This window comes from Tepidiphilus sp. J10, from assembly GCF_006980785.1.
Lineage (GTDB): Bacteria > Pseudomonadota > Gammaproteobacteria > Burkholderiales > Rhodocyclaceae > Tepidiphilus > Tepidiphilus olei.
This window is the reverse complement of record NZ_SBHP01000001.1, coordinates 489,793-545,496: the sequence shown is the minus strand read 5'-3', so window position 1 is coordinate 545,496 and position 55,704 is coordinate 489,793. Positions and strand designations below refer to the sequence as shown.

Annotated in this window: 49 protein-coding genes and 2 pseudogenes (1 of these 51 only partly in view); 25 read left to right on the top strand and 26 right to left on the bottom strand. The window is 64.6% G+C overall.

Features of this window, described 5'->3' with window-relative positions:
* The 5 genes from polA to EPD81_RS02680 form a co-directional block, all read left to right on the top strand.
* Positions 1–1,912, top strand: the 3' portion of a protein-coding gene (gene polA, locus EPD81_RS02700) for a DNA polymerase I (RefSeq protein WP_142803871.1). Its footprint begins 809 nt before the window's first position; 1,912 of the gene's 2,721 nt are visible here — the last part of the coding sequence; its start codon lies off the left edge, out of view; its stop codon occupies positions 1,910–1,912.
* An 11-nt stretch (positions 1,913–1,923) separates the two neighbouring features.
* Positions 1,924–3,684 carry a lipid A export permease/ATP-binding protein MsbA gene (gene msbA, locus EPD81_RS02695; RefSeq protein ID WP_221929173.1) on the top strand — a complete coding sequence of 587 codons (1,761 nt, stop codon included), beginning with the start codon at positions 1,924–1,926 and terminating at the stop codon, positions 3,682–3,684.
* A gap of 62 nt (positions 3,685–3,746) precedes the next feature.
* Entirely contained in the window at positions 3,747–4,721 is a 975-nt protein-coding gene (locus tag EPD81_RS02690; protein ID WP_185955329.1) for a mitochondrial fission ELM1 family protein, read from the top strand.
* Positions 4,722–4,816: 95 nt separating this feature from the next.
* The gene (locus tag EPD81_RS02685) at positions 4,817–5,626 is read left to right on the top strand and encodes a glycosyltransferase family 2 protein (protein WP_142803868.1); all 810 of its coding nucleotides are present in this window, start codon (positions 4,817–4,819) and stop codon (positions 5,624–5,626) included.
* Positions 5,627–5,684: 58 nt separating this feature from the next.
* The gene (locus EPD81_RS02680; protein WP_185955328.1) at positions 5,685–6,734 is read left to right on the top strand and encodes a glycosyltransferase; all 1,050 of its coding nucleotides are present in this window, start codon (positions 5,685–5,687) and stop codon (positions 6,732–6,734) included.
* Here the strand turns inward: EPD81_RS02680 and EPD81_RS02675 are convergent.
* The 6 genes from EPD81_RS02675 to cobU all read right to left on the bottom strand — a co-directional run bounded on the left by EPD81_RS02675 (position 6,648) and on the right by cobU (position 12,054).
* Positions 6,648–7,916, bottom strand: a complete 1,269-nt coding sequence (locus EPD81_RS02675) for an O-antigen ligase (RefSeq protein WP_185955327.1) — start codon at positions 7,914–7,916, stop codon at positions 6,648–6,650. The genes EPD81_RS02680 and EPD81_RS02675 overlap by 87 nt on opposite strands.
* Positions 7,913–9,046: a glycosyltransferase family 4 protein gene (locus EPD81_RS02670; protein ID WP_142803865.1), complete on the bottom strand. Its 1,134-nt coding sequence runs from the start codon at positions 9,044–9,046 to the stop codon at positions 7,913–7,915. The genes EPD81_RS02675 and EPD81_RS02670 overlap by 4 nt, the downstream gene beginning before the upstream one ends.
* A complete protein-coding gene (locus EPD81_RS02665; RefSeq protein ID WP_142803864.1) occupies positions 9,043–9,600 on the bottom strand; it encodes a histidine phosphatase family protein in 558 nt (185 codons plus the stop codon). The genes EPD81_RS02670 and EPD81_RS02665 overlap by 4 nt, the downstream gene beginning before the upstream one ends.
* A complete protein-coding gene (locus EPD81_RS02660) occupies positions 9,585–10,364 on the bottom strand; it encodes an adenosylcobinamide-GDP ribazoletransferase (RefSeq protein WP_142803863.1) in 780 nt (259 codons plus the stop codon). Before EPD81_RS02660 ends, EPD81_RS02665 begins: the two co-directional genes overlap by 16 nt.
* Before the next feature lie 33 nt (positions 10,365–10,397).
* Entirely contained in the window at positions 10,398–11,438 is a 1,041-nt protein-coding gene (gene cobT / locus EPD81_RS02655) for a nicotinate-nucleotide--dimethylbenzimidazole phosphoribosyltransferase (RefSeq protein WP_142803862.1), read from the bottom strand.
* Between the two features lie 82 nt (positions 11,439–11,520).
* Positions 11,521–12,054: a bifunctional adenosylcobinamide kinase/adenosylcobinamide-phosphate guanylyltransferase gene (gene cobU / locus EPD81_RS02650; protein WP_142803861.1), complete on the bottom strand. Its 534-nt coding sequence runs from the start codon at positions 12,052–12,054 to the stop codon at positions 11,521–11,523.
* A gap of 66 nt (positions 12,055–12,120) precedes the next feature.
* On the opposite strand from cobU, the gene ampD reads away from it, so the two are divergent.
* Together ampD and EPD81_RS02640 are read left to right on the top strand one after the other, a co-directional pair.
* Positions 12,121–12,726, top strand: coding sequence for a 1,6-anhydro-N-acetylmuramyl-L-alanine amidase AmpD (gene ampD / locus EPD81_RS02645; protein WP_142803860.1), 606 nt, complete (start codon positions 12,121–12,123; stop codon positions 12,724–12,726).
* A 256-nt stretch (positions 12,727–12,982) separates the two neighbouring features.
* Positions 12,983–13,840, top strand: a complete 858-nt coding sequence (locus tag EPD81_RS02640) for a lytic transglycosylase domain-containing protein (protein ID WP_142803859.1) — start codon at positions 12,983–12,985, stop codon at positions 13,838–13,840.
* A 203-nt stretch (positions 13,841–14,043) separates the two neighbouring features.
* Here the strand turns inward: EPD81_RS02640 and EPD81_RS02635 are convergent, their stop codons facing one another.
* Both EPD81_RS02635 and EPD81_RS02630 read right to left on the bottom strand, forming a co-directional pair.
* Entirely contained in the window at positions 14,044–15,207 is a 1,164-nt protein-coding gene (locus EPD81_RS02635; protein ID WP_142803858.1) for a pyridoxal phosphate-dependent aminotransferase, read from the bottom strand.
* Positions 15,208–15,226: 19 nt separating this feature from the next.
* Positions 15,227–17,071 (bottom strand): phosphoenolpyruvate carboxykinase (GTP), encoded by a 1,845-nt coding sequence (locus tag EPD81_RS02630; protein WP_185955326.1) that lies wholly within the window; start codon positions 17,069–17,071, stop codon positions 15,227–15,229.
* On the opposite strand from EPD81_RS02630, the gene pbpG reads away from it, so the two are divergent.
* Complete coding sequence (gene pbpG / locus EPD81_RS02625; protein WP_221929172.1) at positions 17,070–18,116, top strand: D-alanyl-D-alanine endopeptidase; 1,047 nt, start codon at positions 17,070–17,072, stop codon at positions 18,114–18,116. The two genes, EPD81_RS02630 and pbpG, sit on opposite strands and share 2 nt — an antisense overlap.
* 161 nt (positions 18,117–18,277) lie before the next feature.
* Here pbpG and EPD81_RS02620 read toward each other — a convergent pair whose 3' ends face one another.
* Complete coding sequence (locus tag EPD81_RS02620; RefSeq protein ID WP_142803857.1) at positions 18,278–19,117, bottom strand: IclR family transcriptional regulator; 840 nt, start codon at positions 19,115–19,117, stop codon at positions 18,278–18,280.
* A gap of 70 nt (positions 19,118–19,187) precedes the next feature.
* Here EPD81_RS02620 and mbhE point away from each other — a divergent pair, with 70 nt between their 5' ends.
* From mbhE to EPD81_RS02590, 6 genes are read left to right on the top strand one after another with little or no spacing between them, the layout of a single operon-like run.
* Positions 19,188–22,022, top strand: a complete 2,835-nt coding sequence (mbhE, locus tag EPD81_RS02615) for a hydrogen gas-evolving membrane-bound hydrogenase subunit E (protein WP_142803856.1) — start codon at positions 19,188–19,190, stop codon at positions 22,020–22,022.
* Between the two features lies 1 nt (position 22,023).
* Positions 22,024–22,374 carry a Na+/H+ antiporter subunit C gene (locus EPD81_RS02610; protein ID WP_142803855.1) on the top strand — a complete coding sequence of 117 codons (351 nt, stop codon included), beginning with the start codon at positions 22,024–22,026 and terminating at the stop codon, positions 22,372–22,374.
* Complete coding sequence (locus EPD81_RS02605) at positions 22,371–23,867, top strand: monovalent cation/H+ antiporter subunit D (RefSeq protein WP_185955325.1); 1,497 nt, start codon at positions 22,371–22,373, stop codon at positions 23,865–23,867. Before EPD81_RS02610 ends, EPD81_RS02605 begins: the two co-directional genes overlap by 4 nt.
* Positions 23,864–24,382, top strand: coding sequence for a Na+/H+ antiporter subunit E (locus tag EPD81_RS02600; protein WP_206673344.1), 519 nt, complete (start codon positions 23,864–23,866; stop codon positions 24,380–24,382). Before EPD81_RS02605 ends, EPD81_RS02600 begins: the two co-directional genes overlap by 4 nt.
* On the top strand, positions 24,379–24,648 hold the full coding sequence (locus EPD81_RS02595; RefSeq protein WP_142803854.1) for a K+/H+ antiporter subunit F: 270 nt from the start codon (positions 24,379–24,381) through the stop codon (positions 24,646–24,648). The genes EPD81_RS02600 and EPD81_RS02595 overlap by 4 nt, the downstream gene beginning before the upstream one ends.
* An 11-nt stretch (positions 24,649–24,659) precedes the next feature.
* Positions 24,660–25,052 (top strand): Na+/H+ antiporter subunit G, encoded by a 393-nt coding sequence (locus EPD81_RS02590; protein WP_142803853.1) that lies wholly within the window; start codon positions 24,660–24,662, stop codon positions 25,050–25,052.
* 4 nt (positions 25,053–25,056) lie between these two features.
* Here the strand turns inward: EPD81_RS02590 and EPD81_RS02585 are convergent, their stop codons facing one another.
* Genes EPD81_RS02585 through EPD81_RS02565 form a run of 5 tightly spaced genes read right to left on the bottom strand, consistent with a single transcriptional unit; the run spans position 25,057 to position 30,187 of the window.
* Positions 25,057–26,322 (bottom strand): sulfate adenylyltransferase subunit 1, encoded by a 1,266-nt coding sequence (locus EPD81_RS02585; RefSeq protein WP_142803852.1) that lies wholly within the window; start codon positions 26,320–26,322, stop codon positions 25,057–25,059.
* Positions 26,322–27,224: a sulfate adenylyltransferase subunit CysD gene (cysD, locus tag EPD81_RS02580; protein WP_142803851.1), complete on the bottom strand. Its 903-nt coding sequence runs from the start codon at positions 27,222–27,224 to the stop codon at positions 26,322–26,324. The genes EPD81_RS02585 and cysD overlap by 1 nt, the downstream gene beginning before the upstream one ends.
* Positions 27,221–27,964, bottom strand: a complete 744-nt coding sequence (locus EPD81_RS02575) for a phosphoadenylyl-sulfate reductase (protein ID WP_142803850.1) — start codon at positions 27,962–27,964, stop codon at positions 27,221–27,223. The genes cysD and EPD81_RS02575 overlap by 4 nt, the downstream gene beginning before the upstream one ends.
* Positions 27,961–28,485 carry a DUF934 domain-containing protein gene (locus EPD81_RS02570; protein ID WP_185955324.1) on the bottom strand — a complete coding sequence of 175 codons (525 nt, stop codon included), beginning with the start codon at positions 28,483–28,485 and terminating at the stop codon, positions 27,961–27,963. Before EPD81_RS02570 ends, EPD81_RS02575 begins: the two co-directional genes overlap by 4 nt.
* On the bottom strand, positions 28,472–30,187 hold the full coding sequence (locus EPD81_RS02565) for a nitrite/sulfite reductase (RefSeq protein WP_142803848.1): 1,716 nt from the start codon (positions 30,185–30,187) through the stop codon (positions 28,472–28,474). The genes EPD81_RS02570 and EPD81_RS02565 overlap by 14 nt, the downstream gene beginning before the upstream one ends.
* Before the next feature lie 103 nt (positions 30,188–30,290).
* Between EPD81_RS02565 and EPD81_RS02560 the strand changes: the two genes are divergently transcribed.
* Positions 30,291–31,232 (top strand): CysB family HTH-type transcriptional regulator, encoded by a 942-nt coding sequence (locus EPD81_RS02560; protein ID WP_142803847.1) that lies wholly within the window; start codon positions 30,291–30,293, stop codon positions 31,230–31,232.
* Here EPD81_RS02560 and EPD81_RS02555 read toward each other — a convergent pair.
* The 6 genes from EPD81_RS02555 to EPD81_RS02530 are packed head-to-tail and all read right to left on the bottom strand — an operon-like array spanning position 31,220 to position 36,068.
* Complete coding sequence (locus tag EPD81_RS02555) at positions 31,220–31,858, bottom strand: trimeric intracellular cation channel family protein (RefSeq protein ID WP_142803846.1); 639 nt, start codon at positions 31,856–31,858, stop codon at positions 31,220–31,222. The two genes, EPD81_RS02560 and EPD81_RS02555, sit on opposite strands and share 13 nt — an antisense overlap.
* Before the next feature lie 11 nt (positions 31,859–31,869).
* Complete coding sequence (locus EPD81_RS02550; RefSeq protein WP_142803845.1) at positions 31,870–32,742, bottom strand: glycine betaine ABC transporter substrate-binding protein; 873 nt, start codon at positions 32,740–32,742, stop codon at positions 31,870–31,872.
* Positions 32,739–33,608 carry a proline/glycine betaine ABC transporter permease gene (locus tag EPD81_RS02545; protein ID WP_142803844.1) on the bottom strand — a complete coding sequence of 290 codons (870 nt, stop codon included), beginning with the start codon at positions 33,606–33,608 and terminating at the stop codon, positions 32,739–32,741. Before EPD81_RS02545 ends, EPD81_RS02550 begins: the two co-directional genes overlap by 4 nt.
* On the bottom strand, positions 33,605–34,948 hold the full coding sequence (locus tag EPD81_RS02540) for a glycine betaine/L-proline ABC transporter ATP-binding protein (protein ID WP_142803843.1): 1,344 nt from the start codon (positions 34,946–34,948) through the stop codon (positions 33,605–33,607). Before EPD81_RS02540 ends, EPD81_RS02545 begins: the two co-directional genes overlap by 4 nt.
* A 14-nt stretch (positions 34,949–34,962) precedes the next feature.
* A complete protein-coding gene (locus EPD81_RS02535) occupies positions 34,963–35,412 on the bottom strand; it encodes an OsmC family protein (protein ID WP_142803842.1) in 450 nt (149 codons plus the stop codon).
* Positions 35,413–35,462: 50 nt separating this feature from the next.
* Complete coding sequence (locus EPD81_RS02530) at positions 35,463–36,068, bottom strand: YqiA/YcfP family alpha/beta fold hydrolase (protein ID WP_142803841.1); 606 nt, start codon at positions 36,066–36,068, stop codon at positions 35,463–35,465.
* A 278-nt stretch (positions 36,069–36,346) separates the two neighbouring features.
* On the opposite strand from EPD81_RS02530, the pseudogene EPD81_RS10775 reads away from it, so the two are divergent.
* The 9 genes and pseudogenes from EPD81_RS10775 to EPD81_RS02480 form a co-directional block, all read left to right on the top strand.
* A pseudogene (locus EPD81_RS10775) lies at positions 36,347–36,568 on the top strand (IS1380 family transposase); the annotation flags it as partial.
* A gap of 205 nt (positions 36,569–36,773) precedes the next feature.
* A complete protein-coding gene (locus tag EPD81_RS02520; protein ID WP_142803839.1) occupies positions 36,774–37,349 on the top strand; it encodes a restriction endonuclease subunit S in 576 nt (191 codons plus the stop codon).
* A gap of 25 nt (positions 37,350–37,374) precedes the next feature.
* Positions 37,375–38,955: a type I restriction-modification system subunit M gene (locus EPD81_RS02515; protein ID WP_142803838.1), complete on the top strand. Its 1,581-nt coding sequence runs from the start codon at positions 37,375–37,377 to the stop codon at positions 38,953–38,955.
* The gene (locus EPD81_RS02510) at positions 38,952–40,067 is read left to right on the top strand and encodes a virulence RhuM family protein (protein WP_142803837.1); all 1,116 of its coding nucleotides are present in this window, start codon (positions 38,952–38,954) and stop codon (positions 40,065–40,067) included. Before EPD81_RS02515 ends, EPD81_RS02510 begins: the two co-directional genes overlap by 4 nt.
* Positions 40,064–41,236 (top strand): restriction endonuclease subunit S, encoded by a 1,173-nt coding sequence (locus EPD81_RS02505; protein ID WP_142803836.1) that lies wholly within the window; start codon positions 40,064–40,066, stop codon positions 41,234–41,236. Before EPD81_RS02510 ends, EPD81_RS02505 begins: the two co-directional genes overlap by 4 nt.
* Positions 41,233–42,069: an HAD family hydrolase gene (locus EPD81_RS02500; protein ID WP_028770780.1), complete on the top strand. Its 837-nt coding sequence runs from the start codon at positions 41,233–41,235 to the stop codon at positions 42,067–42,069. The genes EPD81_RS02505 and EPD81_RS02500 overlap by 4 nt, the downstream gene beginning before the upstream one ends.
* An 8-nt stretch (positions 42,070–42,077) precedes the next feature.
* On the top strand, positions 42,078–45,278 hold the full coding sequence (locus tag EPD81_RS02495) for a type I restriction endonuclease subunit R (protein WP_142803835.1): 3,201 nt from the start codon (positions 42,078–42,080) through the stop codon (positions 45,276–45,278).
* Positions 45,275–46,003, top strand: a complete 729-nt coding sequence (locus tag EPD81_RS02490) for a M48 family metallopeptidase (RefSeq protein ID WP_142803834.1) — start codon at positions 45,275–45,277, stop codon at positions 46,001–46,003. Before EPD81_RS02495 ends, EPD81_RS02490 begins: the two co-directional genes overlap by 4 nt.
* Positions 46,004–46,607: 604 nt before the next feature.
* Positions 46,608–47,729 (top strand): class I SAM-dependent methyltransferase, encoded by a 1,122-nt coding sequence (locus EPD81_RS02480; RefSeq protein ID WP_221929171.1) that lies wholly within the window; start codon positions 46,608–46,610, stop codon positions 47,727–47,729.
* 7 nt (positions 47,730–47,736) lie between these two features.
* On the opposite strand, the gene EPD81_RS02475 is transcribed toward EPD81_RS02480, so the two are convergent.
* The 4 genes from EPD81_RS02475 to EPD81_RS10890 all read right to left on the bottom strand — a co-directional run bounded on the left by EPD81_RS02475 (position 47,737) and on the right by EPD81_RS10890 (position 52,941).
* Positions 47,737–48,534, bottom strand: a complete 798-nt coding sequence (locus EPD81_RS02475; protein ID WP_142803833.1) for an alpha/beta hydrolase — start codon at positions 48,532–48,534, stop codon at positions 47,737–47,739.
* Between the two features lie 84 nt (positions 48,535–48,618).
* Positions 48,619–49,917 (bottom strand): multifunctional CCA addition/repair protein, encoded by a 1,299-nt coding sequence (locus tag EPD81_RS02470; RefSeq protein WP_142803832.1) that lies wholly within the window; start codon positions 49,915–49,917, stop codon positions 48,619–48,621.
* A complete protein-coding gene (locus EPD81_RS02465) occupies positions 49,914–50,885 on the bottom strand; it encodes a complex I NDUFA9 subunit family protein (protein ID WP_142803831.1) in 972 nt (323 codons plus the stop codon). Before EPD81_RS02465 ends, EPD81_RS02470 begins: the two co-directional genes overlap by 4 nt.
* A gap of 22 nt (positions 50,886–50,907) precedes the next feature.
* The gene (locus EPD81_RS10890; protein WP_142803830.1) at positions 50,908–52,941 is read right to left on the bottom strand and encodes a lytic transglycosylase domain-containing protein; all 2,034 of its coding nucleotides are present in this window, start codon (positions 52,939–52,941) and stop codon (positions 50,908–50,910) included.
* Between the two features lie 78 nt (positions 52,942–53,019).
* Between EPD81_RS10890 and EPD81_RS02455 the strand changes: the two genes are divergently transcribed.
* Positions 53,020–53,607, top strand: a complete 588-nt coding sequence (locus EPD81_RS02455; protein WP_142803829.1) for a 5-formyltetrahydrofolate cyclo-ligase — start codon at positions 53,020–53,022, stop codon at positions 53,605–53,607.
* On the opposite strand, the gene ilvA is transcribed toward EPD81_RS02455, so the two are convergent.
* Both ilvA and EPD81_RS10700 read right to left on the bottom strand, forming a co-directional pair.
* Positions 53,580–55,112: a threonine ammonia-lyase, biosynthetic gene (ilvA, locus tag EPD81_RS02450; protein ID WP_142803828.1), complete on the bottom strand. Its 1,533-nt coding sequence runs from the start codon at positions 55,110–55,112 to the stop codon at positions 53,580–53,582. The genes EPD81_RS02455 and ilvA overlap by 28 nt on opposite strands.
* Positions 55,099–55,704: pseudogene (locus EPD81_RS10700) on the bottom strand (HPr kinase/phosphorylase); the annotation flags it as partial. The gene ilvA and the pseudogene EPD81_RS10700, both read right to left, overlap by 14 nt.

Here is a 55,704-nt window from a genome sequence, read left to right as displayed (position 1 = left end):
ACTCGAATTCCGCACCTGGTTGAATGAACTGCGGGCACAGGGAGTCGAGGCGGCGGCCGAGTCGAGCGGCGATGACGGGTTCGAATCGCCGGCGCAAGCCGCGGCGCGGCGTTCGGCCTACGCCTGCCTCACCGACTGGGACGAATTCGAGCGCTGGCTCGGTGAAATCGAGCAGGGCGCCCGCGTGGCGTTCGATACCGAAACGACCAGCCTGGACGCGCGCAAGGCTTCCCTCGTCGGCATCTCCTTCGCCGTGGGGCCTGGCCGGGCGTGCTACATTCCGCTCGCGCATCGCGGGCTCGAAGTCGGGCCGCAGCTGCCGCGCGAAGAAGTGCTGCGCCGGCTCGCACCCTGGTTCGCCGCGGCCGAGGGCAAGGTGGCGCAGAACGCGAAGTACGACTGGCACGTGCTCGCGGCGCACGGGGCCGAGCCGGGCGGGATCATCGACGACACGATGTTGATGTCCTACGTGCTCGAGAGTGACGCCCAGCACGACCTCGACCGGCTCAGCCGCCGCTGGCTCTCGCTCGAACCGCTCACCTATGCCGAGGTATGCGGCAGCGGCAAGAAACAGATCGGCTTCGACGAGGTGCCGCCGGCGCGCGCGGCAGCCTATGCCGCCGAGGATGCGGACCTCACCTGGCGGCTTTTCGACGTGCTCTCGGCCAAGCTCGCTGCCGAACCCAAGCTCGAACGCGTCTATCGCGACATCGAGCGTCCGCTCGTGCCGGTGCTGGTGGCCATGGAGCGCGCCGGCGTGGCGATCGACCCCAAGGTACTCGCGGCGCAGTCCCGGGAATTCGAGACCCAGCTGCGCGCGCTCGAGCAGAAAGCCCATGAGCTTGCCGGGCGATCGTTCAATCTCGCCTCGCCCAAGCAGGTCGCCGAACTCCTTTTCGGCGAGCTGGGCCTGAAAGCGGCCAAGAAGACCGCGGGGGGACAGGCTTCGACCAGCGAGGAGGTGCTAGAGCGCCTGGCGCACGAGCATCCCATCGTCGAAGTGCTGCTGCAGCACCGGCAGCTTTCGAAACTGAAGAACACCTATCTCGACAAGCTGCCGAAGATGATCGATCCGCGCACGGGGCGGGTGCACACCACCTTTTCCCAGAGCGTGGTGGTCACGGGGCGCTTGTCCTCGAGCGAGCCGAACCTGCAGAACATTCCGATACGTACGGCGGAGGGGCGGCGCATCCGCTCGGCCTTCGTCGCTCCGCCCGGCTGTCTCCTGCTGTCGGCGGATTATTCCCAGATCGAGCTGCGCATCATGGCGCACCTCTCGGGCGACGCGACCCTGGTGGCGGCCTTCCTGCACGGCGAGGACATCCACAAGCACACCGCTGCCGAGATCTTCGCGGTGCCTCTCGATGCGGTCACGCCTGAACAGCGGCGCGTGGCCAAGACCATCAACTTCGGTCTCATCTACGGCATGAGCGCGCATGGCCTGGCGCGCAGCCTGGGGATCGACCGCGCTGCGGCGCAGGAGTACATCGACCGCTATTTCGCACGTTATCCGGGCGTGGCGGCCTACATGGAGCAGGCGCGAAAGACGGCCTATGAGCAGGGCTACGTCGAGACCCTCTACGGCCGCCGGGTGTGGCTGCGCCACATCCGCTCGCGCAACCCGGCCCAACGCCAGGCCGACGAGCGGGCGGCGATCAACGCGCCGATGCAGGGCACCGCGGCCGATCTCATCAAACTCGCGATGATCGGCGTGCATCGTGCCTTGCAGGAGCAAGGCCGCGCGGCGAGGCTCGTCCTGCAGGTGCACGACGAGCTGGTGCTGGAAGTCCCGGAAGCGGAGATCGAGGCCGTGCGTACCCTCGTCACCGACCAGATGCAGAACGTCGCCGAGCTGCGCGTGCCGCTCGTGGTCGACGTCGGCGTGGGGAAAAACTGGGACGAGGCACACTGATGGAACGGAGCATGGATTCTTCCTGGGTGCTCTATCGCCGGCTGTGGGGTTATGTGCGTCCCTATCGTGCGGCCTTTGCCACGGCCCTGCTCGGCTACATGATTTTCGCCAGCGGCCAGCCGATGATGATGGGTGCGCTGAAGTATTTCGTCGATGGCCTGACCGACCCGGCGCGGGCACAGCTGCTGGTGCCGGGCTGGGGGGTAGTCGACACGCTCTATCTCGTGCCGGCGGCCCTGATGTTGGTGGCCCTCTGGCAAGGGATCGGTTCGTTTCTCGGCGCCTATTCCATGTCCAAGGTGTCCGTCGGACTCATCCACGATTTGCGGGCGGCGCTCTTCGCGCACGGGTTGAGGCTCCCTACGGCCTATTACGACAGCCAGGATTCGGGCCGGATCGTCTCGCGGCTCACCTTCGACGTGACCATGACCACGGGCGCCGTGACCGAGGCGGTGCGCGTCGTCGTGCGCGAGGGGCTGACGGTGGTCGCCCTCTTTGGCTATCTGCTGTGGTCGAACTGGAAACTCACGCTGATGTTGGCGGTTCTGCTTCCGGTGCTCGGAGTGATGATGCGCAGTGCTGGACGCAAGCTTCGCTCAGCGTCTCGACGCCTCCAAGAATCGATGGGGCGCATCACTGCGCTCGCCACCGAGGTGGTGATGGCGCAGCGCGTCATCAAAGCCTTTGGCGGCGAACGGCGGGAACTGGAGCGCTTTACGCAGGCCAACGCAGAAGATTTCCAACGTCAGCTGCGCTTGGCGCGCATCGGAGCGAGAAATAGCTCGACGATACAGCTCGTCACCTTCGTGGCGATCGGCGCTCTGCTGTGGCTCGTGTTGTGGTTGCGCGGCGACGCCACGGCCGGCGACCTGGTGGCTTATGTCACGGCGGCCGGGCTTTTGCCCAAGCCGATCCGGCAGTTGACCGAAGTCAATAGCCGCATCGCCCGAGGCTTGGCCGGAGCGGAGAGTATCTTCTCACTGCTCGACGTGCCTCCGGAGCGCGACGGGGGAAGCTTTTCCCTCGAGCGCGCCCGCGGCGAGATCGCCTACGAGGGCGTGCGCTTCCGTTACCCGAATGCTCAAGACTGGGCGCTCGACGGGTTGGATCTACGCATCGAGCCGGGATCCGTCGTCGCCTTGGTGGGGCCTTCGGGCAGCGGCAAGTCGACCCTGGCCCAGCTGCTGTTGCGCTTCTACGATCCCACCGAAGGCTGCATCCGGCTCGACGGCGTTCCCTTGCCGCAATGGCGGCTCGCGGCGCTGCGCCGTCAGATCGCCTACGTCGGGCAACAAGTGGTGCTGTTCGACGCGACCGTGGCGGAGAACATCGCCTACGGCGCGGGCGAGCGGCAGGTGTCGCGCGAGGAGATCATTGCGGCGGCGCGCGCGGCGCACGCACTGGAGTTCATCGAGCGCCTGTCGCACGGCTTCGATACCCACATCGGCGAGAACGGGGCGCTGCTCTCCGGCGGCCAGCGCCAGCGCTTGGCGATCGCCCGCGCCCTCCTGAAAGATGCGCCGGTACTGGTGCTCGACGAGGCCACCTCGGCCCTGGACAACGAATCCGAGCGCGCGGTGCAAGCCGCGCTGGAGACCCTCATGCAGGGGCGCACGACGCTCGTGATCGCGCACCGCCTCACGACGGTGGAGCGGGCCGATCGCATCGTGGTGATGGAGCGCGGGCGCATCGTCGAAAGCGGCACGCACGCGCAACTGCTCACCGCGGGGGGGCGCTACGCCCAGCTGTACCGGGAGGATCTGGCGGCATGAATGCTGGAATGCTACATAGGGGAATCCCCTTCGTGTGGGTCCTTACCTCGGGAGAGGCTGGGATGCGTAGCCAAGCTTTGGGGTTGGCCGAGGCGCTAGGTTGGCCATATGAAGAGAAGCGCTACGATCTGCGCGGTCCATGGCGCCATCTGCCGGCACCGGTGGCGGTGCATTTGGCGCGCTGGCGTTGGGGCGGGGCAGGGGATCGCACTCTTGCAGCCATGGCTGCGAAAGGAAGCGATGTGCTTACCCCGCCGTGGCCCGATGTACTCATCGCCTGCGGCCGGCGCGTCCAGGTGGCGGGCCTGCTCATCAAGCAGATGAACGCAGGCCGAACCTTCCTTGTCTATATACAAGACCCGCGCATTTCGCCTCGGCATTTCGACTTAGTGATTGCACTGGAGCATGATTTAGTGCGAGGTAGCAACGTGGTGACTACACCGCTTGCGCTGCACCGTTTTACACCGCAGCGTCTGCAGGAGACGCGGGAGCAGTGGCTACCACTTTGGGATGGTCGGTTTCCTCGGCCGTGGTTGGGCGTACTGGTGGGTGGTCCTAGCCGCTCGGTCATTTGGGACGATGTACTGTTTCGGGAACAAATGGAACAGCTGCTCTCTAGCGTGAGGGAAGGAGGAGGTAGCGTTTTCGCCACGGTCTCGCGACGAACGCCGACTGCGACGTCACAATGGCTGTGCTCGCGCATTGGAACTTCCTTGCCTGGCTGGGTGTGGACGGGCCAGGGGGAGAACCCATACCATGGCATCCTATCCTGTGCCGATGGGCTCGCGGTGACGCTTGATTCCGTCTCGATGCTGTCGGAGGCAATCGCGGCCAGAGTGCCTGTGACCGGGATCGAGGTCGGCCGTTATCGTCCCCGTCTTTCGCGTTTCCATGAACTGGTAACAAAGAGGGGATGGCTATCCAGAGTGGGGGAGCAGCCGACGAGGGAACCTGAACTAGGCGCAGAAGAAGTGGTGCAGCGCATTGCGGAGGAGGTAAGGGCTTATATGAAAAGTCGACTGGAAATCCTTAAGTGAAAGTGGCCGAGATGATGTTTTCCAGTAGTTGGGGTGGAGTCGAGGGGTTGATCGATGTTTCCTTCTGAATGCAAGGCTTGAATCGTGAGTGAAAAATGGCCGAAAAAGTTTTGATCTCCGTATTCATCATTGCCAAGAATGAGGCTGATCGGATCTCGAGAGCGATCACAAGCGTGCGTGATTGGGTTGATGAAGTGATCGTGATCGATAGCGGCAGCGATGACGAGACGGAGGCCGTGGCTAAGCGACTGGGTGCTCGCGTCGTTTATCATGAATGGAAGGGTTATGGACCGCAAAAGGTTTTTGGTGAGTCGTTGTGCCGAAACCGCTGGATCCTCAATATTGACGCGGACGAAGAGATCAGCCCAGAATTGGCGCAGGAGATTCTATCGGTGTTTGACCATGGTGGACCGCCGCCGGAAGTGAGCGCCTATCGGTTACCCATTTTGCCACTATATCCCTTTCAGGAATCAGGGCACCCCTGGACGGCGTTTCACAAGCCTGTGCGTCTCTATGATCGAGATCGCGCTGGGTTCAAGGCGGAACTGGTACACGATTCCGTGGTCGTGCGCGAGGGAACAGTGCGTACCCTCAAAGGGATGGTGATTCATCGCTCGTTTCGTTCGCTCACGCACCACGTAGCCAAAGTCAATGATTATTCGAGTGCCCAGGCGTGCGATCTCGTTGCTAAAGGGCGCGTGCCGGGGCTATGGCAGCTGTTGCTTGTTCCCCCTATTGCGTTCCTGAAGCAGTACCTGCTGCGGCGGGAATTCGTCAATGGCGTCGATGGCATCGTGGTGAGTCACATGTATGCCTTCCAGCGCTTTATTCGGTTGGCAAAAGCGCGTGAACTGGCCAAGTTGCGAGCGCGGGCGCATCGGACGGTAGAGATCGATGAGGAGTGAATGTCGGGTAGTTCTATGGTGGGGACGCGGAGATCCTGCATACTCCCGAAACCGCATCATGCGTGCAGCGTTTCGACGGCTCGGCTGGATTGTCCAGGATTTTCGTCCCCGTTTTTCTCCTCTCGGTGATTTGGAAGCACGTTTGCGCGTGCTCGGCCCTGTCGATCTGGTATGGGTGCCGAGCTTTCGTCAGCGCGACGTCGCAGCGGCGCGACGCTGGGCCAATCGTGCTCGGGTACCGCTGATATTCGATCCTCTGATTTCTTCTTATGACAAAAAAGTAAATGAGCGTGGGAAATTTTCTCCGTCGAATCCTAAGGCCGCAGCGTTGCGTTCCTGGGAGGCTGAATTGTTTGTTACGGCGGATTTGGTAGTGGCTGATACGGTATTGCACGCCCGCTATTTTGCTGAAACTTTTGCGCTACCGGAGGAAAGACTGGCCGTGATTCCGGTGGGTGCCGAAGAAACGATCTTCCATCCCGCACCCTGGAATCCGGCAAAGGGGCGGCTGGAAGCGCTCTTCTGGGGTAGCTTCATCGGATTACAAGGTCCTCAGGTGATTGTCGAGGCTGCGCGCCTTACGCAAGAACTACCACTTGATTGGGTGTTGCTCGGTGCTGGTCCGCTGCGCGCCGAGTGCGAACGACGTGCTGCAGGTTTGGCAAACCTGCGTTTAGAGGATTGGTATCCCTACGAGACGTTGGGCGAGCGGATTCGTCAGGCTGATCTGGCGCTAGGAATCTTCGGCGGCAGTGACAAGGCCGGACGCGTGATTCCGAACAAAGTTTATCAGGCGCTCGCCTGCGGTCGACCACTCGTGACGCGGGAGACAGCGCTGATTGATGCGCATTGGCCAAGTGGCGTACATGTGGTGCCACCAGAAGATCCACGGGCACTTGCGGAAACCGTGGCACGGCTTGCTGTTGACCGGGATGCGCTCGTTGCCCAAGGGGAGGCGAACGCTGCGTTTTTTCGGGAGATAGCCGGGGAAACGGTGATCGCGCAACGTCTCAGCGAAGCTCTACGCCGGTTTTTCCCCGATGTCGAGTGCCCGCAAATAAGCGCAGACGAGCAGCAGTACGACCGGGAACCACCACACCGTCAGTAGCACCGGCTGGGATTGGAAAGGGAATGCGAGCGCACCGAGTGCCGCTGCATAGGGCTGGGCGGCGCGGCGTCCCGCCGACGAGGCCCGATGATACCAGCGAATCATCACTCCAATGCCGGTAAGAAATCCTGCTAGTCCGACGAGACCCATTTCAGCTGTAATTGCGACGTACATATTGTGGGCGTGATAGACAGGGGTTGATGGATCGCGAAAAGGATCTTCAGGGCGATGGCTGTAATGGGGATAGGCAGTGCCGAATGCCTTGGCGCCGACACCGAAGAACGGTCGATCGAGCACCATTCGACCAGCAGTTTCCCAGATTGTTAGGCGATACGTTAACATCGAATCGAGCGTTGTGAACCAGATCTCCGGGGATTCTGAGGATAGCTGGACGAGCGGAGTGATCGTTTGGGAAACTTTTTTCTGAACCAGAGTGTTGGTTGTATAGGCGGCAGCGAGTGAAGCCATCAGCGAGGCCAGAAAGAGGAATTTGTGCCGCCGATCAAGTCGCCAGAAAAGCGGTACGCCACCTAACGCAAGCAGTACGAGCGCACTGCGGGCTCCACTCAACATGACGATCCAGCCGGTTAGGGTAAATACGGCCAAACCCAACCAAGGATGCGCTCTACTCCAATGCCATAGGGAGATGGGCGCGAGAATGGCCAGAAACAGCGATAGATGGAGGTTGTCTTTAAATGGACCAAGCAGTCGGCCCTCTTCAAAACTGGGATCATAAGGGACTCCGAAAAGATCGACTCCCAGGCTGAACTGAACAATGGCGTCGCACAGTAAAAAGGCAAACAACCATTGGAGTCCGCGGTCTAGCCAATGTAGGGCACCGGGCGGTTTTAATCCGTAAAGAATACCATAGGCGACGAGGCAAAAACAAGCAATCCCGATTGAGTATATCCAAGAGCTTTTTTGATCGAATGAGCTAACTGCTGAGGCGGCAACTAAGAATGCTAGACCGAGGAGTAACCACGTGATGCGTCGGACGGGAGGGTGATCTAAATCTAGGTGTTTAGTCTTGACTGCCCAGATGCCGATTAATCCAAGGAGAAGGCTGGGAAGACGCGCTCCTCCAGGCAACATTTGAAAACCCAAAATGCCGAATGACAGAACGAAAGCCAAACGTTGCATCCACGAGAGTGGACAGGACGAAAGCGATTTGCTAAAAATCATTTCGCACATTCTCCAATCAAAGAGAAGTAGGTTGCCAGCGTCCGTTCTTGCATCGTTGATAAATGAAATGCGAACGGCAGCGGCGATGAGGGGTAGCGGGGTGCAGTCAGGAAGGATAAGGTGGTTTCGAGCAGTCGTGCCATATCGTTTGGTGGCACGGCGCCTTCGGGGAACATCGTCGCGAGCTGCTCGGCCACACCCCCATGGGCATAGCCGATCACGGGGCGCCCGAGCGCGAGGGCTTCGAGCGTGGTGCGACCAAAGGCTTCGGGATCGTGCGAAAGTGAATAGACAAGGGTCGAAGCGGCCAGGATCTCACGCAGGTCGGCGCGGTGGCCGGTGAGCGTGACGTGCTCAGCAAGCCCATGCGAGGTGATGCGATGCCTTAGCTCATCGACGTAGCCGGCGCGCCGTTCGTCCCAGCCACCAACCAGCAGACCATGGATGTCCTGAAATCGGTCGCGCAAGGTGGCGAGGAGTTCGAGGAAGGTTTCCTGTCCTTTCCAGCGCGTGAGCCGCGCCGGCAGCGTGAGCCAGCGCTTGCCTTGCGTCTGCGGGAATTGCTCGTACCAGTGTGCAAACCACTCCGCGGACGGCTGGTAGCCACGGGGGTAGTGCGCGGGGTCAATGCCACGGGGGATGACGTGGATGCGCTCGGGCGGTACGTCCGGGTAGTGCTGCAGCAGGTAGTCGCGGATGCTGTTCGAGACCGCGATCACCGCCTCGCCCCGGGTCATCACGGCGCTGTAGCGTCCGACGCGATAAAAACCATGGACAGTGGTCACCAATCGAGGGCGTTCCTCCGGGCGCATCCCTCGCCAGGCCAGATAGCCCACCCAGGCGGGCATGCGCGAGCGCAGGTGTAGGATATCGACGCGTTCGGCGCACAGCAGCGCTCTAAGCCGCCGCACGTAGCGCAGCAGCGTCCAAGGCGATTTTCGTCCCACGTCCCAGGTGAAGTGCTCGCTGCCGCCGCGTACGAGTGGCTCGACGAGCCTCCCGCCCCCGGAAATGACGATGGAGCGGTGCCCGGCTTCGACGAGCGCCTGAGCGATCTCGAGCGTGCCGCGTTCCACACCTCCAGCCTGTAGCGCTGGCAGCATCTGCACTACGGTTAGACGTCGACTCATGTTCGATTGAACCACCGCAGCATGCTCCCCCAGGGCTCGAGGTCGATGCGCGTGGCTTGGGCGCAACCGAAGTCGAGGGCGAGCCAACGCTCGCGCGGCAGCCCGAGCAGATGCCCGGCGAGCACGCGCAAGGGGCCACCGTGGGCGACAATCACGATCGCTTCCTCGTCCTGGTGGCGTTCGCGCGTTTCCTGCCACCATTCGAGCACGCGCATGGCCATTTCGGCGGCCGACTCACCCCCCGGCGGCTGAAAACCGAAGGGATTTTTCGCCCAGAGTTCCAGGGCTTCGCCCAGCGACTCGAACGGCTGCAGCTCCCATTGGCCGAAGTGCATTTCCTTGAGGCGCTCGTCGAGGATGGGCTGTCCCAGAGCCTGGGCGAGTGCAAGCGCCCGGCTCGAGGGGCTGGAGAAGAGGCGAAAGCGCTCGGGCAGCCACGGGAACAGGCGCTCGGCGGCCTCTTCGGCGGGTTCGGCGAGCGGCACGTCGCTGTGGCCGTAGCACAAGCCCGGGTCGACGGCCACGCGCGGATGTCGGATCAGATGAATTTCCATGCAGCCAAGATTCCTAGCAAAAAGGTGATTTCGCCCGTTTGTTGGACGGCACCGAGCACGTCGCCGGTGTAGCCGCCCAGCCGGCGGGCGCACAGCCGGGTCCATGCGGCGGCGGCGGCCGCGGCGGCGACGAGCCCCGCGAGCGCGACCGGCGGCGGGAGACAGGCGAGCGGCGCGAGTACCCCGGCCGTGGCGGCGAGCTTCGCCGCATGGTCCAGCCCTTCAACCAGCGGTTTGGCGCGGCTCGTGGCGTCTTCGGCGCGCGCATAGGGCAACACCAGCATGGGGAATAGTACGGCGCCGCGCGAGACCGCATGCGCCGCCATGAGCGCAGCGAACAGCGATCCCGCTCCGAGCTCGCTGGCGAGCGCGGCGGTGAGCGCCACCCGTGCCCCCAGTGCCAGGATGAGGGCGGTGGCCCCGTAATTGCCCAGCCGTGCGTCCTTCATGATGGCGAGGATGTGCATTCTATCCCAGCCGGCACCGAAGCCGTCGACGGCATCGCTCAGGCCATCCTCGTGCATGGCCCCGGTGAGCAGGACCACGAACGCCACGGCGAGCACCGCGGCGACGGTCGGCGGCCACAGCCAGAGCGCCAACGACAACACCGCGGCCTCGAGGAGACCGACGACGAGTCCCGCCCAGGGGAAAAAGCCGATGGCACCGCTCTGATGGAACGGTACTTGGGGCAAGTCGCGCGGCAGCGGCAGCCGGGTGAAGAACTGCAGCGCCGCGACGAACCGCCAGAAAAGGGTACGGATCATGGTGGAGCGCGCAGGCGTGGTCGTGCCACCGCTTCAGCTGCCCGAGGCCACGCCGGCCGCGGAGAAACTGGCCATCTCGCGCAGGAAGGCGGCGGCGGAGACGACGAGCGGATAGGCGAGCGCCGCGCCGGTACCCTCGCCCAGGCGCAGGTCGAGTTCGAGGAGCGCTTCGGCGCCGAGGTGTGCGAGCTGCAGGCGGTGCCCCGGCTCCTGCGAGCGGTGCGAGAAGATGCAGTAGTCGAGCACGGCCGGTTCCAGGGCATGGGCGACGAGGAGCGCGGCGGTGACGATGAAGCCGTCGACGAGGATGACGAGACGGCGTTCGGCCGCGGCGAGCATCGCCCCGGCGATCTGGCCGATCTCGAGTCCGCCGTATTCGGCGAGTATTTCGATCGGATCGGCGGGTACGCCGCCGCGCGCGAGCGCCGTCTCGAGCAGCTGGCGTTTCTTCGCCAGTCCCTCGTCGTCGAGCCCCGTGCCACGACCGGTGATCGCCGCGAGCGGGGCGCCGGTGAAGCAGTGGGTGAGCAGGGTGGCGGAGGCCGTGTTGCCGATGCCCATCTCGCCCAGCAACAAGCAGTCGGTCTCGGGTGCCAGGCGGCGCACCAGCTCGGCGCCGGTGGCGAGGCAACGCACGGCCAATTCCCGGCCGAGCGCCGGCGCCTGGAGATAGTCGTTGCTGCCGAAAGCGAGTTTGGCGTCGATCAGGCCGGGGTGCGGCGCGAACACGTGATCCACACCGGCGTCGACCACGGCGAGCGGGATGCCGTGCTGCCGGCAGAAGACGTTGATCGCCGCCCCGCCGGCGAGGAAGTTTTCCACCATCTGCCAGGTGACTTCGCGCGGGAAGGCCGAGATGCCGGGCCGGTGCGTGGCGCCGTGATCGGCGGCGAAGACGAGCGCCTGCGGGCGTTCCAGGCGGGGATCGAGGCGGCGTTGGATGAGACCCAAACGCAGCGCCGTGGTCTCGAGCCGCCCCAGCGCACCACGCGGCTTGGTCTTGTCGTCGATGGCGCGCTGCAGCCGGGCGGTGAGTTCCGGATCGTGCGTCGGTGTGAGGGAGAATTCGAGCATGGGGCGGAAAGATCGTGGGCGAAAGCCCGCATTGTACGCAAACGCGATCGCGGGGGAAACGCCGTGCGCCGTGCATGAACGCTCATTTGAGCTGCAGCGGCAGGCCGGCAACGACGAGGCTCACGGCAGCGGCACGCGCGGCGACGTCTTGATTGAGCCGCCCGGCCTCGTCGCGAAAACGCCGCCCGAGCGAAGTATCGGGCACCAGCCCCAGGCCGACTTCGTTGGCGACCAAGACGAGCGGACCGGGCGGATCGGCCACGAGTTCGAGCAGCGCCGCGCGCTCGGCGGCGAATTCGGTCGGCGTTCGGCGCGGCGGTTCGTCGAGGCAGGCGAGCAGCCAGTTCGACAGCCACAGCGTGAGGCAATCGACGAGGACGAAGCGATCGGGGGCGGCATGGGCGCGCAGGGCGGCGGCGAGCGCGAAGGGGGTCTCCACCGTCAGCCAATGGGCGGGGCGCTCCTGCCGATGGCGGGCGATGCGCTCGGCCATTTCGCCATCGCGGGCTTCGCCCGTGACGATCACCGTCACCGGCAGACCGCTGTCTTCGGCCAGCCGTTGCGCCAGGGCGCTCTTGCCGCTGCGGGCGCCGCCGAGCAGGAAGTGGGTGCTCATATAGGTACGGGTTCGGAACCTGAAACCGCCTATTATAGAGACCCTGGACGAACCGGTTTGGAGAACATGGTCGTGGAGGAACTCGAACGCTGGGTCGATCGGCGCGTGGCCTCACCCAACTGCGACGATCGTCCGCCGGGGACGGTGATTCGCCTGGTGGTACTGCACGCGATCAGCCTGCCGCCGGAAGTCTTCGGCGGCGATGCGGTCGAGCGGCTCTTCACCAACACCCTCGATCCGGCCACTCATCCCTCCTTTGCATCGCTCGAGGGGCTGCGCGTGTCGGCACACTACTTCATCCGGCGCGACGGCGAAACGATCGAATTCGTTCCTCCGCAGCGCCGTGCCTGGCATGCCGGCCTCTCCTGGTGGGAAGGGCGGGAGCGCTGCAACGATTTCTCCGTGGGCATCGAACTCGAAGGCTCCGATCGGCAGCCTTTCACGCCGGCGCAGTACGAACGAACGGGGGCGCTCGTTGCCGCATTGATAAGAAGATATCCCGGGATCGACGCGATTGCAGGCCATTGTCATATATCTCCGGGTCGTAAGACCGACCCCGGGCCTTTCTTCGATTGGTATCGTTTTGCGTCTTCCTTGCCCGCGCCGCTCGCTGCGCGCTCGAGGATCGCCGGTCTCTTTTCGGGGCGTTTTCTTCCTCGACCGCTGTCGTAAGAATGCAACAGGGTCGGGGGGAGTTTGCATCTCGATGGGCCAAGTCCTTGGCTTGTCGAGTTTTTTACGCTATTCTTCGAATTCCTCAATGATCGTTTCTCATCTTTTCTCTGCGGCGGCCTTGCTGCCGTCGCTCAATTCAGCCGCGTTCCGGCTGGTCTGTATGCTTTCGGGGTCGCTTTCGCCTTTGCCGCGTGTGCGGTGAAATTTCTCTCGTCCAGGCGAAGGCATCCGAATCAAGAAGGAGGTCGATGTCATGACCGACGAACGGCGTCATGATGATTCGCTAGAGCCGTCCCGCAAGACGGCGCCAGGGCGTACGGTGTCCACCGTGCTGTTGTTGCTCGCCATCGGTTTCGGTATCTTGGGTCTGGCTGTGGTCTCCGATGCAGGAGTGGCGGCCATGCCTTCCTCGGTCACGGCGTTCCTGTCTTTGTCGCAAGACGAGGACGGCGAGGAATCTTCGGGGGTGGACGTGCTTCGTGCCTCGAGCCCCATGGATGCCGTGGTCGAGCGTGCCGCAGAAGTACAGCCGCAAACCCCTGCCCCGGCGGTGAGCGGCAAGCAGAAAGTGGAGGCGCGCAAACCTTCTTCGGCGGGTTTGTCCTCGGCAGATTCGGTGCATGCCCATTTGGGGATTCAGGCGCTCAGCCCCGAGTTGCGTCGGCTGCGTGATCATGTGGCGCGTCGGTATCGGGTGGCTTCCGGGATGCTCACGCCGCTCTTTCTGGCCGTCGAGGAAGAATCGCGTCGGCGAGGGATCGATCCGACGCTGGTGGTGGCGATCATCGCCATCGAATCCGGATTCAACCCCTTCGCCGAAAGCGCTGCCGGTGCTCAGGGTTTGATGCAAGTGATCCCGAAATGGCACGGCGACAAGATCGCCGCCCGTCTCGATCGGGAAGTGCATGCGCGTGCGTTGTTCGATCCGGTGCTCAACGTAATGGTGGGCATCGACGTTTTGGTGGAGGCCATCGAACGGCATGGGGATCTGGAAACCGCCTTGCAGGCCTACAATGGGGCCATCGATGATCCCGATAGGCGCTATGCTCGGCGGGTTTTGTCGATGAAGCGCAGTCTAGAGCAGATCGCCAACCGTCAGCAGCGGGGCTGACTTCGCGGCCGGACGGCTGCAGTGTGCCGAGGTCAATCGTCGCGCCTGCTAGCGGGGCAGAGAGTGGTTGGGGTCGTCCTGAGCGAGATGTGCGACGCCTCACGATCCTTCACGATGATGAGCCCAGGGGGTGTTCGCGCCAGGGAACGCTTCGCCCGGCACTCGCGTGGCGGCTCATTCGAGGCGTGCATCCGTCGTTGCGATCAGGGTAGCACCTTTGCCAGCCGTTCGATGGCGGCGGCGATGCGCGCCTGGGTGGTGGTATAGGCAAAGCGCAAAAAGTGCTCGGCACGATGCTCGCCGAAGTCCCGCCCGGGCGTGACGGCCACATGCGCTTCCTCGATGAATCGCTGCGCGAGTCGATCGGCCGTCTCTCCCAAGGCCGAGACGTCGGCGTAGGCATAGAAGGCGCCGGTGGGTTCGGCCGGCACGTTCAGGCCCAGGGTATCGAGTCCGCGCAGCAGCAGCGTACGCCGTTGGGCGAACTCGTGGCGTCGCCGTTCCAATTCTTCCCGGGTCTGCGGCAGGAAAGCGGCGAGCGCCGCGTGCTGGGCCACCGTTGAGGGCGAGATGAAGAGGTGCTGGGCGAGCTTTTCCGCCTCGCGCACCCAATCGGCATCGGGTAGCACCAGCCAGCCGAGGCGCCAGCCGGTCATGCCGAAATACTTGGAGAAACTGTTGACGACGAGTACGTCGTGCCGGCGCGAGAGGATGGTACGCATCTCCTCGCCGTACGTGAGCCCCTGGTAAATCTCGTCGACGAGCGTGATCACGCCGCGTGCGGCGGCCGCCTCGGCGATCGCCTCGATCTCCTCGAGCGAGAGCAGGGTGCCGGTGGGATTGGCCGGCGAGGCGAGCATCACGCCGCGGGTGCGCGGCCCGCAGGCCGCGGCGATCATCGCCGCCGTGGGCTGGAAGGCCGTCTCAGGGCCCACCGGCAGCAGCCGCACCCGCCCCTCGAAGGTGCGCACGAGGTGGCGGTTGCACGGGTAGGAAGGGTCGGGCAGCAGCCACTCGTCGCCGGGATCGGTGGTGATGCCCAGCGCCAGCACCAGGGCGCCGGAGGCGCCCGCGGTGACGACGATGCGCTCGGGGGCGACGTCGGCTCCCAATCGCTCGGCATAGAAGGCGGCGATCGCCTCGCGCAGCGCCGGCAGACCCAGCGCCGGCGTATAGGCCACGCGCCCGGCCGCGAGGAAGCGCCGGGCCGCGTCCAGCACCGGTTCGGGCGTGGGAAAGTCGGGCTCTCCCACTTCCATGTGGATCACGTCGCAGCCGGAGCGTTCGAGCTCGGAGGCGCGGCGCAGCAGCTCCATCACGTGAAACGGAGTGATCGCGCCCATGCGGGCGGCGAACCTCGGGGCCATCGCCGCGCTCCTTCGTCGGTCAGTCTTCGTGCAGCATCAGTTCGAAGAGCTCGCGCTTGAGCACCAGCTCGCGCGGCAGGCGCTCGCCGAGCTTGTCGAACCATTCCTTGTGCTCGGAGAGTTCTTTGCGCCAGGCCTCGACGTCGACGCGGGTGAGCGCCTCGAATTCTTCGCGGGTGATGTCGAGCCCCGTCCAGTCGATGTCTTCGAACCGCGGCATCCAGCCGAGCGGCGTCTCCTTGGCGCCGACTCGCCCTTGGCAGCGGTCGACGATCCACTTGAGCACGCGCATGTTCTCGCCGAATCCGGGCCACATGAAGCGGCCGTTTTCGTCCAGGCGGAACCAGTTCACGCAGAAGATGCGCGGCGGATGTTCGACCACGCGGCCCATGCGCAGCCAATGGTTGAAGTAGTCGCCCATGTGGTAGCCGCAGAAAGGCAGCATGGCGAAGGGGTCGCGGCGCACCACGCCCTCTTTGCCGGTGGCCGCCGCCGTGGTCTCCGACCCCAGGGTCGCAGCCATGTACACCCCATAGCCCCAGTTGAAGGCTTCGTAGACGAGGGGCACGGTGGTGGCGCGCCGCCCGCCGAAGATGAAGGCGGAGATGGGCACGCCTTCGGGGTTCTCCCATTCGGGGTCGATCGAGGGGCACTGGCTCGCGGGGGCGGTGAAGCGGGCGTTGGGGTGCGCGGCCTTGCGCCCGGTCTCGCGGGCGATTTCGGGCGTCCAGTCGCGCCCTTGCCAGTCGAGGCAGTGCGCCGGAGGCTCGCACATGCCTTCCCACCACACGTCGCCGTCGTCGGTGAGCGCGACGTTGGTGAAGATCACATTGGAGTGCAGCGTGGCCATGGCGTTGGGGTTGGTCTTCACGCCGGTGCCGGGTGCGACGCCGAAGAAGCCCGCCTCGGGGTTGATGGCACGAAACTTGCCGTCGGGACCGGGCTTGATCCAGGCGATGTCGTCGCCCACCGTGGTGACCTTCCAGCCGTCGAAACGCTTGGGCGGGATGAGCATGGCGAAGTTGGTCTTGCCGCAGGCCGAGGGGAAGGCGGCGGCCACGTAGGTCTTCTCGCCCTGCGGGGATTCGACGCCGAGAATGAGCATGTGCTCGGCAAGCCAGCCCTCGTCGCGCGCCATGGTCGAGGCGATGCGCAGCGCGAAGCACTTCTTGCCAAGCAGTGCATTGCCGCCGTAGCCCGAACCGAAAGACCAGATCTCGCGGGTCTCGGGGAAGTGCACGATGTACTTGGTGTGGTTGCACGGCCAGCGCACGTCCTTTTGGCCCGGCGCGAGCGGCGCGCCCACCGAATGCACGGCCGGCACGAAGAAACCGTTCTCGCCCAGCACGTCGTAGACGGCTTTGCCCATGCGCGTCATGATGCGCATGTTGGCCACCACGTAGGGGCTGTCGGAGAGTTCCACGCCGATGTGCGCGATCGGGCTGCCCAGCGGCCCCATGGAGAAGGGGATGACGTAGAGCGTGCGCCCGTGCATGCAACCCCGGAAAAGCCCCGTGAGCGTGGCGCGCATCTTCGCCGGATCTTCCCAGTTGTTGGTGGGGCCGGCATCGTCCGGGTCCTGGGTGCAGATGAAGGTGCGGTCTTCCACGCGGGCGACGTCGGAGGGGTCGGACCAGGCGAGGTAGGAATTGGGGCGTTTCTCGGGGTTGAGCCGGATCAGCGTGCCGGATTCGACCATCTCTTGGCACAGGCGGTCGTATTCTTCCTGCGAGCCGTCGCACCAATGGACGCGGTCGGGTTCGGTGAGCTCGGCGATGTCGGCCACCCAGCGCTTGAGCCCTTCGTGGCGCACGTAGGCAGGCGCCGAGTCGAGCGCCATGCGGCGGAAACGATTGTCGGTCATGGACTTCCTCACGGGTGATGCAGTAAAAAAGCCGGTGGCGTCGCGGCCCGCGGGCGGCGGCGAGGCCGTAATTATCGCACGAGTCGATGACGGGGATACTGACCGGCAGCGTATTCATGCCGGCGAATGGCTCGTCTTCCGTCACAAACTGTTATATTTGGCGGATCGTCAGTCGCTCGATCTGCGTCGGGAGGGTGTCATGCTGCGCCGGTTCGTTCAGGGAGGGATCCTTGCGATCCTGTTGGTGGTGTCGTGGGCGCAGGCGGCCGAGCCGCCGCTCAAGTCCGAATCTTTCCTCGTGGCGGATGCGCGCTCGCTCGAGCGCATCGCCCTGCGCGGCGACCCGGCCGAACCCATGCCGATCGCCTCGATCACCAAGTTGATGACGGCCATGGTGGTGCTCGAGAGCCGTCTGCCGCTCGACGAGGAGATCAGCATCGGCAAGGAGGACGTCGATACCATCAAAGGGACCCGCTCGCGTTTGCGGATCGGAGCTCGCCTCACCCGCCGCGAGGCGTTGCTCTTGGCGCTCATGGCTTCCGAGAACCGCGCGGCCATGGCGCTGTCACGCCATTATCCCGGTGGGCGCCCGGCGTTTCTTCGAGCGATGAACGTCAAGGCGCGCATGTTGGGGATGCATCATTCCCGTTTCGTCGATCCGGCGGGGTTGAGTCCCGACAACGTGGCTTCCATGCAGGATCTGGTGAAAATGGTGCGCGCCGCGAACGAGTATCCTTTGATTCGCGATTTTTCCACCAGGGAACGGGCCGAGGTGCTCGTTGGCCGCCAGCGCGTGAGCTTTGGCACGACCAACCGTTTGGTGGGACGCGACGATTGGCGAATCTCTTTGCAGAAAACGGGCTACATCAGTGAAGCTGGCCGCTGCCTGGTGATGCTCAGCGAGCTCTCGGATCGGCCGGTGATCATCGTGTTGATGAACAGTCAGGGCAAGCTCACGCGCGTGGCCGATGCGCAGCGGCTGCGACGCTGGATGGAGGCGGGCGGCGCCGTCGCCGGGTCGAGGCTGGCAGCGCGCAGCGGTTGAGCACGAATGAGGCGTAGCACGGAAACCATCGTGCGGTTTGCCGGAGCGCGCGTCCGGCGCACGCGATGCCCGATCCATGAATCGATGGGCGAGCATCCGAGCACCGGGGGACGCTGCCTCGTGCAGCCGGTCATTCGAGGCGCCCGCAGGGCGCTCCGGAGTCAGGGTAACGCCTTTTCTCTGATCGCATCGAGGGGTTCGCGCGTGCGGGGGCCGTGCCCGAGCGCGCGCGAGATCGCCTCCGCAGTCTGCCGGATCGGCTCGGCCAGTGTCGGGTCGTAGCGCTCGGTCGGCGTGGAGAGTGAAAGCCCTGCCACGAGCGTGCCATCTTCATCCCGGATGCCGGCTGCAATGCAGCGCACCCCTACTTCTTGCTCGTCGAGGTCGTAGGCGAGCGCTTCACGGCGCACGCGTTCGAGCTCCTCGTACAGCCGCATCGGATCGGTGATCGAGCGCGGCGTCATGGGGGCGAGTCCCGTGCGGGCGACGTAGCGCTCGACCTCGGCTCGCGGCTCCTCGGCGAGGAAGAGCTTGCCGGTGGCGGTGGTGTGTAGCGGCGCCCGGGAGCCGACGATGTGGACCACCCGAACCGCAGAGCGCCCTCCGCTCGTGCGTTCGATATAGACGATGTGATCGCCGTCGCGGATGCCCAGATTGACGCTTTCGCCGGTGGCGCGATGGAGTTGCCGTAGCCACGGGTGGGCGACCTCGCGCAAGGAAAGGCGTTCCTTGACCAGTGCGCCCAGCTCGAGCAGCCTAATGCCCAGGCGATAGGCCCCGCCTTCGACCCGTTCGACGAAGCCGGCGGCCGTCATGGCCGAAAGGATGCGGTGCGCGGTGGAGGGGTGAAGCCCCGCTTGGTTCGCGAGCACCTTCAGCGGCAGCGAATCGGGATGCCGTGCCAATACGTCGAGCAAAGTGACGAGCCGATCGATCACTTGGATCGAACTTTTGTTCTCGGCGGGCGTTGGGGCGGGGGCTGCAGGAGGATGTTGTATCATCGGGTCGATCGTCGGAATCGAGCGCATAGTATAGCTCGATTTTTCGTATCGTGAAATGAGGAGGGAGGCAATGAGCGCAAGTGCAATCGTCGCTTTGCCGCTGCTGGGCGCGATCCTGCCGCCACTCTTTGCACGGGCAGGGCGCACGCCAGCGCTGCTCGCGGCTCTGGCGCCGAGTGTGGTGGCGCTCCTATTGTTGTGGGGGCAGGCGGCGTCGGTGTTTTCCGGCGTACCAGAGGAAGTGTATGTCCCTTGGGTGCCCGCGCTCGGCCTGGAATGGGCTTTGCGTATCGATGGTCTGGGTTTTTTCTTCGCTTCCCTGATCCTGGCGATCGGCATCCTGATTTTCATCTATAGTCGCGGCTATCTTGCCGGCAACGAACCCATCGGGACGTTTTATGCGTATCTCCTTCTTTTCCAAGGGGCGATGCTGGGGGTGGTGCTGGCCGACAATCTGCTCCTGTTGCCGGTGTTCTGGGAGCTCACCAGCCTTTCTTCGTTTCTCCTGATCGGATTTTGGTGTCATCTGCCCGACGGACGGCGCGGGGCACGGCTTGCACTGGCGATCACCGGGGCAGGGGGGCTCGCGCTGCTCGCCGGCCTGATCCTACTCGGAGAGGTCGCCGGTACGTATCGCCTCTCCGAACTCGCGGCGCGGCAAGAGCTCATTCTCGCCTCGCCCTTGGCGCCGGCGATACTTACGTTGATTCTGCTGGGCGCCTTTACCAAGAGCGCGCAGTTTCCCTTCCACTTCTGGCTGCCGCACGCGATGGCCGCGCCCACGCCGGTTTCGGCCTATCTGCATTCGGCCACCATGGTGAAGGCGGGGTTGTATCTGCTCGCGCGCGTGTGGCCGGTGTTCGGTCAAACCGACGCCTGGGTCGTCTGGGTGACTGGGGTCGGGGCGGCGACGATGCTTCTGGGTGCGACGATCGCGCTCTTCAAGGACGACCTGAAGGCACTGCTGGCATATTCGACGGTGAGCCATCTTGGTCTGGTGACGATGTTGCTGGGCTTGGGAACGCCCACGGCGGTGTTCGCGGCCATGCTGCACGTGCTGATGCACGCGACGTTCAAGGCGGCGCTCTTCATGAACACGGGCATCGTCGATCATGAAACGGGCCTGCGCGATTTGCGTCGCCTCTCGGGCCTGGCCAAGGTCATGCCCCTGACGGCGGGATTGGGGACGCTGGCGGCCTTGTCGATGGCCGGTGTGCCGCCGTTGAATGGTTTCGTTTCCAAGGAGGCGATGCTCGTCGAAGTGCTGGCGGCGCGCTGGGGAGGCGGTTGGCCGTTGTGGGGGCTCGTCGGCTTGGCGGCGATCCTCTCCGCGGCTTATGCATTCCGGTATTTTTCGGCGCTCTTCTTCGGGCCGTTGCGCCTGCCGGAGGGGAGGATCCCACACGATCCGCCGGCACTCCTGTGGGGACCTCCCTTGGTTTTGGTCGTGGCAGTGGTGGTGTTGGGGCTGTGGCCGAGCCTCGCCGAGCCCTTGCTCGCCGCGGCAAGCGCGGCGGCGGTGGGCGCGCACGCGCCGTGGCCGGAACTCGCGCTATGGCATGGGTTCGGCGCGCCGCTCGTGGTCTCCGCCGTGGCTTTCGTCATCGGCGCGGCCATGGTGTGGCACTATCGAGCGCTGTCGGGCCGGGTGCTTGCCTGGGCTTTGCCGTTCGATGGGCGTAGAGCGTTCTTCTCGGCGCAGGAATGGCTGGTGCGCGGGGCGCATCGCCTCATCGCCCGGGTGCACTCGGGTGTACTGGGGCGCTACGTGCTGCTGCTCGCCGTGGTGAGCCTTGCCGCGCTCGCGCTCGGTTGGGGCATGGGAGAGGGGTGGCGGCCGCAGCGTGCGCCGACGCCCATGAACGGCCTCGGTCTGATCTTCGCCGGGGTCGGTCTCGCCGCGATCGGTCTCGTGGTGCGCTGGCATCACAAGCGGCTGCGAGCAGTATTGCTCACGGGGGCGGTGGGGCTCGTCGTTTCGCTGGCTTTCCTGCATGCTTCGGCGCCGGACCTGGCGCTCACCCAGATTTCGGTCGAGGCGGTGACGACGGTTTTGCTGCTGCTCATGCTGTTCTTCCTTCCTCAGCACGATACCGAGCCCGTGGCCAAGCCGCGGGGTGCGGCGGCCGCCTCCATCCTCATCGGCGCGGTGGTGGGCTTGCTCGCCTGGGTGATGATGCGTAATGACGGGCCTAACCTGGCCGATTACTTCTGGAGCCGTTCGGTATCGGAAGGGGGGGGGAGCAACGTGGTCAACGTGATCCTCGTCGATTTCCGCGGTTACGATACGTTCGGCGAAATTACGGTTCTGGGCATCGCCGCCTTGGTGATCTACGCGCTTTTGCAGGGCATGCAGGAGGGGGTGGCACGGGAGCATCTCCACGCCTGGCGTTTCCCGTTCGCTTTGTCCCCGACGCGCCATCCGCTGCCGTTTGCCGTGACGGCGCGGGTGATGCTACCTTTCCTGCTCATGGCCGTTTTCTATATCTTTTTCCGCGGGCACAATGCCCCTGGCGGTGGCTTCATCGCCGCTTTGCTTTTGGCCCTTGCATTCTTGATCCAGTACATGGCCAGTGGCCTGTCATGGACGATGCATCGCATGCGCCTCGATGCGCACGTCTGGATCGGCACCGGGCTTCTCGTGGCCGGGGCGACCGGGATGGCGGCGATGGGTTTGGGCGCGCCATTTCTACGCAGTGCCCACGGCGAGGTGCATATCCCAGGCATCGGACCGGTGCCGTTGGCGAGCGCCATGGGGTTCGATCTGGGGGTGCTGCTGACGGTATTCGGGGCGGTGACGCTGGCTTTGGTGCAATTGGCTCATTTGGGGCAGCTCGCGGGTTTTCTGCCCAGCCGCACGCCCATGGACCCGGCTCGGCCGAAACCATCGGAAAAGGAGGGGTGAGATGGAAATTTTGTTCGCCGTGCTCATCGCAGCGCTGACGGCTGCCGGGATTTACCTGTGTTGCCTACGACAAGTCTTTCCCGTGGTGCTGGGCCTATCCCTGCTCTCCTACGCCACCAACCTCTTCCTCTTCGTTGCCGGGCGCTTGACCGTCGGCGCTCCCCCGGTCTGGGCTGAGGGGGTGACGCGCTTCGCCGATCCGCTGCCGCAGGCGTTGGTGCTCACGGCCATCGTCATTGCCTTCGGAATGACGGCGCTCCTGGTGGTGCTGGCCATCCGGGCGCGTTTCGAGTCCGGTGTGGAGCGCAGCGACGTGCCGGCGGTGACCGATCGAGTGGAGGTCGAGCGGTGAATGCGCATCTGCCGATTCTGCCCGTCCTGATTCCGGTACTGAGCGCGGCGGTGATGGTGGCGCTCTCGCGTCAGGATCTGGTGCTGGCGCGCGTGCTCTCTTTCATTGCTGCGGCAGCCCAACTCGTCGTGGCCTTGTTGCTGTTCGCGGCGACGGGAGAAGGAGAGATTCTCGTCTACCGACTCGGCGACTGGCCGGCGCCGTATGGCATCGCGCTGGTGGCCGATCGCCTCTCGGCGGCGATGGTGCTGCTCACCGCCATCCTCGGCGCGGTGTTGCTGTTGCACGCGGTCTGCGCCTGGGACCGACGCGGAAGGCACTTCCATCCGCTGTTCCAGTTTCAGCTGATGGGGATTTACGGCGCCTTTCTCACGGGGGATTTCTTCAACCTCTTCGTTTTCTTCGAGGTGATGCTGATCGCTTCCTACGGGTTGATGGTGCACGGCGGTGGTGCGGCGCGACTGACGAATGCGTTGCAGTACATGGTGGTCAACCTCATCGCTTCGTCCCTGTTCCTCTTTGCCGTCGCCCTCATCTACAACGCGGCCGGTACGCTCAATTTCGCCGATCTGGCACAACGAGTGCCGACGATTCCGTCCTCCGATCGGGGCATCCTCATGGCTGGAGGAACGTTGCTGTGCGTCGTTTTCTTGCTGAAAGCGGCGGTGGTGCCCTTGCAGTTCTGGCTGCCGGGAGCCTACGGGTATGCGCCGGGAGTGGCGGCGGCGCTCTTTGCCTTGCTCTCCAAAGTCGGGGCTTATGCGTTGCTGCGCTTTGCCCTCGTCGGCTTGGGGTGGTCGTCGCTCGCGGCGCTGGAGCCGCTCGCCTGGCTCACTCTGTTGGCTGGGGCGCTGGGCGTTCTGGCCGCACCCTCGCTGGGCGTGCTCGCCGGTTTTGCTTCCATCTCGTCGATCGGCGTGCTCTTCGTGGGGCTGGCCGGGGCGGATGCGGCGCGGCTGGGCGCCGGGCTCTACTACCTGGTCCATTCCACGCTGGCTGGGGCCGCACTCTTCGTGCTCGCCGACCTGGTGCGTTCGGTGCGGCGCGAGGAAGGCGATGCGCTGGTCGGTGGCCGGGAATTTAGCGGACGGGCGCTGCTCGGTGGGTTGTTCTTTCTCGTGGCGATCGTTACGGTGGGCTTGCCGCCGCTTTCCGGTTTCGTCGGCAAGCTTGCCGTGTTGCGCAGCATTCCAGTCACCGTGATCGAAGGGGCGGCGAGCTGGGTGTTCGTGCTCATGGCGTCTTTCCTGCTGCTGCTGGGGTTGTCGCGGGCAGGGTCACGGGTGTTCTGGAAGACGCAGAAGGATGGAGGGCAGGCATCGCACGGGCCGGCGGCGGGTGGAGTGGCTGCGCTCGCCTTGCTGCTGGCAGGGACCGTCGTCTGGGCACTCGTCGCGGGGCCGGCGCTCGCTTATTTCACGCAGGCGGCACAGGCGTTGCTCGAGCCGGGCGCTTACGTGCAGGCCGTGATGGGAGCGGGGGTGTACCGATGAGGATGCGATCGAAGTGGCGCCGCTGGGTGCCGCATCCAGCCGTGAGCTTGGCGCTGACCTTGGTATGGGTGGCCCTGCAAAACGATTTCTCTGCCGGGCAGTGGCTGATGGGCGTGATCCTGGGCGTGGTGGTTCCTTTGCTCCTGCGCCCGTTCTGGCCGGATCTGCCGCGGGTGTATTCATGGCGTACGGCCATCGTCTATGCGGTGATCGTGTTGTGGGACATCGTCAGAGCCAACATACAGGTGGCCGGCTGGATACTGCTGCGCCGGCCGGAGACGTTGCGCTCGACCTGGCTCGTCGTGCCGCTGCGCCTGCATCGACCCGAGGCGATCACCCTGCTCGCGGGCACGATCACGATGACGCCGGGCACGGTGAGTTGCGATTTGGCCGCCGACGGCTCGGCCCTGCTGGTGCATTGCCTGCATACGGACGATCCGGACGCGACGGTGGCGGGGATCAAGTCGCGCTACGAGGAACGCGTGATGAAGATTTTCGGGGAGGGCGACGCATGATCGAATGGGCGGCTTTGGTGGCCTTGGCGGCATTCGGGTTGGGAGTGCTGCTGTGCGCGTGGCGTCTGTGGCGCGGCCCGGACCTGGTCGACCGGGTGATGGCGTTGGACACCATGATGGTGAACGTGATCGCGCTCATCGTCACGTGGAGCATCTGGCAAGGGAGTGCGGTGTTCTTCGAGGCAGCGCTCTTTTTCGCCATGATCGGGTTCGTGTCGACGGTGGCGTTTTGCCGCTATGTGCTGCGTGGGCTCATCATCGAATAGGAGGGGGAGAGATGGCAGACATGCTGATCGCGGCCTTGTTGCTCGTGGGCGCGTTTTTTGGCCTCGTGGGGTCGTGGGGGTTGGTGCGGCTGCCTCAGGCGATGCAGCGGCTGCATGCGCCGACCAAGGCGACGACGCTGGGCGTGGGTGGGGTGTTGCTCGCTTCGATCGCTTATTTCGGCTGGGTGCGCGCAGAGTGGTCGGTCCATGAGCTGCTCATCACCCTCTTCCTCTTTTTGACGGCCCCTCTCTCGGCGCTGATGCTCGCGCGCGCCTGGCTGCATCGCGAACGGGAACGGGTACACGCTGCGCTGCCCCGTCCCGCTGCGTCCGGCGTCGATTGGGGAACGTTCCAGCCGCCGCCGGAGGAATCCGGCAGCGACGGTGCCGAACCTCGGCGCTAGCGCCTCACTGCGTCCCGCGGATCATCCCCGCGGCCACCGTGTCCCAAGTGGCCGGGTCGATGAGGAGGAAGCTGCCGGTGTCGCGCAGAACCTCGTAAGGGTCGGCGGCGATCGGCTGGGCGAGCTTGACGCGCACCCGGGCGATGTCGTTCATGGTGAGTTCGTGCGCCGGCTCGCGCTCGAGCGTGGCCACGTCCAGGTTCCATTCGATGGTCTCCACCCGCGCCTGCACTTCGCGCGTGGTGTGGCGCAGCAGGTAGGTGCGCCGGGGGGCGAGAGGGGCCGGGTCGAGCCAGACGAGGTCGGCTTCCACGCCGCGGGTGAGCGCCGGCGCGGATTCGTCGGCGCGCACGAGCATTTCGCCCCGACCGACGTCGAGATCGTCGGCGAGCCGGAGCATGACCGAATCGCCGGCGACGGCGCGCTCGCGCGGCACGCCGCCCAATTCGATGGCGGTCACGGTGCTGCGGCGCCCGGAGGGCAGCACGACGATCTCTTCGCCCACGGCGATCGTGCCGGCTGCCACCTGCCCCGCCAGGCCGCGGTAATCGTGCAGCCGGGGGTCGGTGGCTTTCCTCGGCCGGCAGACCCATTGCACGGGAAAACGGAAGGGGTGGTCGCTCACGCCCTGGCCGGCGGGGGTGCGTTCGAGCACTTCCAGCAGCGTCGGACCCAGGTACCACGGCAGGTGCTCACCGCGCTCGACCACCATGTCGCCCAGTAGCGCCGACATGGGGATGTAGTGGCGCCGGGCGCGCAGTCCGCTGGCTTCGGCGAAGTCCTCGAAGGCGTAGACCACCGCTTCGAAAGCGGCCGGGTCGTAGTCGACCAGATCCATTTTGTTGACCGCGATCGCTAGCGCCGGGATGCCGACGAGATCGGCGAGCAGGGCGTGGCGCCGGGTCTGGGCCGTGAGTCCCTGACGCACGTCGACCAGCAGCACGGCGAGCTGGGCGATGGAGGCGGCGGTGACCATGTTGCGGGTGTATTGCTCGTGGCCCGGTGCGTCGGCGATGATGAAGGTGCGCGCGCCGCTGCGGAAGTAGCGGTAGGCGACGTCGATGGTGATGCCCTGTTCGCGCTCGGCGATCAGCCCGTCGGTGACCAGTGAGAGGTCGGGGGCGGTGGCACCGCGGCGCCGGCTGGTGCGCTCGATGCCTTCCAGGGTGTCGACCAGCAGCGCCCGGCTGTCGTAGAGGAGTCGTCCGATGAGCGTGCTCTTGCCGTCATCGACGCTGCCGCAGGTGAGAAAGCGCAGTACGGTATCCATCAGAAATAGCCCTCGCGTTTGCGTTGTTCCATCGCTGCTTCGTGCGTCTGGTCATCGAGCCGGGTGGCGCCGCGCTCGGAGACGGTGGTCGCGGCGGTCTCGCGCAGGATTTCCTCGATCGTGCGGGCGCGCGATTCCACCGGTGCGGTGCAGGTGATGTCGCCCACCGTGCGAAAACGCACCCATAAGGTTTCGACCGCTTCACCCTCGCGCGCCGGAGTGAGCTCGGTGACCGGCGCGAGCAGGCTGCCGCGGCGCACGCAGGGGCGGGGATGGGCGAAGTAGATCGAGGGCAGTTCCAGTCCCTCGCGGGCGATGTACTGCCATACGTCCAGTTCCGTCCAGTCGCTGATGGGGAAGGCGCGCACGTGCCCGCCCGGCGGAACCTTGGCGTTGTAGAGGCGCCAGAGCTCCGGGCGCTGGTTCTTCGGATCCCATTGACCGAACTCGTCGCGCACGCTGAAGACGCGCTCCTTGGCGCGGGCCTTTTCTTCGTCGCGGCGTGCTCCGCCGATGAGACAGTCGAAACCGAACTCCTCGATCGCCTCGCGCAGGGTCACCGACTGATGCCGGTTGCGCGACTCGTCCGGCCGGGCGAGCCGTACCGTGCCGCGGGCGATGGAGTCTTCCACCGAGCGCACGATGAGCCGCTCGCCGAGCTCGGCGGCACGCCGGTCGCGGAAGGCGATCACCTCGGGGTAGTTGTGACCGGTGTCGATGTGCAGCAGGGGAAAGGGAAAACGGCCGGGGCGGAAGGCTTTTTCGGCGAGCCGCAGCAGGCAGACCGAATCCTTGCCACCGGAGAAGAGCAGGGCGGGGTTCTGGCACTGCCCCGCCACTTCGCGCAGGATGTGGATGGCCTCGGCTTCGAGCCGGTCGAGATGGGTACGGGGGGCGATCATCGGGTCTCTCCGGTGAGGACGGGGCGGCGGTGCAGGCCGCATTCCTTGTGTTCGGGATGTTCCCACCACCAGCGTCCGGCGCGCGGGTCTTCGCCCACGGCCACGGCGCGGGTGCAGGGGGCGCAGCCGATGCTGGGGTAGAAACGCTCGTGCAGGGGGTGGAAGGGCACGGCATGGCGGCGCAGATAGGCCCAGACTTCGCGCGCGCTCCAGTCGGCGAGCGGGTTGAACTTTGCCAGCCCGTGCGCTTCGTCCCATTGCTCCTGCGGCAGGTCGCTGCGGGTGGGGGATTGCTCGCGGCGCATGCCCGTGATCCAGGCGCGCTTGCCGGCGAGCGCCCGGGCGAGCGGCTGCACTTTGCGGGCGGCACAGCAGGCCCGGCGCGCTTCGAGCGAGTCATAGAATCCGTTGATGCCATATCGGGCGACGAAGGCTTCCACCTCCTCGGCCCGCGGGGCGAAGAGCTGCAGACGCAGGCCGTAGTGCGCCTCCACCCGGGCGATCAGGGCATAGGTCTCCTCGTGCAGCCGACCGGTGTCGAGCACGAAGAGGCCGATGGAGAGGGCGTGGCGGGCGATGAGGTCGGTGAGCACCATGTCCTCGGCGCCGAGGCTGCTCGCGAGCACCGCCGGGACGTGCTCGCGGGCGATGCGCTCGAGAAGGGCGATGGCAGCCTCGGTTTTTTGCTCGAGCGCGGCGAGTTCGGCCGCGTCGAGCGAAGGGCGGGTGGGATCGCTCATGGGGTTCGGTCCTCGGCAAGTCCACGCTCCCGGCGGCGAAAGAGCGGGTCGGGCACGGCGGCGCTCGCCTGATAGGGTTCGGGGAACACGGTCAGCAGCCGGGCACCGTCGCGCTCCAGGGTGGCGCGGTCGTAGCGGGCCGGGTCGGGAACGAAGCCGTCGAAACCGCAGCGGCGAAGATAATCGAGCTGGTCGAGCAGGAAGGCACCGAAAGCGGTGAGCCGGCCATGCCAGCCGCGCCGACGCAGGCGCGTGGCCTGGCTGAAGGCCCGTCCGTCGGTGAATTTGGCAAAAGGCAGCACGATCTCCCCGAGCCGGGCGCATTCTTCCGCCGTGAGGATCGGTTCTTCTTCCGGAGCGAGCCACACCCGCCGCGGCAGCGGCGAGCGGCCCGCGGCGAGCGCCTCGCGCCAGGCCGGGAGTGCCAGCACGGCGTCCGCTTCGTCGAGCGCGGCTTCCCAGGCCGATACCAGCACCGCGCGGTAGTCCGAGACGCTACCGTCGAGCTCAAGCTTCCACATCGGCGGCCTCCTGGAGCGCGGGGTGACGGGCGGCGGGGGTACCGGCATAGACGGCCTCCTTGAAAGGCGCCGGGCCCAGGCGGTCGAGCGTGTCGAGGAAGGTCTCGCCCGGGGCGCGTCGGGCGCGGTAGGTTTCGACCAGGGTGCGCGCCACGCGCGGCATGTCCTCGGCGCGGAAAGCCGGCCCGATCACCTTACCCAGCCGCGTGTCGTTCCCCTGCCGCCCGCCGATCGTCACCTGGAACCATTCCTCGCCGTTCTTATCCACCCCGAGCACGCCGATATGCCCCACGTGATGGTGGCCGCAAGCGTTCATGCAGCCCGAGACGTTGATCGACAGCGGCCCGATGTCTTCCAGCTCCGCTTCGGCGAACTCGGCGAGCAGCGCTTGCGCCACCGGAATCGAGCGGGCGTTGGCGAGGGCGCAGTAGTCGCCACCGGGGCAGGAGATGAGATCGTGCGCCAGGCGGAAACTGGGATGTCCGAAACCGAGCGCGCGGGCTTCGCGCCACAGTCCCGGCAGCGTCTCCTCGCGCACCCAGGCGAGCGCCAGGTTCTGCTCGTGCGTGACGCGGATCTCGCCATCGCCGTAGCGCTCGGCCCAGTCGGCGATCGCTGTCATTTCTTCGGCGGAGACGTCGCCCGGAGCGCTCGCGGCGCGCTTGGTGGTGAGCACGACGAGGGCGTAGCCGGGCTGGCGCTGCAGGTGCACGTTGCGCTGCCGCCAGCGCGTGAAGGCAGGCCATTCGTCCGCGCTGAGCGCGGCGACGGCAGGCGGCTCGGTTTGCCGTGCCCGTACGCGGCGCAGATCGTCGAAGTGCGCTGCCACGCGTTCGATCTCCTCGCGCGTGAGCAGCAGGGATTCGCCCCGTGCCGTGAGTTCGGCGCGGTAGGCATCGACCTCGGCGCGAAAGGCGTCGACGCCGATCGCCTGCACCAGGATCTTGATGCGCGCCTTGTAGAGGTTGTCGCGCCGCCCATGGCGGTTGTAGACGTGCAGGATCGCTTCCAGCACGGTGAAGAGTTCCTCGGCCGGCACCTCGTCGTAGAGGAGCTTGCCCAGGATCGGCGTGCGTCCCAGTCCGCCGCCCACGAAGACGCGCACCCGCGGCAGGAGGGGATCTTCGCCCGGCAAGAGTTCGAGGCCGATGTCGTGGGCCCGGACGAGCACGCGGTCTTCCTCGGCCCCATGCACGGCGATCTTGAACTTGCGCGGCAGGAAGGCGAACTCGGGGTGGAAACTCGACCATTGGCGGATCAGTTCGCACCAGGGGCGCGGATCGACGCGCTCATCCGGGGCCGCGCCGGCAAACGGATCGGTGGTGAGGTTGCGGATGCAGTTGCCGGAAGTCTGGATGGCGTGCAGCCCCACTTCGGCCAGACGCTCGAGGATGTCGGCCGTATCCTCCAGCCGGATCCAGTTGAACTGGAGGTTCTGCCGGGTGGTGAAGTGACCGTAGCCGCGGTCGTAGCGGCGGGCGATGTCGGCGAGCATCCGCAACTGCCGCGCCTCCAGCAACCCATAAGGGATGGCCACGCGCAGCATGGGCGCATGGCGCTGGACGTAGAGGCCGTTTTGCAGGCGCAGCGGGCGAAATTCGTCCTCGCCGAGCTCGCCGGCAAGGAAACGGCGCAGCTGGTCGCGATACTGGGCGACGCGGGCCTGCACCAGGGCTTGGTCCCAGGAATCGTAGCGGTACATGCAAGTTTCCCCTATGCGATGGCGGCAGTGTAGCGGCCGCCTCTGGCGCATAACAGGCGATTTGCGTTAGACTTCGATAACCATCAGTTATTAGGAACGGGTGATGAACCTGCAGCAGATCCGCTACGTCGTCGAAGTGGTGCAGCACAATTTGAACGTGTCCGAGGCGGCCGATGCGCTCTTCACCTCGCAGCCCGGCGTCTCCAAGCAGATCCGTGCCCTCGAGCAGGAGCTGGGCGTGGACATCTTCGTGCGTCACGGCAAGCGCTTCACCGCGCTCACCGAACCGGGGCGCCAGATCGTGGCGATTTGCGAGCGCATGCTGCGCGACATGAACCACCTGCACGCGGTGGCGGAAGAATTCTCGCGCGCCGACGAGGGGGTGCTCTCGATCGCCACCACCCACACCCAGGCGCGCTATGTGCTTCCGACGGTGATCCGCAACTTCCGCGAGCGTTTCCCCAAGGTACGCTTTTCGTTGCACCAGGGCAGCCCCCGGCAGGTGTGCGAGATGGTGATCGCCGGCGAGGCCGATCTCGCCATCGCCACCGAAGGCATCGGCGATTTCCCCGAGCTGGTCGAGCTCCCCTGCTACCAGTGGACGCACGCACTGGTCGTGCCCAAAGGCCACGAGCTCGCCACGTTGGAGCCGCTCACCCTGGAGGCGATCGCCCGCCACTCCGTCATCACCTACGACGGCGCCTTCACCGGCCGCAACCACATCAACAAGGCCTTCCTCGGCCGCGCCCTGCGGCCGGAGGTGATCCTCACCGCCCTCGACTCGGACGTCATCAAGACCTACGTGCGCATGGGCCTGGGCGTGGGGATCCTGGCGAAAATGGCCTTCGACCCCGCGGCCGACGCCGACCTCGTCTGCCGCGACCTGGGGCATCTGATCGAATCGAACACGACGCGCATCGGCGTCCTGCGCGACGCCTACCTGCGCGGATTCGTCTTCGCTTTCATCGAAGCCTTCGCGCCGCACCTCAAGCGCGACGTGGTGGAGCGGGCATTGCGGGGGGACGGGGAGGATTACGGTTTGTGATGGGCTCCGCCCTCATAGGCCGGCAGATGCCAGCCCCGCGTGATGCCCAGCCCGCGCAGCGCCAGGGCCGTGCCGGCGCCGGCGGCGAGCGTGGGATCGTGGGGCCAGCCGGCTCGTAGCCCCAAAACGTAGACCGCGGCCCCGGCTGCGGCGGCGGAGGCATAGATCTCCCGGTGCAGGATCATGGGGATCTCGTTGCAGAGGATGTCGCGCAGCAATCCGCCGAAACTCGCCGTCATCATGCCCATGACCACGGCGATGAATCCGTTGGCCCCGGCCGAGAGCGCGGCTTGCGCACCGATGAGCGCGAAGACCGACAGCCCCACGGCGTCGGCCCAGTCGAGCAGCCGGCTCCAGCGCACGGGGCGTGCCGGGCGCGGCGCGAAACGTCCCCAGAAGAATACCACCCAGGCGGCGAGCACGGTGATGACGAGGTATTCCCACTGCGTGATCCAGTAGACGGGGCGATCGAGCAGCAGGTCGCGCAGCGTCCCCCCGCCGATGCCGGTCACCGTGCCGATGAGGGCGAAGCCGACGGGATCGAGCCGCTTGCGCGCCGCGGTGATGCCGCCCGAGAGGGCGAACACCGCCACCCCCGCGTAGTCGAGCCATTGAATGAGCGTCATTCAACCCTCATTCAACCCACGGCGGCTTTCGTTTCGACAACCCACTGCTCTACGGTGGCGCGATTGCGATCCAGCCACTCCTGGGTCACCATTTCGAGCGCTTGGCCTTCATCGAGCGCGAGCATCATACGCTGGAGTTCTTCGAGCGGCATCTTGTAACGTCGCAGGAATTCCACGGTCTCAGGTGAGCGTTCCTGAAGGCTCGGATGGATCACGGCATCGATATGCCCTTGCTCACCATAGATGTTCTTGGGGTCGGCGAGTTGTTTGAGCGGGAAACGCGCCCAGATTCCCAAGGGAGTCCAGGCCGTGACCACGATCCACTGCTTTCGGGCCACCGCTCGGGCGAGTTCGGCCTGCATGGCCGGAGTGGAGCTGTTGATCAAACGCAGGTTTTTTATGCCATAAGCTTCGATCGCTCGTTGGGTATTGATCATGATGCCGGCGCCGGCTTCGATGCCGACGATGCGCCGGCCGAAACGGTCGGCATGTGCATCGAGATCTTCGATCGAGTCGATCGGGACGTAGTCGGGTACGGCCAGGCCCAGCCAGGTTCCCTCGGTGATGGGACCGAGGTTGATCACCTGATCCTTGTAACGTTCCCAGTAGACCTGGTGGGTATTGGGAAGCCATGCCGTCAGCGTGGCATCGGCCCGACCGGTGGCAACGGCTGCCCACATGGGGCCGGCGTCGGTGTTGATCAGCTCCACCGACTGTCCCAGATGTTCACGCAGGATTTGAGCGGCGATATTTGTATTGAGGTTGCTGTCGGGCCAGGACTTCACGTAGGTGATCCGGACGGTGGCGCTTTGGGCGAACGCGCGCGGCACGAACGAGGAAAGCGCAGCCGCGGAGCTCAGGAACAGGAAGTGACGTCGTTTCATCGCGGTTTCCTCTTTTGCTGATAGATTTTCCCCATGGACTGGGTGATGCGATCTAGGACGATGGCGAGGATGACCACGGCAAGCCCGCCGACGAATCCTTTGCCGACGTCGAGCTGGGTGATGCCCTCGAGCACTACGTTACCCAGCCCCCCGGCGCCGATCATGGCGGCGATCACGACCATGGAGAGGCCGAGCATGATCGATTGATTGACGCCTGCCATGATGGCGGGAAGGGCGACGGGAACCTGGACCTTGGTGAGCAGCTGCCACCACGTGGCCCCGAAAGCCAGTGCGGCTTCGACTAATTCACGAGGCACTTGCCGAATACCCAAGCTGGTTAGGCGAATGAGGGGTGGGAGGGCGAAAATGGTGGTCGAGATCACGCCTGGCACCAGGCCGAGCCCGAAGAAGATCACCGCGGGCACGAGGTAGACGAAGGCGGGCATCGTTTGCATCACGTCGAGCACCGGGCGCAGAATGCGCTCCACCATGGCGCTTTTGGCGGAGGCGATGCCCAAGGGGATGCCCACGAGCAGCACCAAGGCTTCGCTGGCGAGCACGAGTGAGAGCGTCGTGATGAGATCGTCCCACAAGCGCAGGTTCCATACCAAGCCCAGACCGACCAGGGTGAAAAGCCCCAACCCCCAGCCGCCAGGGCGTCGCCATCCCGCGGCGAGCACGGCGAGCAGAGAAAGGAGAACGATGAACCATGGCGCAGGAATGGCGTGGAGGCCGCTTTGCAAGGCATCGATCAACTCGTAGATCACGAAACTGATCGAGTCGAAGGCTGTGGCGTATTCGCGGGTGAGCCGGTCGATACCATCGCTCACCCACTCACCCAGCGGGATGGGGGCGAATTCCTTCATGATTTGTCCTCGCGTTCCACAGGTACTTGCGACTCCTCGGACGAGGGTTTTCGTTCGGATGCGGGGGGTGTTGGCGGCGCGCAGGCCGGCTGCTCGGCGGTTTGCTCCCCCGTCGCGGCAGTGGATTCGTCCGTCTCTCCCTGTTGTGCCAAGGCTGCCAGCAAGGTGGTTTTGTCGATGACGCCGATGGCCCGTCCCTTGGTATCGCACACGACCATCGGAGAGCCTTCGACGTTGGATCGCCGAATGAGCTCCGACAAGGGCTCCTCGGGAGTGGCACAGGGAAGGGGGCGCAAGGCGGAGCTTTCGAGGCGTGTTTGGTCTCGCATCTCGATTACTTGCCGTAATTCGACGTAACCCAAGGGATGGCGCTGATTGTCGAGCACGATCAGGCCGCTGAAACCGCTATGCTGCATTTTGCGCAACAAGGCCCGGGGCGAATCACGCAAATGGGCGAAAGTGTGCAACGGCAGCATGACGTCGGCGGCGGTGAGCACCTTGGTTCGGTCGGCGCCCCGCACGAAGGCGCTCACGTAGTCGTCGGCGGGTGCAGCGAGGATTTCTTGCGGGGTGCCTACCTGCACCAAGCGCCCATCGCGCAGGATGGCGATGCGCGTGCCGATCTTGATCGCCTCGTCCAGGTCATGCGATACGAACACCACCGTCGTGCCCATGCGCTCCTGGATCGCGATGAGGTCGTCTTGTAGTTGTCCGCGAATGAGCGGATCGAGCGCGCTGAAAGCTTCGTCCATCAAAAGGATTTGCGGATCGACCGCCAGTGCTCGTGCGAGCCCGACACGCTGCTGCATGCCGCCAGAGAGCTCGTCGGGATATTTGTGCTCGTAGCCGCTCAATCCCACCGTCTCGATGGCCTGCTGTGCCCGTTCTCTCCGTGCCTGGCGGGCCACGCCGTGCAACTCGAGACCGAATTCGACGTTGCTGAGTACATTGCGGTGCGGCAGCAGGGCGAAGCTCTGGAATACCATGCCAAAAGCGTTGCGACGCAGGCGACGCAGCTCACGGGCCCCCATGGCCGTGATGTCTTCTTCGCCGATGAAGACTTTGCCGGTGGTCGGCTCATGCAGGCGATTGATGAGGCGCAACAGCGTGGACTTGCCGCAGCCCGATAGCCCCATGATGACGAAAATCTCTCCTTCGGCGATTTCCAGAGAGATGTCGTAGACTCCCACCACGACCCCGGTACGCTCCTGTACCGTTTTCTTGTCCAACCCTTGGGCCAGTAAATCGAGCGCCTGATCGGCATGTCGCCCGAAGATCTTGCTGACTTTTTCCAGGCGAATCTTGGGTGCGAGCGCTTGGTGGGAGGAATCGGTCGGCATCGGTGCTTCGGAGCTCATTTCAACTGCAACCCTTCGCCATCGAAGACGCTGAGCATCACCGGGATGCCGGCGGCCACGCTCTGGCCGACGACGCAGAATTCCTCGAATTGTCCCAGGATGCGGTCCAGATGCTGCAGGGTGGCGGCGGGGGCGCCGATTTCGAGGCGCACGTCGATGCGGCGCACGCGTAAACGGCCCGCTTCGTTGCGTCCCAGCTCGGCACTCGCCTCGGCGCGCACTCCTTTCGGGTCGTTCTTGAACTTCGTCAGGGCGAAATAGAGGCTGGAGGCCATGCAATTGCCCACGGCCGAGAGCAGTAGATGGGTAGGCGTGGGACCCGTGCCCTTGCCCAGCGGGGGCGGCTCGTCGGTGAGTAGCACCGGCATATCTTCGCCAAAACGCACTTCGAACTGGAACCCTTCGATCTGGCGCAGGCTGACACTGGGCGGGTTTTTTTCTTCCATGATCGCTCCTTCCGATGAATGGGCGGAGTCAATGGTAGCACCGACGGGCGTCAGTCTTTCTCTGCCTTCCCTGCCGGCATCAACCCGGCCCAGACGAGGATCTCGTCGAGATAGTCGTTCCAGCGGGTGAAACTGTGATCGCCCCCTTCGAGTACCGTCTGCTTCGCGCCTTGGTAGAAGGCGATGGTCTGTCGGTGATCGAGCAGTTCGTCGCCCAGCTCCACCATCAGCCAGATCCGTTCGGGATGTTCCAGACGGTCGCGCTCCAGCGCACGCAGCTGCGCGACGTGCTCGGGCGTCCACTCGAAGGGCTCGCCGGTGTAGAGGTTGGTGAGCCGGCCGACGTAGGCGGAAAGCCCCCGCGAGGGATGGACGACCGGATTGACCGCCACCGCCCGCACGCCCAGCTCTTCGGCGAGTCGAGTGGCGTAGAAACCGCCCAGGGAGCTCCCCACCACCGTCGGCAGCCGTCCCGTCTGCTCGGCGAGTCGTGCCACTTCCTCGCGCAACATGGCCATCGCCTCGGCCGGGGCGATCGGCAGCTGGGGACAGCGGAACGAGTCGGCGAGCCCTTTGGCCGCCATGTGCGCGGCGAGCGCGCGCGCTTTCACCGACTGGGGCGAGGAGCGGAAACCGTGGAGGTAGAGCAAGGGCATCGGGTGTCGTCTTTGCACGTAGGGGGAACGCGTACTTTATACGCTCCCCGTTTCACGGGCAAGACGAGATGGCCCGTCGTGAGAACCGCGGGGGATGGAACGAGCGATCAACGAGGATCCAAAGCGAATCCGACGCGTACGAGCCCTGCTCGTGACGCCTTGGCGAGAATTTGTGCCACTCGTTCGTAGGGCGTGAGGCGGTGTGCCAGGACGAGCAGGTCGGGTTTTGGCTCTTGCCTCGCGGCTTCCCTCAGGCGATCGTCCAGGACCTGACACAAAAAGGCTATGTACGCTTCGAGATCGACACCTTCGTGAGAAAGAAGGCTTTGGAGAAAGAAGACGTTGGCCGCACCTATCAGGGCGTGGATGGCTATTGCCCGATTGACGGCCACCTGGGCAACGAGGGCTGGAACATCGGGTTGGAGTTGCGTGCTGGCACCCATCATTCGGCGCTGGAGAGCGAGTATTTCCACGAATGGACTTTTGCGCGGGCGGGTCGAACGGCTCCGGGCGGTCGTCGGTGTTGACACTCGAGGGCGTGGACTCGATGATTTGGTCGCGCCAGCCTTCGTCAGAGCCTCTGCCGCAGACCCGCCATTAAATTTTTTGCAGAAACGTCGTTACAGTACTTGACGAGAGTGTCTTGTGCGTCTACCATTTGCCTGTGAAGTAAATTATTGGGCACAGAAACCAGGTTACAGCGCCATGAATGTCTTGCTGGGCGACATCGCAGAAGTCCGCATGGGCTACTCGTTCCGCAGCCGCCTGGAAACGGATGCGGAAGGCGACGTCGCCGTGATTCAGATGAAGGACATCGATGACGCGAACTTGCTCCACCCCGAGGGCTTGGCGCGCATCCAGATGCTCGACCTGAAAGACCGGCACCTGGTGCAGGAGGGGGACCTGCTGTTTCGGTCACGGGGAGTGACCAATTCGGCTGCGCTCGTGGGTCCAGGCATTGGCCGCGCCGTGCTGGCTGCGCCAATGATTCTGATCCGGCCGAGGACGGAGATCGTCGAGCCCGCCTACCTGCAGTGGTTCATCAACCACCCGGCTACTCAGGCTGCACTTGCCGGTCAGGCGACCGGAACGGCCGTGAAGATGATCGGCAAGGGGGTGCTCGATGGCCTCGAGGTTGCCCTGCCGCCGCTTGAGAGACAGAGACTCATCGTCGAGATCGCACAGCTCGCGACGCAAGAGGCGGCCTTGCTGGAGGAATTGAGGGGGCGCCGAAAGGCGCTGATCGAAGGAATCCTGCTGCGGCAAGCCACACAAGCATGAACCAAGAGAACCATAGGAACACGCCATGACCGAAAAACTGTCACAACAAGAAGTCAACGCCATCGCCTGGGCCGCGTGCGACACGTTCCGGGGCGTGGTCGATCCCGCGCAGTACAAGGACTACATCCTGGTGATGTTGTTCCTGAAGTACATCAGCGACCTCTGGAACGACCATTACGCCCAATACAAGGCCCAGTACGGCGACGACGACGAGCGCATTCGCCGCAAGCTCGAGCGCGAGCGCTTCATCCTGCCCTATGTCGAGTTGAAGGAGGACGATCCGCAGACCGGGGAAAGCCGCGTCATCGACCGCTTTCTGGGCGATTTCAACGCCCTGTACGAGCGCCGCAACGAACCCAACATCGGCGAGTTGATCAACATCGTGCTCGACCACATCGAGGACGCGAACAAGACCAAGCTCGAAGGCGTTTTCCGCAACATCGACTTCAACAGCGAGGCCAACCTCGGCAAGGCCAAGGACCGCAACCGCCGCTTGAAGACCTTGCTGGAGGACTTCGCCAAGCTCGATCTGCGCCCCTCCCGGGTGACCGAAGATGTCATCGGCAATACCTACATCTACCTCATCGAACGCTTCGGGTCGGATGCCGGCAAGAAGGCGGGCGAGTTCTACACGCCCAAGATGGTCTCGCGTCTCTTGGCCGCCTTGGCCAACCCCAAGCCCGGCGATCGTATCTGTGACCCCTCCTGCGGTTCCGGCAGCTTGTTGATCGAAGCCGCCCAATGGGTCGAGGCCCAAGGCAGTCACGACTACGCCCTCTTCGGCGAAGAGGTCAACGGCGCCACCTGGGCCCTGGCACGCATGAACATGTTCATCCACAGCAAGGACGCCGCCCGCATCGAGTGGTGCGACACGCTCAACAGCCCGGCGCTGATCGAAGGCGACCGGCTGATGAAGTTCAACGTGGTGGTCGCCAATCCGCCGTTTTCGTTGGACAAGTGGGGGGCGGAGCACGCCGATCACGATCGATTCAACCGCTTCTGGCGCGGCGTGCCGCCCAAGTCCAAGGGCGACTGGGCCTTCATCACCAACATGATCGAGCGCGCCCTGCCCCAGGAAGGCCGGGTCGCGGTCGTCGTGCCGCATGGGGTGCTCTTCCGCGGTGGCGCCGAAGGACGCATCCGCCGCGCCATGATCGAAGAGAACCTGCTCGATGCCGTCGTCGGTCTGCCGGGCAACCTGTTTCCCACCACCTCGATTCCGGTGGCCATCTTGCTGTTCGACCGTGCCCGCGAAAGAGGTGGCCCGCGCGAACATGTGCGCGACGTGCTCTTCGTCGACGCCAGCCGCGAGTTCATCCCCGGCAAGAACCAGAACCAGCTTTCCGAGGCGCACTTTCAGAAGATCGTCGCGACCGTGGCCGAGCGCCGCAATGTGGACAAATACGCCTACGTCGCGTCGCTGGACGAGATCGCCGAGAACGACTTTAATCTCAACATCCCCCGTTACGTCGACACCTTCGAGGAAGAGGAGGAAATCGACGTCGCCGCCGTGCAGCGCGAGATCGAGCAACTGGAACGGGAACTCACCGAGGTGCGCGCCCGTATGCGCGAGCATCTGAAGGCGCTGGGCGTGGAGGGCGTATGACCCACAAGCGCACCGCCCCCCCGCCGCCCGCAAACGGCACGCTACGCATTCGCGCCAGCACCGCCGAGTTTCTCATCTTCACCCAGCAGACCGGTGAGCAAAGCATCGAGGTGCGCTACCAGGACGAGACCATCTGGCTCACCCAAAAGCTGATGGCCGCGCTCTTCGACGTGGACGTGCGCACCATCAGCGAGCATCTGCGCAACATCTTCGCCAGCGGCGAGCTGGACGAATCGGAAGTCGTCCGGAATTTCCGGATAACTTCTACCGACGGAAAGCGGTACCAGACCAAGCACTACCACCTGGACGCCATCATCTCCGTGGGCTACCGCGTCAACTCGGTGCGCGCCACCCAGTTCCGCCGCTGGGCCACCCAGGTCCTGCGTGAGTTCGCCATCCGGGGCTACGTGCTGGACAAAAAGCGGCTGGAAAACGGTACCTTCCTAGGCAAGGACTACTTCCAGCGCCTGTTGGAAGAGATCCGCGAAATCCGCCTTTCGGAGCGGCACTTCTACCAGAAGATCACCGACATCTTCGCCACCGCCATCGACTACGACACGGCCGCGCCCACCACCCGCGCGTTCTTTGCCAAGGTGCAAAACAAGCTGCACTACGCCATCCACGGCCAAACCGCCGCCGAGCTGATCCACGCCCGCGCCGACGCCGGCAAGCCCCACATGGGACTGACCACCTGGGACAAAGCGCCCCACGGCCGCATCCTCAAAAGCGATGTCGTGGTGGCCAAGAACTACCTGACCCAGGACGAACTGCAAGCGCTGGGGCGGCTGGTCAACAGCTACCTTGACCTGGCCGAAGACCGCGCCCGCCGCCAAATCCCCATGACGATGGAAGACTGGGCCAGGCAACTCGACCGCTTTCTGGAGCTGACCGAACGCGACATCCTGCAAGACGCAGGCAGCATCAGCGCCGAGGCCGCCCGCGCGCACGCGGAAAGCGAGTTCGAGAAATATCGTCGTATTCAGGAGGCGGAGTACGTGTCCGACTTCGATCGGACAGTGCGCGAGCGGCTGGTTGCCGACGCCGAAGATGTGCGGGCGTTGGAGCGGATCGAGCAGTGCTTAGAAGGTAAAAGACGGGATAAGAACAAATGAGTCGCTCTACCACAAGCTACAAAACACTTGCTGATATATGCATCAAAATCACAGACGGCACGCACCAAACGCCCGTATACAAGGATGAAGGGGTGATATTTATCTCAGCCAAGAACATTAAGAATGGTCGACTTGATTTCACAGAGATTAAATACATCTCCAAGACTGAGCATGAGTTTCTAACAAGGAACAGCAAGCCAGAACCAGGAGACTTATTGCTAGCAAAGAGCGGCTCACTCGGGGATGTGGCCTTAATTCCAGAACTGGATTTCGAATTCAGCATATTCGAGAGCCTTGCACTAATAAAACCCAGGCAAGAAATTATTGATCCGCGCTACTTGCATCAATATCTCCAATCTCCTTACGCGGAGTCCTATTTCCACTCCATTAAAACTGGTCTTGCCGTAAAACATCTCCATATTGGAGATTTGCGCGATTTGAAAATATTCGTCCCGCCATTGCCTGTGCAGAGGGAATTGGCTGATCGGCTTATTGCCTGGGACACCGCCATCGAAACCACCGAGCGCCTGATCGCGGCGAAGGAGGTGTACATCGGTGCCGTCACGGAGCGTATATATCGCCGAAGCCCCGGTTGGAGTCGATATAGACTCGGCGACTTTCTGCAGGAAACAAAGGTTCTCCACGGTCATGGCGATTATGTGATTGGTTCAGTTGGCAAAAATGGTATCAAGCCCCGTGATGAGGTTTATTCAAAAGATTTGACAAGCAACCACGAGCGGAATCTTTTGGTCAAACCCGGGTGGCTATGCTTCGGCTTGGCGAGTGATTGCATGGCGTTCGGCGTCAACTCGACCAATCAAACGTACAGCGTTAGCCCCGCGTATCGCACATTCCAAATCAATGGAGCGGATCCACGCTTCTTTGAAGGCTACTTGCGCGTATTTAATGGGCGCTTGAGCAAACGGTTCTTGATCACCTCGGCACGCCAAGGAAAGGCCATCGACTTTGAAGGTCTCTTCAACACCGAGTGCTACTTCCCATCCCGAGAGGAACAACAGCAAATTGCTAGCGCCGCTCTCCTCATGCGCGAAGAGCTTGACCATTTACGCCAGTTGCGAGAAGCCCTCAAGCGCCAAAAACGCGGCCTGATGCAAAAGCTGCTGACTGGCAAGTGGCGCATCCAAATGGAAGAAGGAGTTCCGGTATGAGCAGACCCCGTAAGGCCCGGATGGCCATCGCCTATGACTTTGATGGCACGCTTGCCCCCGGCAACATGCAGGAGCACCAGTTCCTGCCCGATATCGGCATCAAGCCGCATGACTTCTGGAAAGAAGTGCATGAGGTCGCACAGGCGCATCAGGCCGATGAGGTGCTGGTTTACATGAACCTGATGCTGCGCAAGGCTGCGGCCGCGAACGTGCCGGTCCGGCGTGAGGATTTCAAGGCCAGGGGCAAGTCCATCGCGCTGTTCGACGGCGTGGAGGAGTGGTTCGGCCGGATCAATGCGTACGCAAAGGCCAAAGGCGTGGACCTCAAGCACTTCCTGATTTCCTCCGGCAATGAGGAGATTTTTGCCGGAACACCCATTGCCAAGGAGTTCGAGGCGGTTTATGCCTCGAAATACCTGTTCGACGTCAACGGCGTCGCGCAATGGCCGGCGCTCGCCATCAACTACACCACCAAGACCCAGTTCCTCTTTCGCATCAACAAGGGCATCACGGACATCAGCGATAACGCCTCCGTCAATAAGTTTATTCCCAAAGACGAGCGGCCGGTACCGTTTGAGCACATGGTCTTCATCGGCGATGGTTCCACGGACATTCCTTGTTTTCGCTTGATCAAGGATCAAGGAGGGCTGTCCGTTGCCGTGTACCCGCCTGGAAGAAAAGGCGCGAAGGACAAGGCGGAAAAATATCGTCAGGATGGCCGGGTCCATGCGGTGGTCTCGGCCACCTATACGGACGGTTCGGAATTGGACAAGCTCATCAAGGCGCGAATCGACTTTGTTGCGAGTCGTCACGCGCTGCAAAGCCTGCTGTGAGGGAGCGCATGGACAGCTTTCGCTTCAACGAGAAATACCTCTCGCAGATTCCCGCGCTGCAACTCTTCATCAACCTGGGCTATGCCTACCTCACGCCCGAGCAGGCGCTTGCCGCCCGCAGCGGCAAGCCTGGGCAGGTGCTGCTGGAAGAAGTGCTGCGCGAGCGGCTGAAGAAGAACAACCGCATCCAGTACAAGGGGAAGAGCTATCTCTTCTCCGAGGAGAACATCCAGACCGCCATCCAGCGCTTGAAGAACGTCAAGTACGACGGCCTGCTGAAGACCAATGAGGCGATCCATGACTTGCTGACCCTGGGCGTGTCGCTGGAGCAGTCCATCGAGGGCGACAGCAAGAGCTTTACCCTCCACTACATCGACTGGAAAAACCCGGCCAACAACGACTATCACGTGACGGCCGAGTTCCCGGTCGAGCGCACGCGAAGCCAAGAGACCTGCCGCCCGGACATCGTGCTGTTCGTCAATGGCATCCCGTTTGCCGTCATCGAGTGCAAGTCGCCGAGGGTCGAGGTCGGCCAGGCGGTGTCGCAGATGATCCGCAATCAGCGCGAGGAGTACATCCCGAAGCTGTTTACCTACACGCAGTTGCTGCTGGCCACCAACAAGAACGAAGTACGCTATGCCACAACGGGCACGCCTGCTAAGTTTTGGGCCTTGTGGCGCGAAAACATTCCAGCGGCAGAACTGCAAGCCGTGCTCGATAAGCCCCTGCCTGCCGAGGCCAAGGCGGGGTTGTTCGACCTGATTTGGGATGGCAAATCCCTGCGCGAGCCGGAAGCGGGCAAAGCATGGACGATCACCGAGCAAGACCGCATGCTCTATGCCCTGTGCCGTCCGCAACGTCTGCTCGACCTGGCGTTTCGCTTCACCGTGTTCGACGGCGACGTGCGCAAGGTCGCCCGGTATCAGCAGTTCTTCGCCGTCAAGCGGGTGCTCGAGCGGGTCAAGCATCGGGACGACGTGGGACGACGCTTGGGGGGCATCATCTGGCACACGCAGGGCTCGGGCAAGTCGCTGACGATGGTGATGCTGGCCCGTGCGCTGGCTCTGGACCCGGATATCCGCAACCCGCGCATCGTACTGGTGACGGACCGGGTAGACCTCGACAAGCAGCTCGGCAATACCTTTGCCGCCTGTGGCCTGACGCCTGACCGGGCGGCCAGCGGACGCCACCTGTTGGAGCTGGTGTCTGAGAACAAGGCGCACATCGTCACCACGCTCATTCACAAGTTCGATAAGGCGCTGTCGATCAAGAAGCACGTCGAGGAATCGGCCGACATCTTCATCCTGGTCGACGAGAGCCACCGCACTAACTTCGGTGGCTTTGCCGCGCGCATGCGCCAAATGTTCCCGATGGCCTGCTACCTGGGCTTCACCGGCACGCCGTTGATGAAGAAGGAGAAGAACAACTTCGCCAAGTTCGGCGGCTTGATCGATACCTACGCCATCAATCAGGCCGTCAAGGACGGCGCGGTTGTCCCTCTGCTCTACGAGGCGCGGCATGTGGAGATGGAGCAGAACGAGAAGGCCATCGACACCTGGTTCGAGCGCCACACGCAAGGGCTGACGGATGCGCAAAAGGCGGACCTGAAGAAGAAATACAGCCGGGCCGAGATGCTCAACAAGGCCGATCAGGTGATCTACATGCGGGCCTTCGACATCAGCGAGCACTACCGGCAAAACTGGCAAGGCACCGGCTTCAAGGCGCAGCTCGTTGCGCCAAGCAAAGCGGCCGCCCTCACCTACAAGAAGTTTCTCGACGAGATCGGGCATGTGACGAGCGAAGTCATCATCTCGCCCCCGGATACCCGCGAGGGCAACGAGGAGATAGACGACGAGCCATCCAATGAGGTCGTCGCTTTCTGGGAACGGATGATGAAACGGTATGGCTCCGAGGAGGAGTACAACAAACAGATCATCAACCTGTTCAAGCATAGCGACGAACCGGAAATCCTCATCGTCGTCGACAAGCTGCTGACCGGCTTCGACGCGCCACGCAACACGGTGCTGTACCTGACGCGGAAACTGCGCGAGCACACGCTGCTTCAGGCCATCGCGCGCGTGAACCGGTTGTATGACGACGATGAGGGCACGAAACCCAAGGAGTTCGGCTACGTCATCGACTACGCGGGTATTCTGGGCGAGCTCGATCAGGCACTGACCACTTATAGCGCACTCGACGGATTTGACGAGGACGATCTGGCGGGGGCCTTGGTCAGCATCCATGAAGAAGTGGCCAAACTGCCTCAGCGCCACGCCGATCTCTGGGACATCTTCAAGGAGGTCAAGAATCTGCACGATGAAGAAGCCTACGAGCAGCTGCTGGCGGACGAAAAACGACGCGAGTCGTTCTATGAGCGACTGGCGGCCTACGGCAAGACATTGTCGATCGCGCTGTCGTCCGAACAGTTCATCGCATCGACGCCCGAGAAGAAGCTCCAGTCCTACAAAAATGACCTCAAGCGGTTCACGAACCTGAAGGCGTCCGTCAAGCTGAGGTACGCCGAATCGGTGGACTACCGGGACTTCGAGCCGAAGATCAAGAAGCTGCTGGATACGCACATTTCGGCGAACGAGGTGGTGCGCTTGAACGAACCCGTGAACATCTTCGACGAGAAGGCGTTCAAGCAGGTGATCGAAGAACAAGGGCAGACCAAGACCACGGCCGCCAAGGCGGACATGATCGCGCACGCGACCAAGAAGGCCATCAGCGAGCGCCTGGAGCAGGACCCCGCGTTCTACGAGAAGTTCTCGAAGCTCATCCAGCAGGCCATCGACGATTTCCGCGCCAAACGCATCTCCGATCTGGAGTACCTGAACAAGGTCGGTGAGATCAAGGACGCGGTGGTCAACCGGCGCATTGACGATGCCCCGGCGCAGTTGGCCGGTCACGACCATGCCCTTGCTTTGTATGGCATTCTCAAGCCCTATGTGTTTGGCCACGTGAAAGCGGAAGTGGCGGCAGCAACGCTGGCTGCCGACGCTGCCATCGACATCTGGTCGATCATTCAACGAAACAAGAAGGTGGGCTTTTGGGATGACCTGGACGCACAACGTCGAACCATGAACGAGATCGACGACTACCTGTACGACGAAGTCAAGGGCAAAAAGGGGGTGCCGCTGACCACCGGCGAGATGGATGACATCATCGACCGGACGATGCAGTTGGCCAGGCACCGGATGGTGGTATGAGCGACAGAATCGGCTCGGTCTGTTACGGCGATGAGGTCATCCGTTATGAGGTCGTCGAGCGCCCGTCGAGACGGACATTGGGTATCGAGGTTCACCCGGGTGGGCGCGTTCTCGTGCTGGCGCCAAGCGGATGCGATGACGCCACCATTGACGAGAAACTTCGCTTGCGCGCAGGGTGGATTAGCCGTCAGCTGGAAACGTTCTCGCGGTATGAAAGACACAGCGCGCCCAGGCAGTATCTGAGCGGTGAATCGCACCGCTACCTGGGACGGCAGTACCGGCTGCGTGTCAAGGCCAACGACCCGCACGCCCGTCAGGAACAGGTGAAACTGACCCGGGGGGAGATGTGGGTCGTCGGCCCCGGGGATTTGCCCCCATCGAAGGTGAAAGCGCTGCTGCGACGTTGGTATCTTGAGCGAGCGCGTGAAGTGTTCGATACGGTGCTGACGGATGTCTTTGATACATTCAAACGGCTTGGGCACGAGAGGCCGCGCATCGTCGTGCGCGAGATGCGCAGCCGATGGGGAAGCCTGTCTCCGGGTGGGCAGATGACCTTGAACTCACGGCTCGTGCAAGCCCCACGCCCCTGTGTCGAGTATGTGATCGTGCACGAGCTGTGCCACCTGATGCACAAGAATCACAGCGCGGAATTCTTTGCTTTGCTTGGGCTGGTCCTGCCAGACTGGCAGGCACGCAAGCAAAGGCTCGAACAGGCCCTGCTCTGACCATTGTAGGACCAGCAAGCCTACTTCGGCATTGCGACAGGTGACTAAACCGGGGAGAGCTCGGCCGGCGCCGTAGACCCATCGACACAGTTCGCTAGGGAACCGCTGAACAAGTAAGCCCCTGAGCCCCTCTCGCCGAGGAGTGCCCCGTTTTCGGGGCAAAAGGGGGCAAAAATTGTCCGATACGAGGGGATACCCCGTTCTGTTTCATTTCTTTAGTGTCTCCTTCGAACGTTCTTGTCCCCCGCGGCTCGATGCAGACGAGCGCGAGCGTGCCAAGCGGGTGTCCGACGTCCTCGCCGTGCTCGACAAAGCTGCCGATGAGCCGCCAATCCCCTCCGATTTCGACTTCCATGGTCGCGGCCCTGGCAGTTTGGCCGATGCGCCTGCATTGCGGAAAAGGGAGACTATTCCGGCACGGGAGGAGACGGGTGCGGTGCGATAATGCAAAGCAGCCTCGTGTTGCCGTGCCTCTACGGAAGGCGGACGGTACAGGATTTGGGGTGGCGGACTGGCACGGCTTCGTCCGTCGGGCAAGGATCGGATTATGGTAGCGTGAAACGGGGGGCTTTCAGTGTTCGAACGGGAGCGAACGACGAGGGGGGTGCCGACGCCGGAACCGGGGGTGGTGGCGGCGAGCGAGACCTTGCGCGCGCGCATCGTGGCGCGCATCGGGGAGGCCGGCGGCTGGGTGCCGTTCGCCGACTACATGCGCTGGGCGCTCTACGAGCCGGATCTGGGCTACTACAGCGGTGGGGCGACGAAATTCGGCCCGGCGGGGGATTTCATCACCGCGCCGGAGATCACACCGCTCTTCGGGGCCACGCTGGCCGAGGCGATCGCGCCGGTGTTGCGGCAGACGGGAGGCATCGTGCTCGAAGCCGGGGCGGGCACCGGTTTGCTCGCGGCCGACGTGCTGCGCCAGCTCGCCGAGCTCGGGGCGCTGCCCGAGCGCTACGCCATCCTGGAAGTGTCGGGGTCGCTGCGCGCTCGCCAGCAGGAGACGATCGCGGCGCAGGCAGGAGCGCTTGCCGAGCGCGTGGTCTGGCTCGAGGCCGTGCCGGATTCCTTCCGCGGGGTGTTGCTCGCCAACGAAGTGCTCGACGTGCTGCCGGTGCATCTGGTGGGAACGGTCGAAGGGGAGGCGTTCGAGCGCGGCGTGACGGTGCGTGACGGTGCGCTCGCCTGGGAGGATCGCCCGCCGACGCCGGCGGCGCTCGCCGGGCTGGAGGGGATCGAGTTGCCCCATTTGGAAGGGCGGGAGTACCTGACGGAAGTCCACCCGGTGGCACGTGCCTGGGTGGGGACGCTCGCCCGTGCGCTGCAGGCGGGGATGCTGCTCTTGATCGATTACGGCTATCCGCGGGAGACGTATTACGTGCCGTGGCGCTGGCGCGGCACGCTGCAGTGCTATTTCCGCCACCGCGTGGTCGACGATCCGCTGTGGCTGCCGGGGGCGATGGACATCACCAGTTTCGTCGATTTCACTTCCGTGGCCGAGGCGGCCGAGGCCGAGGGGCTGGAGACGCTGGCCTTCATGAACCAGGCGGGATTCTTGCTGGCCAACGGCATCTTGCAGCGGCTGGAGGAACGCGCCGAGCCGGGGAGCCTGGCGTATCTGAAGGCCGCGCGCGCCTTGCAGCGGCTCATCATGCCGCACGAGATGGGGGAGCTCTTCAAGGTGATCGCGCTGGGGCGAGGGATCGAGCCGCCTCCTTGGGAGTGAGCGGCGTTCAGGCGGCTTGCGCTGCCGGCTGCAGCACCTGCGCGATGGCGCGTGCGGCGCGCTCCCAGCCAGGCTCCAGCATGAGGGTGTGGCCGAAATCGGGCAGGATCCGGGCGGTGGTGCCGTAGAAACGCGCCGTGCTCTCCACCTGGTCGGGTGGGATGATCTTGTCGTGTTCGGCGCCGAAGACGTATACCGGGGCGGGATGCTGCTCGGCGCGATCGACGCGGGCAAATCCCATCATGTCCCAGATGGCGCGCAATGATTCCGGTCCGCTCGCGGCCAGATAACGGGCGAGGTCGGGCTCCGGCGGCAGATGGTGGAAGAGCGCTTTGACCAGGCTGCGGTGCGGCTTGCGCTTGCCGGCCGTGAAGAGGTTCATTTCGAGCAGGGCCATGGGCGTGTGCAGCAGCATGTGCAGCAGCGACCCACCGAGTCCGGTGGGCGGCACCGAACACAGCAGTACGAGCGCAGGGAAAGGGTGACGCTCGAGGGCTTTCTGGGCGACGAAACCACCCATGGAGTGGCCGATGAGGATGGGCTCGGCGGGTAGGCGTTCCTGGGCGCGCAGCACGTCGTCGACGTAGTCGTCGATGGAGAGCGTGTCGCGCGGGCGATCGGTGCGTGAGCCGCCGTGGCCGCGCAGCGACAGCGCCCAGGCGTCGTAGCCTTGGGCAGCGAACCAGGGCAGGAAGTGCTCCTGCCAGCACCAGGCGCCGACGTAGGCGCCGTGCAGGAAGAGGAGGGGCGGGGCATTCACTGGGTGGCTGGGGGCTTCATGCAGCAGTTCGAGGTGCTCGGTCATGGAATGGGCTCGGTAAGGGTTGGGGGCGTTGGGGTTGTGGCGTAGCCAAAGGATAACGGCAGCTTATTTTATGATACTACGGCCTCAGGCACCCTCCAGCGGGGAGGAGGATGGGGTACCGGCGGTGGTGGCGGCAGTGGATGGCGACGAAACTTCATCGCCATCCCCACCGCGCGCGGCGCGCGCCTTGACGGCGGCGACGCGCGCCTCGTGCAGCCTTGCCGGGATCTGGCTGCGTTCGGTGCAGGTGCGGGCGATCGCGCCGGCATCGACGCTTCTGGCCGCCTCGAGGGTATCGCGCCAGAGCCGCTCGACCGGTTCGTAGTCCATATCGAGTCCGGGGCGACCGAGGGCATCGCAGGCACAGGCTTCGAGCAGGTGGAGGAAGCGCTCGGGACGGCGCAGGGCGTCGCAGCGCTCGAGCACGCGCACGCGGGTGGCGGGGCGAAGGCGCGGTCCGCGGTGGATGAGCCCGTGCTCGCGCGCGGTGAGCACGGCGAGTTCCCGGCACTCGACGGGCGTGCGCAGCCGGGCGCAGATCGAAGGGATGAGCGCCGCGCCGCGGGCTTCATGGCCGTAGTGGTGCGGCCAGAGTTCCGGCGGCGTACGCCCTTTTCCGACGTCGTGCAGCAGCACGGCGAAGCGGGCGGGCAGCGAGAGCGTGCGCTCCGCGGCCACGCGCAAGGCGGCGAGCACGTGGATGCCCGTGTCGATCTCGGGGTGGTAGTTTGGCGGTTGCGGCACGCCGAAGAGGGCATCGACTTCGGGCAGCAGGCGCGCGAGCGCGCCGCATTCACGCAACACCTCGATCATGCGGTCGGGGCGCGCCTCCATGAGGCCGCGGGCGAGTTCCTGCCAGACGCGTTCGGGTACGAGGTGATCGACTTCGCCTTCGTCCACCATGCGCCGCATCAGGGTGAGCGTCTCGGGGGCCAGGGTGAAGTCGGGCAAGCGGGCGCTGAAGCGCGCCACGCGCAGGATGCGCACCGGGTCTTCGGCAAACGCCGGGCTGACGTGGCGCAGCACCTTGCGGCGCAGATCCTCGAGGCCGCCGTAGGGGTCGATGAGGCGCCCGGTTTCGTCGCGGGCCATGGCGTTGATGGTGAGGTCGCGCCGGGCGAGGTCTTCTTCGAGGGTGACGTCGGGGCTGGTGTGAAAGGCGAAGCCGTGGTAGCCGCGTCCCGTCTTGCGCTCGGTGCGCGCGAGCGCGTATTCCTCTTTCGTCTCGGGGTGCAGGAAGACGGGAAAATCCTTGCCTACGGGCAGAAAACCGCGGGCGAGCATCTCCTCGGGGGTGGCGCCGACCACGACCCAGTCGCGGTCGCTCACGGGCCGTCCGAGGAGTTCGTCGCGAACGGCTCCGCCCACGCAGTAGATCTTCATCCGTGGTGGGCGCGCATGCGCCAGAGGACGTAGCGGCTGCGGTAGGTGTCGTTGGCGAGATAGGCCGGCGCGATCGCTTCCATCGGCGTGGGTTCGAGCCCGAAGGGCAGCGGCTCGCCGTGGGCCACGCTGTCGATCGAGAGCGAATCGAGCATGTCGCGCGTGAGCGGCGGGTTGGGCAGGAGGTGTTCGATGAGCCACGCCTGCACTCGGGCGAGCCGCGGCGGCAGCGCCAGCACGCGGCGCGGGTGGCCGCTCGTGCGCGCGGCGTAGGCGACGATCTCGGCCAGGGTGTAGACGGTGGGGCCGGTGAGCTCGTAGGTTTGCCCCGCGGCCTTGGCGGTGGCGGCGGCGCGCAGGATTACCTCGACCACGTCGCCCACATAGACCGGTTGCAGCTTGGCCTGCGCTGCGCCGATCGGCAGGAGGGGGAAGAGCCGGGCGAGTGCGGCGAAGCGGTTGAGGAAGGAGTCGCCGGGGCCGAAAATGGCCGAGGGGCGCAGGATGGTCCAATCGAGCCCGTCGCCGGCGGCGCGGATACGCGCTTCGCCGTCCGCCTTGGAACGCAGGTATTGCGACGGGGCGTCGGGCGCGGCGCCCAGGGCGCTCAGGTGGATGAGGCGGCGTACGTCCTGCGACTGACAGGCTTCGGCGAGTTTTTGCGGCAGTTCGACGTGGGCGCGGGCAAACTCGGGGCCGTAGGGACGTCCGGGGCGCGAGTGCAGGGTGCCGACGAGGTTGATCACCAGGCGTTTGCCGGCGCACAGGCGTTCGAGCGTCTTCGGGTCGTGCACGTCGGCTTCGACGATTTCGACCGTGGGCAGCAGCTTGAGGTCACGCGCATTCTGTAGACGGCGCGTGGGCACGACGACGCGCCAGCCTTCGGTGACGAGCCGGTCGAGCAGGTGGCTGCCGACGAATCCGGTTCCGCCGAGGACGAGGGCGGTGCGTTCGGTCGCAGTGGTCATGGTCGTTTCTCCTGGTCGAGCATCATCCGTTGTCCAGCACCGGCGCGGGTGCGCCGGCGGCGTTGCTCAGTCCGGGCAAGGGAAGGAGGAAGTCGGTGATGTCCTTGCCTTTGCCCCCGTTCAGGATGGCCGAATAGACGACGGTGTTGGCGAGTACTTTCTTGATGTAGTCGCGCGTCTCGTCGATCGGCAGGTTTTCGATGTAGATCTCGGTCTCGAGTGCCTGTTGCGGCCGCAGGCGTCCCATGCGGCCGGGGCCGGCGTTGTAGGCGCCGGTGGCGAGCACGGGGTGGCCGTCGAGCTGTTCGGTGACCATGCGCATGTAGGTGACGCCCAGCATCACGTTGGTGTCGGGGTCGCGCAGGCGGGCGACGTCGAAGCGCGGGATGCCGAGCTTGCCGGCGAGCCACTTGCCGGTGGCGGGCATGATCTGCATGAGACCGAGCGCGCCGCTGCTCGAGCGGGCATCGGCGCGAAAGCGGCTTTCCTGGCGTATCAGGCCCCAGACCCAGGCGGGGTCGACGTTTTGCGCGGCAGCGTAGCGTTCGACGAGTTCGCGGTAGGCGAGCGGGTAGCGGGCGAGGAGGAACCCGTCGTCGTCCATGGATTCGGCCAGACGGATGGCCAGATCGAAGTGTCCGGCCTGGGTGAGCGCGACGCTGGCGGCACGTGCCTGGGGAACCGAAAGCTTGCGGCCCAGGGCCTCGACTTCGCGTGCGGCTTCGAAAAACCAGTTCCGCTCGGCCAGGGCCAGGATGCGCACCACGACGGGGTGGCGTTCGATCTCGCGCACTTCGGGCGGCGACGGAGGGGGAGATTGCGGTGGCAGGCGCCAGCGGTGACCGAGGGCATGGGCGGCGAGCATGGCGTAGTAGTCGTCGCCACGCTCGAGGGTGCGAAAGATGGCCTCGGCGAGTTCGCTTTTGCCCAGCTGCTGGAGGGCATAGCCTTGCCAGTAGCGCCATTCGTTACGCTCGCGCTCGCCCGGGGGGAGCGCTTCGATGCGCTGCCAGACTTTGGGCCAATCCTGCGCCGCGAGCGCCGCGCGCACGGCCCAGCGTGCCGGTTCGGTCCAGAGCGGTGAGAGGGTGATTTCGTCGGCCCAGGCGTTGGCCTGTGGCAGGCGCCGCTTGGCGGCGTAGAGCACGAGCGACCAGCGAACGACGTCGCGCGCTTCGGGGTCGAGCCGTTCGGCCATGGTGAGGAGCCATTCGTGCGCCGCTTCGGGGTCTTCTTTTTGCAGGGCGATGAGGGCGGCGGCGAGGGTCGTGGACGAGGCGTCGGGCAGGGCGAATGTCGCGAGCGGGTCGCGGGTGGCGTGTTCGAGGTCGAGCCATTCTCTCTCGCTCAGGCCGGCGAGTGCGCGCCATTCTTTGGCGGCGGACGGGCCGCTCTGGGCAAGCGATGCGTAGAGGCGCTGGCGTAGGATTCGTTGGTCGATCCGCCCCTGCTGGGCGGCCGTGGCGAAGAGAGGGACGCATTCGGTGCCGGGGCGGGGGCTGGAGACCAGCAGGCGCAGCACGTCGTTGGTGGGAATGCCGGATAGGGGTTGATCCTGGATCCAGGCGAGCGTGCCCCAGCACTGGGCGTCGCGGTCGGGCTTGACGAGGGTGCGATAGTGCTGCAGCGCCTCGCTCCAGCGTTCCTCTCGCACGGCGGTGCGCAGCAGCTCGCGGCGCAGGCGCTCGCCCAGGGCGTCGTCGCCGTGACGCGCGAGGAACGCCTCGATTTCCTGTGGCTGTACCGTTTCACTGGGGCGGCCGAGGCGCTGGATGAGCGACCATAGGAGGACGTAGTCGCCCAGCGGGTGGGCGGTGACGTGCGGCAGCTGCTGCAGCACGGTGGCGAGATCGCCGCGCGCGTAGGCGGAACGAGCACGATCGATCGCGTCGGGGCCGCTCGGCGCGGCTGGTTTCGGGGCGGCATGGGCCTTGGCCTCGACGGCCTTCGGGGCGGGTTTCACCCGCTGCCCTTCGGCTGCGGCTACGGCGGGTGCGCCGGGCACGAGGGCGACGGCGAGCAGGGCGGTGCAGAGCAGGGAGGGCCGGAGGGACATGGCGGATCGGGCGGTTGGCGGAAAAAGGCCGTTTCGTTTATTGTAACTCATGGTGAATCGGAGATCGAAGGGTGGGGAATGAATCGGGTGGAAATGCGGCGATCGGCCTTGGCGCGGCGGGAGGCGATCGCGCCCGAAGTGCGCCGACGCTGGGACGATCTGATCTGGCAGGCGGTAGCCGGACTGCTCGAGTCTTTGCCTGAAGAGGGGGGCTGGGTCGGGGGGTTCTGGGCGGTGCGGACGGAACCGGATGTGCTCGCGTCGCTGTGGGGGTGGGCGGAAGGGCGCGGTATCGGGGTGGCCCTGCCGGTGGCGCTACGCAAGGCGGCGCCGCTCGTTTTCCGGCCGTGGTCGCCCGGTTCGCCCATGACGCGCGACCTCTTCGGGCTGCCGGTTCCGGCGGGAGAAGAGCACGTGTGGCCGGTGGTGTTGCTGGTGCCGCTCGTGGCGTTCGACGCGGCGGGTTATCGCATCGGCTACGGGGGCGGGTTCTACGATCGTACCCTTGCAGCGTATCGCGCGGCAGGGCGCCCCGTGACGGCGATCGGGGTGGGGTATGAATGCACGCGCGTGCCCGACACCTACCCCGAGGCGCACGATGTGCCGATGGACTGGATCGTGACCGAGGCGGGGGTGTTTCAGCCGGCGGCGAGGAAGAGGGAATAGGCGGGGTTGTTCGTTTCCTCGACGTATTCGTAGCCGAGCTTGGTGAGGAACTGGGCGAATTCTTCGTCTTCTTCCGGTGGAACCTGCATGCCGACGAGGACGCGGCCGAAGTCAGCGCCGTGGTTGCGGTAGTGGAAGAGGCTGATGTTCCAGTCCGAGCGCAACTGGGCAAGGAAGTTGGCGAGCGCGCCGGGGCGTTCGGGGAAGATGAAGCGCAAGAGCCGTTCGTGGCGCACGTGCGGGGCGCGTCCGCCGACCATGTAGCGGATGTGGGATTTGGCCAGTTCGTCGTCGGTGAGGTCGATCGCCGGCAGACCCTCTGCCTGTAGTTGGGTGACGAGTTTCTCGACTTCGCTGCGGTCGTGGATGCCGACGCCGACGAAGATGTGCGCTTCCTCGGGATCCGAATAGCGGTAGTTGAACTCGGTGACGTTGCGCTTGCCCAGGAGCGCGATGAATCGGCGAAACGCGCCGGGGCGCTCGGGGATGGTGACGGCGAGCACGGCTTCGCGCCGCTCTCCGAGCTCGGCGCGCTCGGCGATGAAGCGCAGGCGGTCGAAGTTCATGTTGGCGCCGGAGGCAATGGCGACCAGCGTCTTGTCCTTGAGCTCCATTTTTTGGGCGTAGGACTTGAGGCCGGCGAGGGCTTGTGCTCCGGCCGGTTCGAGAATGGCGCGGGTGTCTTCGAAGACGTCCTTGATGGCGGCGCAGATCTCGTCGTTGCTCACCACGATCATGTCGTCGAGGTAGCGCTGGCACAGGCGGAAGGTTTCGTCGCCCACGCGCTTGACGGCGGTGCCGTCGGCGAAGAGTCCGACTTGGGCGAGTTCGACCGGCTCGCCCCGGGCGAGCGACTGGGTCATGGCGTCCGAGCCTTCGGCCTCGACGCCGATGATGCGGATCTCGGGGCGCAGGCGCTTGAGATAGACGGCGATGCCGGCGATCAGCCCTCCGCCGCCCACGGCGCAGAAGACGGCGTCGATCGGTTTGGGGTGCTGGCGCAGGAGTTCCATGGCGATGGTGCCCTGGCCGGCGATCACGTCGGGATCGTCGAAGGGGTGGATGAAGACGAGCCCTTCCTCTTCTTCGAGGGTGCGGGCGTAGGCGTAGGCATCGGAGAAGGATTCGCCGTAGAGCACGACTTCGGCGCCGCGGCTGCGCACGGCTTCGACTTTGATGAGCGGGGTGGTGGTGGGCATGACGATGACGGCGCGCGCGCCCAGTTTCTGGGCGGAGAGTGCCACGCCCTGGGCGTGGTTGCCGGCCGAGGCGCAGATGACGCCGCGCGCGAGCGCCTCCGGCGGGAGCTTGGCGATCTTGTTGTAGGCGCCGCGCAGCTTGAAGCTGAAGACGGGTTGCAGATCCTCGCGCTTGATGAGCACTCGGTTGCCGAGGCGCCGGGACAGCGTGGGGGCGGGGTCGAGCGGCGTTTCGACGGCGACGTCGTAGACCTGGGCGGTGAGGATGCGTTCGAGGTAATCGCAGGAAGAGTCAGAGGTTTCCATGGGAGTCGGTTTCGGTTGGGTTCTGCTGGGCCAGCAGCGCATTGTGACGGTCGATGAATTCGCGGGTGGAGTCGATGCCGCGCAGCCGCAGGATGGTGGCACGCACGGCGGCTTCGAGTAGCACGGCGAGATTGCGCCCGGCGGCCACCGGCAGCGTGGTCTTGGGAATGGGCACGCCGAGGATCTCTTCGGTGACCTGCTCCATCTCCAGGCGCGGCGGCGGCGGTTCGCCCGGTAGCACCCGGCGCAAGTGGACGATGAGGCGAAGCCGCATGCGCCGGCGCAGGGCGGTTTCGCCGAAAATGGTGCGGATGTCGAGCAACCCCAGCCCCCGCACTTCGAGGTAATTCTGCAGCAGCGGCGGACAGCGGCCTTCGAGCACGGTGGGGGTGAGGCGGGCGAATTCGACCATGTCGTCGGCCACCAGTCCGTGGCCGCGGGAGATGAGCTCGAGCGCGAGCTCGGATTTGCCGGTGCCGGGGTCGCCTGTGATGAAGACGCCGAGGCCGAGCACGTCCATGAGCACGCCGTGGCGCGTCTCGCGCTCGGCGAGCACGCGCGAGAGGTGGTGTCGCAGGCGGTCGATGACTTC

What these genes read in the sequence shown, in the direction of transcription:
- EPD81_RS02490 (WP_142803834.1), top strand. Translation starts at nt 45,275, where the DNA reads ATGAGCGACAGAATCGGCTCGGTCTGTTACGGCGATGAGGTCATCCGT.
- EPD81_RS02500 (WP_028770780.1), top strand. Translation starts at nt 41,233, where the DNA reads ATGAGCAGACCCCGTAAGGCCCGGATGGCCATCGCCTATGACTTTGAT.
- EPD81_RS02545 (WP_142803844.1), bottom strand. Translation starts at nt 33,608, where the DNA reads ATGAAGGAATTCGCCCCCATCCCGCTGGGTGAGTGGGTGAGCGATGGT.
- EPD81_RS02465 (WP_142803831.1), bottom strand. Translation starts at nt 50,885, where the DNA reads ATGACCACTGCGACCGAACGCACCGCCCTCGTCCTCGGCGGAACCGGA.
- ilvA (WP_142803828.1), bottom strand. Translation starts at nt 55,112, where the DNA reads ATGGAAACCTCTGACTCTTCCTGCGATTACCTCGAACGCATCCTCACC.
- EPD81_RS02510 (WP_142803837.1), top strand. Translation starts at nt 38,952, where the DNA reads ATGACCCACAAGCGCACCGCCCCCCCGCCGCCCGCAAACGGCACGCTA.
- pbpG (WP_221929172.1), top strand. Translation starts at nt 17,070, where the DNA reads ATGGACTTCCTCACGGGTGATGCAGTAAAAAAGCCGGTGGCGTCGCGG.
- EPD81_RS02505 (WP_142803836.1), top strand. Translation starts at nt 40,064, where the DNA reads ATGAGTCGCTCTACCACAAGCTACAAAACACTTGCTGATATATGCATC.
- EPD81_RS02455 (WP_142803829.1), top strand. Translation starts at nt 53,020, where the DNA reads ATGAATCGGGTGGAAATGCGGCGATCGGCCTTGGCGCGGCGGGAGGCG.
- EPD81_RS02535 (WP_142803842.1), bottom strand. Translation starts at nt 35,412, where the DNA reads ATGGAAGAAAAAAACCCGCCCAGTGTCAGCCTGCGCCAGATCGAAGGG.
- EPD81_RS02475 (WP_142803833.1), bottom strand. Translation starts at nt 48,534, where the DNA reads ATGACCGAGCACCTCGAACTGCTGCATGAAGCCCCCAGCCACCCAGTG.
- EPD81_RS02660 (WP_142803863.1), bottom strand. Translation starts at nt 10,364, where the DNA reads ATGATCCGTACCCTTTTCTGGCGGTTCGTCGCGGCGCTGCAGTTCTTC.
- EPD81_RS02515 (WP_142803838.1), top strand. Translation starts at nt 37,375, where the DNA reads ATGACCGAAAAACTGTCACAACAAGAAGTCAACGCCATCGCCTGGGCC.
- EPD81_RS02550 (WP_142803845.1), bottom strand. Translation starts at nt 32,742, where the DNA reads ATGAAACGACGTCACTTCCTGTTCCTGAGCTCCGCGGCTGCGCTTTCC.
- ampD (WP_142803860.1), top strand. Translation starts at nt 12,121, where the DNA reads ATGGTCGTGGAGGAACTCGAACGCTGGGTCGATCGGCGCGTGGCCTCA.
- EPD81_RS02675 (WP_185955327.1), bottom strand. Translation starts at nt 7,916, where the DNA reads ATGATTTTTAGCAAATCGCTTTCGTCCTGTCCACTCTCGTGGATGCAA.
- EPD81_RS02495 (WP_142803835.1), top strand. Translation starts at nt 42,078, where the DNA reads ATGGACAGCTTTCGCTTCAACGAGAAATACCTCTCGCAGATTCCCGCG.
- EPD81_RS02520 (WP_142803839.1), top strand. Translation starts at nt 36,774, where the DNA reads ATGAATGTCTTGCTGGGCGACATCGCAGAAGTCCGCATGGGCTACTCG.
- EPD81_RS02620 (WP_142803857.1), bottom strand. Translation starts at nt 19,117, where the DNA reads ATGATACAACATCCTCCTGCAGCCCCCGCCCCAACGCCCGCCGAGAAC.
- EPD81_RS02555 (WP_142803846.1), bottom strand. Translation starts at nt 31,858, where the DNA reads ATGACGCTCATTCAATGGCTCGACTACGCGGGGGTGGCGGTGTTCGCC.
- EPD81_RS02585 (WP_142803852.1), bottom strand. Translation starts at nt 26,322, where the DNA reads ATGGATACCGTACTGCGCTTTCTCACCTGCGGCAGCGTCGATGACGGC.
- cysD (WP_142803851.1), bottom strand. Translation starts at nt 27,224, where the DNA reads ATGATCGCCCCCCGTACCCATCTCGACCGGCTCGAAGCCGAGGCCATC.
- EPD81_RS02680 (WP_185955328.1), top strand. Translation starts at nt 5,685, where the DNA reads ATGCGTGCAGCGTTTCGACGGCTCGGCTGGATTGTCCAGGATTTTCGT.
- EPD81_RS02595 (WP_142803854.1), top strand. Translation starts at nt 24,379, where the DNA reads ATGATCGAATGGGCGGCTTTGGTGGCCTTGGCGGCATTCGGGTTGGGA.
- EPD81_RS10890 (WP_142803830.1), bottom strand. Translation starts at nt 52,941, where the DNA reads ATGTCCCTCCGGCCCTCCCTGCTCTGCACCGCCCTGCTCGCCGTCGCC.
- EPD81_RS02690 (WP_185955329.1), top strand. Translation starts at nt 3,747, where the DNA reads ATGCGTAGCCAAGCTTTGGGGTTGGCCGAGGCGCTAGGTTGGCCATAT.
- EPD81_RS02565 (WP_142803848.1), bottom strand. Translation starts at nt 30,187, where the DNA reads ATGTACCGCTACGATTCCTGGGACCAAGCCCTGGTGCAGGCCCGCGTC.
- EPD81_RS02630 (WP_185955326.1), bottom strand. Translation starts at nt 17,071, where the DNA reads ATGACCGACAATCGTTTCCGCCGCATGGCGCTCGACTCGGCGCCTGCC.
- EPD81_RS02530 (WP_142803841.1), bottom strand. Translation starts at nt 36,068, where the DNA reads ATGCCCTTGCTCTACCTCCACGGTTTCCGCTCCTCGCCCCAGTCGGTG.
- EPD81_RS02560 (WP_142803847.1), top strand. Translation starts at nt 30,291, where the DNA reads ATGAACCTGCAGCAGATCCGCTACGTCGTCGAAGTGGTGCAGCACAAT.
- EPD81_RS02635 (WP_142803858.1), bottom strand. Translation starts at nt 15,207, where the DNA reads ATGGCCCCGAGGTTCGCCGCCCGCATGGGCGCGATCACTCCGTTTCAC.
- EPD81_RS02590 (WP_142803853.1), top strand. Translation starts at nt 24,660, where the DNA reads ATGGCAGACATGCTGATCGCGGCCTTGTTGCTCGTGGGCGCGTTTTTT.
- cobT (WP_142803862.1), bottom strand. Translation starts at nt 11,438, where the DNA reads ATGCTCGAATTCTCCCTCACACCGACGCACGATCCGGAACTCACCGCC.
- mbhE (WP_142803856.1), top strand. Translation starts at nt 19,188, where the DNA reads ATGAGCGCAAGTGCAATCGTCGCTTTGCCGCTGCTGGGCGCGATCCTG.
- EPD81_RS02640 (WP_142803859.1), top strand. Translation starts at nt 12,983, where the DNA reads ATGACCGACGAACGGCGTCATGATGATTCGCTAGAGCCGTCCCGCAAG.
- EPD81_RS02670 (WP_142803865.1), bottom strand. Translation starts at nt 9,046, where the DNA reads ATGAGTCGACGTCTAACCGTAGTGCAGATGCTGCCAGCGCTACAGGCT.
- EPD81_RS02665 (WP_142803864.1), bottom strand. Translation starts at nt 9,600, where the DNA reads ATGGAAATTCATCTGATCCGACATCCGCGCGTGGCCGTCGACCCGGGC.
- EPD81_RS02470 (WP_142803832.1), bottom strand. Translation starts at nt 49,917, where the DNA reads ATGAAGATCTACTGCGTGGGCGGAGCCGTTCGCGACGAACTCCTCGGA.
- EPD81_RS02570 (WP_185955324.1), bottom strand. Translation starts at nt 28,485, where the DNA reads ATGTGGAAGCTTGAGCTCGACGGTAGCGTCTCGGACTACCGCGCGGTG.
- cobU (WP_142803861.1), bottom strand. Translation starts at nt 12,054, where the DNA reads ATGAGCACCCACTTCCTGCTCGGCGGCGCCCGCAGCGGCAAGAGCGCC.
- EPD81_RS02610 (WP_142803855.1), top strand. Translation starts at nt 22,024, where the DNA reads ATGGAAATTTTGTTCGCCGTGCTCATCGCAGCGCTGACGGCTGCCGGG.
- msbA (WP_221929173.1), top strand. Translation starts at nt 1,924, where the DNA reads ATGGATTCTTCCTGGGTGCTCTATCGCCGGCTGTGGGGTTATGTGCGT.
- EPD81_RS02600 (WP_206673344.1), top strand. Translation starts at nt 23,864, where the DNA reads ATGAGGATGCGATCGAAGTGGCGCCGCTGGGTGCCGCATCCAGCCGTG.
- EPD81_RS02575 (WP_142803850.1), bottom strand. Translation starts at nt 27,964, where the DNA reads ATGAGCGATCCCACCCGCCCTTCGCTCGACGCGGCCGAACTCGCCGCG.
- EPD81_RS02685 (WP_142803868.1), top strand. Translation starts at nt 4,817, where the DNA reads ATGGCCGAAAAAGTTTTGATCTCCGTATTCATCATTGCCAAGAATGAG.
- EPD81_RS02540 (WP_142803843.1), bottom strand. Translation starts at nt 34,948, where the DNA reads ATGCCGACCGATTCCTCCCACCAAGCGCTCGCACCCAAGATTCGCCTG.